The sequence below is a fragment of the Comamonas sp. C11 genome (genome assembly GCF_024496285.1).
GTDB lineage: Bacteria > Pseudomonadota > Gammaproteobacteria > Burkholderiales > Burkholderiaceae_C > Comamonas > Comamonas testosteroni_F.
In genome coordinates, this window is sequence record NZ_CP101743.1 from 3,948,140 (window position 1) to 4,005,258 (window position 57,119).

Genomic DNA, 57,119 nt, shown 5'->3' on the forward strand with positions numbered 1-57,119 from the left:
TTCAAAGGATTCAGAACTCAAATACCTGTCCCGTAGGGTAAGAGCCGCGCCGGACTAGCCGGCGGGCGTTGACGCAAGAAAGCTTAGGCAGCAGCGGCGTCGTTGTCAGCCGGAGTAGCGGCCGAGAAGTTCACGGCACGACCGGGAACGATGGTGGAGATGGCGTGCTTGTATACCATCTGGGTCACAGTGTTGCGCAGAAGCACCACATATTGGTCGAACGACTCGATTTGGCCCTGCAGCTTGATGCCGTTGACCAGATAGATGGAGACCGGCACATGTTCACGACGCAGTGCGTTCAGGAACGGATCTTGGAGGAGTTGACCTTTATTGCTCACGATATTCTCCGTGTTCGAAGAGTGTTGTTGTAAACCGACACATTACCACAGGGCCCGGGAAAAACAGCGAAAAGGGTTTTCCCGCAGGCACCAGCAGACAGCTATTAATCCTTGTCGGCGTAAGGATTATGGGAGGTTTTCAAGTCGATACGCAACGGGGTGCCGACAAGATTGAACTCCTTGCGGAAACGACCTTCCAGAAAGCGCTTGTACGCATCGGTGACCAGTTCCAGCGAGTTGCCATGGATCACGATGATGGGCGGGTTCATGCCTCCCTGGTGGGCATAGCGCATCTTGGGACGATAGGCTCCCACCTTCTTGGGCGTCTGGAACTGGATCGACTCCATCAGAATGCGGGTCAGCACAGGAGTAGGCATCTTGCAGGTGGCTGCACGATGGGCCTGGATGATGGATTTCCACAGCGGCTCGAGACCCTGGCGCTTTTGCGCCGAGATGAAGTGCAGCGGCGCAAACTTCAGGAAGGACAGGCGCGTCTCGATGGAGCGCTCCAGCATCTGACGCTGGTAGTCATCCACGGCATCCCATTTGTTGATGCCCAGCACGACCGAGCGGCCGCTTTCCAGGATATAGCCCGCAATATGGGCGTCCTGGTCGGTCACGCCTTGCGTGGCATCGATCAGCAGCAGCACGACGTTGGCACCTTCGATGGCCTGCAGCGTCTTGACCACCGAGAATTTCTCGATGGCTTCAAATACCTTGCCCTTGCGGCGCAGACCGGCTGTATCGATCAGCTCGAACTTCTGGCCATTGCGCTCGAAAGGCACGGTGATCGCATCGCGCGTGGTGCCGGGCATGTCAAAAGCCACCAGGCGCTCTTCACCCAGCCAGGTATTGATCAGCGTGGACTTGCCGGCGTTGGGACGACCTGCCACTGCCAGACGCACGGGCTTCTGGTCTTCCTCGCCAAAGACCTCTTCTTCAGGCTCGGGCAGATTCAGCAGACCCAGAGCCGCATCCACCAGGCTGCGCACACCCTGACCATGGGCTGCGGACACAGGCATGACCTCGCCGAGGCCCAGCTCATAGAACTCGGACAGGTGCACGCCGTCCTTCATGCCTTCGGCCTTGTTGGCCACCAGCAACGTGGGCTTGCCCAGGCGGCGCAGGTAGTTGCCGATTTCGTGATCCTGACCGGACAGACCGGCGCGCGCATCCAGCACGAAGATCACGACATCGGCTTCCGCCACGGCTTGCTGCGTCTGCTTGGCCATCTCCTTGAAGATGCCGCGCGATGCGTCCGGCTCGAAACCGCCCGTATCGATGACGATGTACTCATGCTTGCCCTGACGGCCCTGGCCGTAATGGCGGTCACGCGTCAGCCCTGCAAAGTCGGCGACGATGGCATCCCTCGACTTGGTGAGTCGATTGAACAGCGTCGACTTGCCCACATTGGGGCGCCCTACCAGGGCAATAACTGGCTTCATTCCAAAAACAACCTATCAATCCGGCTTGAAGCCATACACAGTTCCGCTTCGGCTGACGACCACCAGAGTATTGGCGGCAACAACCGGGGAAGTGGCAACTCCTGCCTTGTCAGTTTCCAAACGGGCCAGTGCAGAGCCGTCCTCACGCGAGAGCATATGCACTGTCCCCAAATCATCGGCCAGCACCACGGAGCGGCCCAGCACCAGAGGCGCCGCCAGCTTGCGGTACTGCAGCTTGTCGATGGACCACAGACGCTGACCGTCTGCGCGATTCCATGCCTGTACCGTGCCATTGCTTTCGGCACCGAACACAGCCTGCTCGTCACCGGCCACGCCGTCGCTGCCCTTGGAGGTCTGCGTCCAGCGCACATTGGCCGCGCTCACGTCCACGCACCCCACCGAGGCCTGGAAGGCGCGTGCGCAGACGCTGCTGCCCACACGGCTGACGGGTCCGACCAGATCCACCAGTCGCTCCACATCGTTGGTGCCGCGCGGTGCGGCCAGAGGCGCCATCCAGCGCACCGAGCCATTGTCGGGATCGACACCGGCCAGACGTCCGGACACGCCTACAACCAGATTATTACCAACGGCCTGCAAAACGCCTGGCTGTCGCAAAATAAGCGGCTCATTGCTGGGGCCTTCAACCGACCACAGCTCGCGACCCGTGTTGGCATCGAAGGCTGCCAGAGAACGGTCAGCCGCCATCACGAACACGCGCCCGCCTGCCACCAGGGGCGGCGTATAGACTGCTGCAGTCAGATTGTTCTTCCACAGCTGCTTGCCTTCGGCAAACACCATGAGCTGGTTGCTGCGTGTAACCACCGCTGTGCGCTGTCCGTCGCTGCCCACGCCGGTGGTCAGCGGCTCGCCCGCACTGAACTTGCCCAGCTGGCTGCCGGTATTGCCATCAAGCGTCGTGACGCTGCCATCCTTGGTGACCACGGTGACAGTATTGCCCTGCACCAGAGCAGGCATGGCCAGAGGCACTTCGCTGCCGAGCTTGGCAGACCAAGCCTGATGCACCGCAATCTTGCCGGGATTGGGCCCCAGGTCCAGAGGCTTGGGCTTGTCCTTGCTGCCGAACATGGAGCAGGCAGCCAGCGACGCGGCCACAGCAGTCAGCACCAGCACACGGGCTGCGGATTGCGCTGCAGGGGCAGCGGACTTCACTTGATGGGCAAAAGTCTTCAAGATTATTTCTCCGACGGCGTTGTCTTGACCAGGGTCGCGGCTTCAGGAGCCACGCCCAGCGCATTCAGCTTGAATTCCACCAGATGGCGGTAGTCCAGATCCTTGTCCAGTGCCTTGTAGGCAGCCTGGTACTGGGCAACCGCCTCAGCCTGCTTGCCCTGCGCGACATACAGATCGCCACGGCGATCAGCCTTCAGACCGGCATAGGACTCGGGCATGGCCGCCTCAAGCACCTTCAGGCCTTCGTCATAGCTTTTTTGCTGCTCCAGCACGGAAGACAGACGAATGCGAGCGAGGGCCTTGAAGCTTTCGTCGCCCTTGTCTGCCACCCAGCTCAGCTGAGCCTTGGCGTCATCGAGCTTGCCGGCATCCACCGAAGCCTTGGCCACCAGCAACGCCGTCTGGGCAGCCTGCGCTGTACCCGAGTACTTGTCCTTGAGTTCGCTGAGAGCCAGATCGGCACGAGCTGCATCCTTGGCCGTGAGTGCCTGGTCCACCGCGAACTCCAGCGCCGAAGCCTGGGTCGCCTGACGCTTTTGCCAGTATTGCCAGCCATTCCAGCCGGCCAATCCGAGAAAGACCACGACCAGCACGCTGGTGATCAGAGTTCCCCAGGAATTCCAGAAATGCTTGAGCTGCTCAATTTGCTCTTGTTCTTCAAGATCGAGATGATTTGCCATGGCTACTTAGATTGTGTGGAACGCTGGTCGGAAAACGAGGAGCGGAAAATCAAACCGCCGATTTTAGGCTGCCGGCCCACAGGGCCACGTCCGCCAGAGCTTGCTGCACCTGCTGGCCTTCGCCGTCGCGCAGCGACTTCACGGTGACCTTGCCCTGGGCCAGCTCGTCAGCGCCGAAGATCAGGGCATAGCGTGCACCCGAGCCATCGGCCTTCTTGAACTGGGACTTCATCGAGCCCATGCCCTCGGCCGAGCCGCCGGCCGCTGCATGCATCTGAACCGCCACACCGGCTGCACGCAGCTGCTGCACGGTCTTGAAGACCTGAGGCAGCGCCGAGGCGTCTGGAATGATGGCGTAGACATCGGCTGCGGGCAGGGGAATCTCTGCCCCCACCTCCTTGAGCACTTCGAGCACGCGCTCGACACCCATGCCCCAGCCCACGGCCGGAGCGGGCTTGCCGCCGATTTCCTCGATCAGATAGTCGTAACGACCACCGCCGCAGATGGTGCCTTGCGAGCCCAGCTTGTCGGTAATGAACTCGAACACCGTGAGGTTGTAGTAGTCCATGCCGCGCACCAGACGCGGGTTCAGGCTCCATGCCACATCGTTGGCATCCAGGATGTCCTGCACAGCCTTCAGATGCGCCCTGGATGCGTCACCCAGGTAGTCCATCAGCTTGGGAGCTGCGTTGACCATATCCTGCATGGCCGGATTCTTGGTATCCAGCACTCGCAGCGGGTTGCTGTACATGCGGCGCTTGGCTTCCTCGTCCATCACATCGGTATGCTGCTCGAAGTAGGCAACCAGGGCTGCGCGATGGGCTTTGCGCTCCTCGGGCTGTCCCAGGCTGTTGAGCTCCAGGCGCACACCGTCGATGCCCAGTTCCTTCCACAGCTGCACAGCCAGCAAAATCACCTCGGCATCCAGCTCTGGACCGGCAAAGCCCATGGCCTCCACACCAACCTGATGAAACTGGCGATAGCGGCCGCGCTGGGGACGTTCGTGGCGGAACATCTGGCCGATGTAGAACAGACGCTTGCCGCCTTCGTAGAGGAGATTGTTTTCCACGACCGAGCGCACGACGCCGGCCGTACCTTCGGGGCGCAGGGTCAGGTGCTCGCCGTTGAGCTTGTCCTCAAAGGAGTACATCTCCTTCTCGACGATATCGGTCACCTCGCCCAGGCCGCGCACGAACAGGGCCGTGGGCTCGACGATGGGGGTGCGGATATTGCGATAGGCAAAGCGCCCCATCAGATCGCGCACCTTGGCTTCAAACCATTCCCAACGCGCCGAGTCGGGAGGAAGGATGTCGTTCATGCCTTTGACGGCAGTCAGTTTTTCGTTCTTGGCCACGTGAAATCTCACACTTGGGTCACTAGCAAAACGAGAGCACATTGCGCCTGGCAACTATGCCTTCTAGCTAGAAACCTAATTCAAATCCATACAGATAGTGCGCAAGCAGCTATCAATTCCAAAGTCTTGGCTCGCTGGCATTGTGCCAGCAAGCGCAATCACCACCCGCATGCCGGGCCGCTGCAAGCGCTCGATTCGCTCAGGCCTTCTGGCCGTAGCGGCGCTGCACATATTCCAGCACCAGGGTCTGGAACTCCTCGGCGATATGTTCGCCGCGCAGCGTCAAGGCTTTCTCGCCATCGATGAACACCGGTGCCGCAGGCGCCTCGCCATTGCCGGGCAGGCTGATGCCGATGTCGGCATGCTTGCTCTCGCCGGGGCCGTTGACGATGCAACCCATCACCGCCACCTTCATGGCTTCCACGCCAGGGAACTGGGTGCGCCAGAGCGGCATTTCACCGCGCAGAAAATCGTCGATCCTCTTGGCCAGTTCCTGGAAGGTGGTGCTGGTGGTGCGGCCGCAGCCCGGGCAGGCGGTGACGCTGGGCACGAACACGCGCAGCCCCAGGGCCTGCAGGATTTCGGAAGCCACCACGACCTCCTGCGTGCGCGCTTCACCGGGCTGGGGCGTGAGCGAGACGCGAATCGTGTCGCCAATGCCCTCTTGCAGCAGCACCGACAGCGCAGCGGTGGATGCCACCGTGCCCTTGGTGCCCATGCCGGCCTCGGTCAGACCCAGATGCAGCGCATAGTCGCAGCGGCGCGCCAGCTCTCGATAGACCGAGATCAGATCCTGCACGCCGCTGACCTTGCAGGACAGGATGATGTTGTCGGGATTCAGGCCGATATTCCTGGCAAGCTCGGCCGAGCTGATGGCCGAGGTGATCAGTGCCTCGTACATGACCTGGCGCGTTTCCCAGGGCTGGGCACGCTTGCTGTTCTGGTCCATCAGCTCGGCCATGATTTCCTGGTCGAGCGAGCCCCAGTTCACGCCGATGCGCACGGCCTTGTCGTACTTGGCGGCGATCTCGATCATCTGACCGAACTGCTTGTCCTTCTTGTCGCCCTTGCCCACATTGCCAGGGTTGATGCGGTACTTGGACAGCGCCTGGGCGCAGTCGGGATAGTCGGTCAGCAGACGGTGGCCGTTGTAGTGGAAGTCGCCCACCAGCGGAACATACTCGCCCATGCGGTCGAGCTGCTCGCGGATATAGGGCACGGCTGCCGCCGCCTCGGGCGTGTTCACCGTGATGCGAACCATCTCCGAGCCGGCCTGGGCCAGCTGGCGCACCTGGATGGCGGTCTCCACCGCATCCACGGTATCGGTATTGGTCATGGACTGCACGCGCACGGGCGCATCGCCCCCGACGGTGACCACGTTGTTGCGCCACGCCACACGGGCCTGGCGCGATTTGCGCGGCAGCGGGCTGGCGATGGCTATCGCCTGGCTGAGCTGCTGCGAGCTTTGAGAATCTTGCACTCTTGTTTACCTCGAACGGTTACTTCACCTCGAAGCGAGCCACATTGTCGCGTGTGCTCGAGATATCGAAGGGTTCGCCACGTACCGTCACCTGCGTGCCCTTGGCATTGCCCACAATCACCGACAGGGGCAACTGACCTTCGGCAGTCGCAGATTCATCCTTGGACAGGGTCTTTTCCAGCACCACCTTGCCAGCACCATCCCTGACCTTGACCCAGGACTGGCCAGTATTCACCTTCAGCACCAGCAGGCCGGCAGCGCCGGTCGCGGGCGTGGCTGCCTCGGCGACCGGGGCTGCGGTTTGGGCCGCTGCCACAGGTGCGGAAACGCTTGCTGCAGCGCCATCGCCAGGCATGCCGGCAGCACCAGCAACCGGTACAGACTCTGTCACCGTCGCCGCAGGTGTGGCAGAACTGCCCTGTGCACCGCCCTCGGCGGGGGCAAGCGGTTCTGCAGCCGGAGCGCTCGCCGCAGCCGTCTGGCCAGACTGGGCCTGAGCCGGCGCTGGCGCGCCTGCCCCATCGGCGCCGTCCACCATCTGATGGAATGGCACAAAGTACACGGCAGCGGCAGCTGCCAGCAGAATCAGCACGCCTGCCGCGATCTTGCGAGAGCTGCTATTGCCGGAGTCCAGCGGCGTACCCGTGACCTTGAAGCTGCTGCGCACCTTGACGGTCTCGTTGATGCCAGGACCCGCATTGGCAAGGCTTTTGATCTCGCTGCGTGGCAGCTTGGCCAGCACCGATTCGGCATCGATATGCAAGGTCCGGCACATCCCCATGGCCAGAGCACGCATGAACACATGATCGGGAAAGGCCGCATAGTCATCGGCCTCCAGCGCTTCCAGCTTGTGCTGCGGCACCTTCAATGTCGCAGCCATCACGGGCAACTGCATCCGGGCTGCTTCCCGTGCCTGACGCAACAAGACTCCGGCCGTGGCCTGACCCTGAGTTGGCACCTGCTCTTCGCTTTGCATAGTTTCCTCTTCCACCGCAGCCTCATTCATTGAAAGCTCCACGTTCATAGGCCAGCCACTGACGCGATTGAGGAAAACGCTCGTGCAACTGATCGGCCTGTTGACGCACTCCAATGTCGTCGTGCAATGCCCTGTCTATTTTGATCCCCAGCCAGAGGCTTTCCGCACTGGCCTGATTGCTATTGTTATTCAAGCGCCGGATGTAGAACTGCGCCTTCTTCAGATCACCTTTGAGCCAAAGCACATTTGCCAGGTTGTAGCCTGCGGCGGGGTTGCCCACATCCATCTCATAGGCACGAAACATGTTCTGGTAGGCCTGCTCCAACTGTCCTGCCTGCTGGTAGCACATGCCCTTGGCCAGCAGGGTCCTGGGCTGTTCACGGTAGCCCGGAGCCTGCAGGGCTCTATCAAACCACTGCTGGGCTGGGTCGAAATGCTTTTGCTGGCATTGCATCCAGCCGTAGTTGTGAATCTGGTTGCCGTCGCGCGGATTGAGATCCACGGCCTTGCGCATGGCGATCTCCGCCTGCGTCCAGTCCTGGTTCTGCATGAGGATCAGGCCCAGCAGGCCGTATGCATCGGCGTAATCGGGCTTGGCAGCCAAGGCCTGCCCCACCTCATCCATGGCCACATCCAGGCGCCCGGCCTGAAAGTAATTGGCAGCCAGCTCCAGGCGAATCTGGGCACGGCGACTGGCATCGGCGACCTGGGCACCGCCCGTGCCGACCACGGAAGCCTGGGGGACGGACGTAGAGGACGTGGTGGTGGTCGTTGTCGAAGTACAACCCACAAGTGCCGCGACCGCAACCGGTACCCCCCACCGGGCCAACAAGCCCCAATGTCGCCAAACCGGTCGCTGTACCACTGCCCTCATTGATTGTCCTTTATTCAAAACTCCGTCAAGACACCTGCTTGAGCGGGATGGTGCGCTGCCTGGCCATACGCTCGGCAGCGCGAGTCCTGTCCTTCACATCGCCCGCGAGCTGACCACAGGCCGCATCGATATCGTCACCCCGGGTCTTGCGCACCGTGGTCACGATGCCGGCATTGCTCAGCAACGTAGCGAACTCGGTCACGCGGGCCGAAGGCGAGCGCAACAGACCCGAAGCGGGGAAGGGATTGAACGGGATCAGATTGAACTTGCACCAGCTCTTGCCATCGCCGCGCGCGCGCACCAACTCTATCAGCTGGCGCGCATGCTCAGGCTGATCGTTAACGCCGTCGAGCATGCAATATTCAAAGGTGATGAAGTCACGTGGCGCGAACTCCAGATAGCGCTCGCAGGCGTCCAGCAGTTCGGCAATCGGGTACTTCTTGTTCAGCGGCACCAGGTTGTCACGCAGCGGATCATTGGGCGCGTGCAGCGACACCGCAAGTGCCACGGCACAGTCCTGCGACAGACGATCCATCATGGGCACCACGCCCGAGGTGGACACCGTCACGCGGCGGCGCGACAGGCCATAGCCATGATCATCCAGCATCACGCGCAGGGCAGGCACCAGCGCACTGTAGTTCTGCAGCGGCTCACCCATGCCCATCATCACCACGTTGGAGATGATGCGATCTTCGGTACCGAAGCGCTTGCGCAGCGAATGCTCTGCATACCAGAGCTGGGCAAGGATTTCGCCGGTATTGAGGTTGCGGCTGAAGCCCTGATGCCCGGTCGAGCAAAAGCGGCAGCCCACGGCGCAACCTGCCTGGGACGAGACACACAGCGTGCCACGGTCGTCCTCAGGAATGAAAACGGATTCAACGGCATTGCCGTCACCCACATCGAACAGCCACTTCACGGTGCCATCGGCAGAGACATGCTCGGTCACCACGGGCAAAGCGGTAATGTGGGCCCGGCTTTTGAGCTTTTCGCGCAAAGACTTGGCCAGATCGGTCATCTGGTCGAAATCGGATGCGCCACGCTGGTGAATCCAGCGGAACAGCTGCGTCGCACGGAAACGCTTCTCCCCGAGCTGCTCGCAATAAGCGGTCAGTCCTTCGAGGTCAAAATCAAGCAAATTAGTAGTCATATCGGCATGTGGCGAGGCGTCTTGCGAACGGTGTTTGCCACGCCGTGGCCAGCATCTTCAAGTGCTGACACCCGCTTTGCACGAATGCAAAGCGCTGGCGTCAGCGAGAGCATGCTGTAAAGCTAGCGTGGGATTAACGCGAGTACACGTTCATGCCGGGGAAGAAGAAGGCAACTTCCACAGCAGCAGTTTCAGCAGCGTCGGAGCCGTGCACGGCGTTGGCGTCGATGCTGTCGGCGAAGTCGGCGCGGATGGTGCCCTTCTCGGCCTTCTTGGGGTCGGTGGCGCCCATCAGTTCACGGTTCTTCAGGATGGCGTTCTCGCCTTCCAGAGCCTGGATCATCACGGGGCCGGAGACCATGAAGTCCACCAGATCCTTGAAGAAAGGACGGGCAGCGTGCACAGCGTAGAACTGCTCGGCTTCGCCGCGCGACAGGTGCACCAGCTTGGCAGCCACGATCTTCAGGCCAGCAGCTTCGAAGCGGGCGTAGATTTGGCCGATCACGTTCTTGGCAACTGCGTCGGGCTTGATGATGGAGAGGGTACGTTCGATAGCCATGATGATTATTTCCTAATCAGGGTTACTATGGGTTTTTGCCGAAAAAGCAAAACAGTTGATTTTAGCGGTGCCACCATAGACCTTGAAGTCCGGGCAGCACTCAAATCCTTACGGATACCTTTTTAGCGGCCGCCGCGGCGACCGCCGCCACCGCCACCACCAGGGCGACGCTTGGCGTTCTGGCGGGCACGCGACAGGCTGTCGCTGCCGATATAGCCCACCGAGGTGCGCATGGGGTCGGGCTGACCGCCCCCCTGCGAGCGACCCGAGCCACCGGAGCGGCCGCCGGACTTGTTGCGCGGGTTGTCGCCCAGCATGCCGCTGGGTGCCGGACGATTGCCGTCCCACTCGCCACGGCGCTGGCCGCCGCCTTCACGGCGCCCCTGAGGTGCTCGATCGGCATTCATGCCGTTGCCGCGACCGCCGCTGCGGTTGTTGCGGCCGCCACGGTTGTTGGCGCCACGGGCACCGCCGCTGTTGCGCTCGACGGGAGCGCGCTCCTTGACGCCGGCTGCCGACATCAGCGCCTGGATATCGGCCTGATCAAGTTCCACCCAGGCGCCGCGCTTGAGACCGCGCGGCAGCATCATGGCGCCGTAGCGAATGCGGATCAGACGGCTGACGGCATGGCCCACAGCCTCGAACATGCGACGCACTTCGCGGTTGCGGCCTTCGGAGATGGTCACGCGGTACCAGCAGTTGGCACCTTCGCCACCGCCATCTTCCACGGCACCGAAGCTGGCTTCACCGTCTTCGAGCTGCACGCCGTCCAGCAGACGCTGCTTCTCTTCCTTGCTCAGCGCGCCCAGCACGCGGGCCGCGTATTCACGCTCCAGGCCGAAGCGGGGGTGCATCAGCGAGTTCGCCAGCTCGCCCGAGCTGGTGAACAGCAGCAGACCTTCGGTATTCAGGTCCAGGCGCCCCACCGACTGCCACTTGCCATGCTGCAGCTTGGGCAGCTTGCGGAACACCGTGGGACGGTTCTGAGGATCGTCATGCGTCACCACTTCGCCCACGGGCTTGTGATAGGCAATCACGCGTGCGGGCGGCGGGTCGATACGGAAGCGGATGGGCTGGCCGTTGACCTTGACGATATCGCCGAACTGAATGCGCTGGCCGACGTGGGCAGGCTCGTTGTTGACCGAGATGCGCCCTTCCAGGATCAGTTGCTCCATCTCCAGGCGCGAACCCATGCCGGCCTGGGCCAGCACCTTGTGCAGCTTCGGAGAGTCTACCTGGGGCGCAAGCACGCGCTTGGCGGGCATGGCGCTGCCGTTCTCTTCCTCATCGTCGAAGTCGCCCGAGATCACATCGGCAAAGTCGATGTTCTGGCTCTTGCGTCCCCTGGGCCCATGAGGAGCGGCAACGCTCTCAACAGCCACTTCGGCAACGACGATATCCGCTGCTGCGTCCTGGTTCTGGCCCTGGTCCTGGTCCTGGGACTGCACCTCCTGCTCAGCCGCGGGCTGAACAGACTCTTCGACGGCCACGGCTTCTTCGGCACGCGGCTTGGTCACACGCTTGCGCGCTGGCTTGGCCTCGGCAGCAGCGTCCTTTTTGACGCCGGCACGCTTGCGCGGTGCTGCTGGCTTCTTGGCCTCGTCGGCATCCTTGGCGCCATCGGCCTTGGCTGCGCGGGGCTTGCGAGTCTTCTTGACCGGCTCGGCTTCGGGCGAAGCGGCTGCGGACTCGGGCATCGGGTTCGATGTCTCGTTGTTCATTCCAGTTTTCCTTCGGGGATGACGCCATCGTCACCCTCCACAATTCCTTGTTCTGCTGACCCGACGGCATCGTCGGCCCGCGCTTTCGTCTTTGTGTCCTCGGCCTCGTCGTCGTCGCTGCCATAGTCATCCTCGAGAAACGCCTTCAGGCCCACCCACTCGGTACGTCCGGCTTTCTTGGCCGCCGGTTTGGGCTCCGGCTCTGCCGCCTTGGCTGTCCTGACGGGCCTGACCGCCTTGGGCTTGCTCACGGACGGCAGCTCCTCTGTCGGCCCTGGCTCCGCATCCGGCAACTCAACCGCTATCTCTTCAGTAGCAGCTTGCGCAATATCAATCGGCGTTTGGTCCGGATATGACTTCAACTCTGGCGCATCCGCCTCGGGCTGAATCTCCGACACAAGCCCTGCAGGCGCTTGCACCACTGGGTCGACATCGGTGTCCGGCAGCTCCTGCGCCCCCTCTTCCTCACCCGAGGCACGCAGGATCTCACTCTCCGCCGCATCGGACTCTGTCACGACATCCACCGACTCTGCGGCCTCCACGCCTTCCTGGCGCTGGGCCTCCTCGACACCGGCCTCCGGCACGGAGGCTGGTTCGCCCTCCTCCCCATCCAGCGCCTTGAACAGACTTTGCTGGGCCTGTGTTTCCTCCAGCATGGGCAGCTGATCCAGCGACTGCAGACCCAGATCATCGAGAAACTGGCGCGTGGTGGCAAACAGCGCAGGCCGCCCCACGGTTTCACGGTGGCCGATGACCTCGATCCAGCCCCGGTCTTCCAGCTGCTTGATGATCAGGCTGTTCACGGTCACGCCGCGGATGTCCTCTATATCACCCCGCGTGACCGGCTGACGGTAGGCAATGATGGCCAGCGTCTCCAGCGTCGCCCGCGTGTACTTGGGCGGCTTCTCGGGGTGAAGCTTGTCCAGGTAGACGCGCATCTCGGGCCGGCTCTGAAAACGCCAGCCAGAAGCCACCTGCACCAGTTCCACGCCCTTGAGGGCCCAGTCCTTTTGCAGGTCCAGCAGCAAATCCTTAACCGTGTCCGAGCCCAGCACATCATCAAAAAGTGAGCGCAATTCCCGCAGCGTTACAGGCTGCGGGGCACAAATCAATGCTGTTTCAAGAACCCGCTTGGCATCTACCGTATTCATGGGCGCAGCGTTTCGGGAGCGGCTGTCGCACCGACTGCGGTGGGACGCCTGATTCTAAGAAGAGAGGGAAGCGCCCCAAAGATGCCATGCGAGTGATGGTCAGAGGCTTTCCGGCAGATTGTAACGCAGACCCCATAAATCCAGTGCACCAGCCATGTCTTGCGGCAGCGGCGCATAGTGGACCAGCGGCTTTTTCGTCACCGGGTGCTCGAAGGCCAGTCTGAAGGCATGCAGTGCCTGGCGCTCCAGCCCACCCTCGGGCTGACCGCCATACAGCGTGTCGGCTATCAGCGGATGGCCGAGCGAAGCCATGTGCACCCGGATCTGGTGCGTGCGACCGGTGTGCAGCGTGCAGCGCACCAGGCTGTGAGCTGCATCGCCATCGAGCAGATCGAAATCGGTGCGCGCCTGCTTGCCGGGGTGCAGATTCAGATCCACCACCGCCATGCGCAGGCGGTTGCGTGGATCGCGGCCGATCGGCGCATCGACTTCGCGGCGCTTGCGGCTGCCCCATTGCTTGTGGGCAAGCGCCAGATACTGACGGCTCACATCGCGCGCGGCAATCATCTTGATGAGCGCATCCATGGTGCTGCGATTGCGCGCCACCACCATCAAACCGCTGGTGTCCTTGTCCAGACGGTGAACAATGCCGGCGCGCGGCACCTGACGCGCTTTTTCGTCACGCGCCAGCAGACCATTGAGCAATGTGCCCGTCCAGTTGCCGGGCGCCGGATGCACCACCAGACCCGCAGGCTTGTTGATGACCAGCAGATCATCGTCCTCATAGACCACCTGCAGATCCATGGCCTCGGGCTGGAAGGCCATGCTCTGCTGGGTGGGACGCATTTCCACGCGCAGGCGGTCGCCCACGGCCACCTTGACCGAGGGCTTGAGCAGAACCTTGCCATTGAGCGTGACCGCGCCGTCGGCCAGCAACTGCTGCAGATAGCTGCGCGAGAACTCGGACACCCCCAGCGCCAGCACCTTGTCCACACGCTGACCGTGATGCTCGGTGCCGACCGAGAGTTCACGGTTCTCGACCTCGGCCGAGGCAATGGCGTCTTCGGCTGCTTCGTCCCAGCTCTGCTCTGCCGCGTCAGAAGGCACAAGCCCCTGCTGGGCAGGGGCTTGTGCGGCTTGCTTGCGTTGCGTGGCCATGCTCAGCGCGAAGGCAGATAGCGCGAAGGATCGACAGGCTTGCCCTGGCGACGCACCTCGAAGTGCAGCTTGACGCGATCGGCATCGGTGCTGCCCATCTCGGCAATCTTCTGCCCCTTTTTGACGGCCTGATCTTCCTTGACCAGCAGAGACTGGTTGTGGGCGTAGGCCGTCAGATAGGTGTTGTTGTGCTTGAGGATGATCAGGTTGCCATAGCCACGCAGGCCGGCACCGGCATACACCACACGGCCGTCGGCCGCAGCCACCACGGGATCACCGGCCTTGCCGCTGATGTCGTAGCCCTTGTTGCGCTGCTCGTCGAAGCCGGCAATCAGCGAGCCGCTGGCAGGCCAGATGAAGTTCACATCATCGGCTCCCTTGGCAACAGGCGCAGGGCTTGTTGCTGGCGTGGATGGCACTGGCGTTGCGGTTGCAGCCGGGGGAGTCACGGGGGTAGTCGTCGTTGCAGTGCTGCCACCGCCCACGACCACGGGCGCGACACCGCGACCCGAGCCGGACGATGCGACAGGCGCCTCGCGTCCGGGCGGCACCACACGCACCACCTGACCGACTTCAATCACATTGGGATTGTCCAGATTGCTCCAGCGAGCAATGTCCTTCCAGCTCTGGCCGTGCTCCAGACCAATCCTGATCAGAGTGTCGCCAGGCTTGATGGTGTAGTAACCCGGCTTGCCGGCATTTTCAGCGCCGGGCAGCGACTTGACGTCTACAGTTGAAGACGAGGAGGCCGACTGTCCGCGATCCTCCACAGGAGCCCTGTTTGCCTGGGCAGCACAACCGGCCAGGATGACACCTGCCAGCACGGCCGTTCCCCATGCACCAAGACTTCGCGATACCAACATAAGCTATTCCCTTCTAGGCGATCCCCGATTTTAGAGGGACAAAGTTGACTGCTTCCAAAACTGTCTGCGTAAAACCGTGTGAACTCTTGTCAATCACCAGCAGTGCCTGCTTACCCGCACCAACCACGACCGGAGCCACCAGACGCCCGCCCACCGCCAGTTGGTCGCACCACTCCTGCGGCACCACATCACCGCCGGCAGCGGAGATGATGCCCGCATAGGGCGCGCCACTGGCAAAGCCCACCATGCCGTCACCGAGAATCAGATGCACATTGGACAGGCGCATGGGACGCAGATGGCCGCGTGCTTTCTCATGCAGGCCGCGCAGCCGCTCTATCGAATAAACCTCTTTGGTGAGCATGGACAGCACGGCGGCCTGATAGCCGCAGCCCGTACCGATCTCCAGCACTCGTCCTTGCCCGTTGCGGGCTGCATCCGAGTCGAGCAGCAGCTCGATCATGCGGGCCACGATGCTGGGCTTGGAGATGGTCTGACCCAGGCCGATAGGCAGACTGGTGTCTTCATAGGCCTGATTGACCAGAGCACTGTCGACAAAGCGGTGACGCTCCACCGTGGCCATGGCCTGCAGCACGGCCGGGTTGCTGACGCCCGCCGCACCGATGCGCTGTGCCATGCGGGAGCGCACCGTGGATGAGTCCAGCCCCACCCCCACAGGCGAAGCAGCCACACGCAGCGGATTGATGGGCTTGGGAGTAACGGGCGGCCGCGCCGCGCTGGTGCCCATCTGCACGGAACGTGCAATCCAGCCCGGAACCTGAGGCGGACGACGCTCGCTCACGATGCGGCCGCCGATGTGGTGGATGGACCGGCCAGCTTGCTGGCCGTCTGCGCCCAATAGCCGAGGTTTTCATGGTCGGTCAGATCGACCTTGAGCGGCGTCATGGAGACATGGCCATGGGCGGTGGCATGGAAGTCCGTGCCTTCGGAGTCGTCCTTTGCTGCGCCGGCGCTGCCGATCCAGTACATGGTCTCGCCACGTGGACTTTGCTGCTGAATGGCCTGCTCGGCCGCATGACGTCGCCCCAGGCGACACAACTTGACGCTTTTGAGTGCATGCAGCGGCATATTGGGAATATTCACGTTCAACAACCAGGGAGCAGTACCGATCAACTGCTGGGCCAGCATCTCCTGAACCATCTGACGGGCCGTGGCAGCTGCCGCCTCCAGTTCGGCCCAGCCCTTGTCCACCTGGGAGAAGGCAATCGACGGAATGCCGAACAGATAGCCTTCCATGGCCGCCCCCACGGTGCCCGAGTAAATCGTGTCGTCGCCCATATTGGCGCCGTTGTTGATGCCCGAGACCACCAGATCGGGCCGGTAGCCCAGCAGGCCGGTCAGCGCGATATGCACGCAGTCTGCAGGCGTGCCGTTCACGTAGCGAAAGCCGTTATAGGCCTGGTGCACATACAGCGGCGCGTTCAGCGTCAACGCATTGGACTTGGCGCTGTTGTTGTGCTCGGGCGCCACCACTTCGACGTCTGCCACGGTGCGCAGCGCATCGTGCAAAGCCACGATGCCTGGGGCCTGAAAGCCGTCGTCATTGCAAATAAGAATCTTCATGGATGAGGCGGATTGTAGGCGGCTCCAAGGTCACGACAGAGACACGCGGCATTCGCACCACACTTCTATCATCTGCGAGCCGATTCCCCCCAATCTCACCTCAAGAAGATCAGGAGACAAGATATGCACGCATGGCTTTGCACCACACCCACCGGCGTCGAGACCCTGCAATGGACCGAGCAGCCCACACCGCAGCCCGGCCCCGGCCAGGTGCTGCTGGAAGTCAAGGCTGCCAGCCTGAACTTTCCCGATCTGCTGATCGTGCAGAACAAATACCAGATCAAGCCGGCCCTGCCCTTTGTGCCGGGCTCGGAATACGCCGGCGTAGTGCAGGCCGTGGGCGAAGGCGTCAAACATCTCAAGGTAGGCCAGCATGTGGCCTGTCTTTCGGGCACGGGCGGGTTCGCCACACATACGCTGGCACCCGCCGCCATGTGCATGCCGCTTCCGGCCGACTTCCCCTTTGTCGATGCCGCAGCCTTCATCATGACCTATGCCACCTCCCACCATGCGCTGATCGACCGCGGTCAGCTCAAGGCCGGCGAGACCGTACTCGTACTGGGCGCCGCGGGTGGCGTTGGCACGGCAGCCATACAGATTGCCAAGGCAGCTGGCGCACGGGTGATTGCAGCGGCCTCCACCGACGAGAAATGTGCGCTGTGCAAGGCTCAAGGTGCAGACGTCACCATCAACTACAGCCAGGGCGATCTGCGGGAAGCCATCAAGGCCGCGACCGACGGCAAGGGCCCCGACGTGATATACGATCCCGTGGGCGGCGAGTTCGCCGAGCCCGCCTTCCGCTCCATTGCCTGGCGCGGCCGCTATCTGATCATCGGATTTGCCTCCGGCCCCATCCCCTCTCTGCCGCTGAACCTGCCGCTGCTCAAGGGCGCTTCCCTGGTCGGCGTGTTCTGGGGCGACTTCGCCAAGCGCGAGCCTCAGAACAATGCAGCCATGATGCAGGAGCTGTCGCAATGGTGGGCCCAGGGCAGGATCAAGCCCGTGATCGACCGCACCATGCCCATGAGCGAGCTGTTCGCCGCCTACGAGCGCATGGGCTCGCGCCAGGTACAGGGCAAGCTGGTGCTGGTCAACGCGTAAAGCTGCGGTAAACCGCGGCGATGTCTGCGGGGTCGGGGATACTTCCAGCCACTGGCTACAAGAACCCGACACCACAGCATCGCCATGTTTTATCCTCTTCACACGCAGGCGCCGGATCGCCGGCGCTTTCTGATTGCCTCCAGCCTTGCCACGGCCGTGGGTGCCCTGCCAGCCTGGGCCCGTGCCACGGAATCGCTGGCCCACAACCCGTTCACTCTGGGAGTGGCCAGCGGCGACCCGGAGCCCGACAACATCCTGATCTGGACGCGGCTGACAGCACCTCTGTCCTATCTGGGTACAGCGGCCGCGCCAGACCTGGCAGCACAGACCGTCCACTGGGAAGTGGCGCACGATGCCCAGTTCCGCCAGGCCGTGGCCCATGGGCAGGCCCAGGCGAGGGCCGAATGGGGCCACGCCGTCCATGTGCAGGTCAACGGCCTGAGCCCTGACCGCTGGTATTTCTACCGCTTCCGCTGTGGCAACGCCTTCAGCGCCACCGCACGCTGCCGCACCGCCCCGGCAGCCGGAGCCGATGTGCGCAAGCTGCGCCTGGCCGTGGCCTCCTGCCAGCGCTGGGAACACGGCTTCTACAGCGCCTGGGCCGATGCCGCGCAGGCCTCGCCCGATCTGGTGCTGTTTCTCGGCGACTACATCTATGAATATGCGCAACCGGCCAAGCCCGATGGACTGGCTCGTCCGCAGCCGCTGCGTACCGCCCAGACCTTGCAGGACTACCGCGACCGCTATGCATTGCACAAGAGCGATCCCCATCTGCAGGCCGCCCATGCCGTGTGCAACTGGTCCGTCATCTGGGATGATCACGAGGTTGAAAACGACTATGTAGCCCAGTACGGACGCGGGGACAGCGCTCACTTTCTGGCCAGGCGCATGGCGGCCTGGCAGGCTTTCTACGAAAACATGCCGCTGCGTGACAGCGCATTGCAGCGCAACTTTCAAGGCCTGGCGCTGTACCGCAGTCTGCAGTGGGGCAAGCTGGCCAGGCTGCATCTGCTGGACGGCCGCCAGTACCGCGATCTGCAGGCCTGCCGCCCCGAGGGCAAGGCCAGCACCGGCACCGTGGACCCGGCCGAATGCCCTGCCCTGCAAGATCCGGCACGCAGCTTCCTGGGCTGGGATCAGGAGCGCTGGCTGGCCCGGCAGTTGCAGGACGATGCTCGCCAGAGGGCCGAGGCCACCCGCTGGAGCACCGTGGTGCAGACCACCTTGTTCTCGGCCCGCAAGCATCCCAATGGCCGGCAGTCGACCGACAGCTGGGACGGCTACCCTCAGGCTCGCCAGCGCCTGGTGCGCCAGATTGCCGAGAGCCAGCCACGCAACAGCGTGCTGCTCGGCGGAGACATTCACCAGAACTATGTCTGCTCCATTGCAGCCCGGGCCGATCAGGCCCCGGACAAGGCCAACCCGGTGATTGCCAGCGAATTCTGCGGCACCTCCATCAGCTCGCACAGCGGCACGACACAGGCCAGGGTCGATGCCATCGTGGCCCACAATCCACAGGTGGTTTTCGCGCGCTGTGAGGAGCGCGGCTACAGCCTCGTGGAGATCACGCCACAGTCCATGAGCACCGAGCTGCGCGCCGTGAGCAACCCGCTCCAGGCCGACAGCAGTCTCTATACGCTGGCACGCTTTGTGGTGGAAGATCGCCGCCCCGGCCCTGTGAAGATCGCCTGATGCGCTGCGGCATACTCGGGTCATGCAAAACACACAGGCCTCGAGACCCGAAATTCCCCTGTGGCGCGGTACGGCGACAACCCTGCTGATTGCGGGATTGCTCGCAGGCTGCGGCCTGCCGCCCATGCCGGATCGCACTGCCACACGGGCGCTGAGTGCCGAGCAGGCCCTGCAAACCCGGCTCGGCCAGGCTCTGGAGCCGCTGCTGCAGGCACATCCTGGGCAGAGCGGTATCCATATGCTGGCCGATGCCCATGACGCCTATGTTGCCCGCGCCCTGCTGGCCCGAGCCGCGCAGCGCACCCTCGATGTGCAGTACTACATCTGGCGCAACGACACCACAGGCCATTTGCTGCTCGATGAGCTGCTGCTCGCGGCAGACCGCGGCGTGCGCGTACGCCTGCTGCTGGACGATGGCGGCACCGGCGGCATGGACGCCATGCTGGCAGCCCTGGACCAGCATCCGCAGATCGAGGTGAGGCTGTTCAACCCCTTTGCCCTGCGCACGCCCAAGGCGATCGGCTATGTGACGGACTTCGCGCGCACTCAGCGGCGCATGCACAACAAGAGCTACACGGCCGACTCCGCCGCCACCATCGTGGGCGGGCGCAATATCGGTGACGAGTACTTTGCCGCCTCCGACGGCGTGCTGTTCGCCGACCTCGATGTGGTGGCCACTGGCTCGGTGGTGGGCGAGGTGGCAGCGGAATTCGACCGTTACTGGAACAGCCCCTCGGCCTACCCGGTAGTCAGCCTGCTGCCCGCCATGCCACAGCAGGCCGTGGACAAGGTCTACGCAAGCCTGCACGCCGATGTAAACCGCCCCGAATCCCAGGCCTATGTGCAGGCCGTGGGCCGCAGCCGCTTCAGCACCGATTTGCTGGAAGGCCGACTGCCGCTGCAATGGGCCGAGACCACCCTGGTCAGCGACGACCCGGCCAAGGTCCTGCGCAAAGCCGCGCCCGAAGACTTGCTGCTGTCCCAGCTCCAGCCGGTGATTGGCCAGCCGCAGCAGTTGCTGGAAGTGGTGTCACCCTATTTCGTGCCCACCCAGGCCGGAGTCGACGCCTTTGCCCACCTGCGCCAGCAAGGTGTGCGAGTGCGCATTCTGACCAACAGCCTGGAGGCAACCGATGTGGCCGTGGTGCACGCGGGCTACGAGAAATACCGCAAGCCGCTGCTGAAGATGGGCGTGGAACTCCACGAAATGCGCCGCCAGATCGATCTGCGCAATCAGCTCGCAGCCGACGAGCCGGACAAGCCCCGAAAGAGCAAGCCTGCCGAAAAGACCCCAAAGCGCGAAGCCCCGTCACCTGCAGCGCTGAGTGGCAGCTCCGCCACCACGGGCAGCTCGGGCGCCAGCCTGCATGCCAAGACCTTCGCGGTCGACGGCAAGCAGCTCTTTGTCGGCTCCTTCAACTTCGATCCGCGCTCGGCCGTGCTCAACACCGAAATGGGCGTGGTCATCAAAGATCCGGCCTTGAGCCAGCAGGTCAGCACCAGCCTGGATCAGCATCTGCCGTATATGGCCTACAAGGTGCAACTGGACCCGCAGGGCAGACTGAGCTGGACGGGCCAGAATCCGCAGCCGCCCCACGAAGCCCAGACCTTCAGTGCCGACCCCGGCACCAGCTGGTGGCAGCGTTTCATGGTGCGGGTGCTGAGCTGGCTGCCCATCGAAGGGCTTTTGTAGCTCAGTCCAGACGGATGGAGGGCCGCAGCCGCGCGTTCATCAGGTCGATCAGCCACAGCAGGCCACCGCGCCAGAAGCCGTAAAGCCGCGCTTGGTGCGAGCGGTACAGCATGATGTGGCTGAGCATGGCCATGCGGCCACGGATCACGCCGCCGTTGAACAGACCGAACTTTCCCAGCGAGCCATAGGCGTCGTAATGCGCGAGGGACACCAGGGCACCAAAGTCGCGATAGGCAAAGCCTACGGGCTTGGCCCCAGGACGCTCCAGCACATGGGGCAGGGTCTCGATCAGATAGCGGGCCTGCTGGTGGGCCACCTGGGCCGTAGGAGGCAAGGCCTCCTGCTTGCCCGGCAAGGTATAGCTGGCGCAGTCGCCCAGGGCATAGATATCAGGGTCACTGGTCTGCATCTCGTCATTGACCAGCAACTGATTGCTGCGCGTGGTCTGCAAACCCAGCTGCATCAGGAATTCCGGGGCCTTGACCCCGGCAGCCCAGACACGCAGGCTGGCGGGAATCAGCTCGCCATTGGCCAGCTCGAAACCCTGCTCGGTCGCACGGCTGACGCGGCCGCCAACGATCACGGAAACGCCCAGGGCCTGCAGCCGCACGCGCGTGGCCTCGGAGATTTCTTCGGGAAAGCTGGGCAGCAGGCGCGAGCCTGCCTCGATCAGCACGATGCGGAACTTTGCCGCCTCGCCCAATGCGCCGTAGGCCGTGGCACTCTCTGCAAGCTGAACCAGCTCTGCGGCCAGTTCAACCCCTGTGGCACCGCCGCCCACGATGGCGACCTGCAACTGCTCGCCACTGGTCATGCAGCGCACCATGCGCAAACGAATTTCCTGGTTGAAGGCATCGGCCTTGCGGCGCGAATCGATCATGAAGCAATGTTCATGAACGCCGGGCGTGCCGAAGTCGTTGGCACCGCTGCCCACCGCAATCACCAGCTTGTCATAGGCAAGACGCCGCCCCGCAACGAGCTCGCGACCATCGGGGGCATAGATGGGGGCCAGCAGAATCTCACGTGCCTCACGGTCCAGACCGCACATCTCGCCGGGCTGGTAGGCAAAGTCGGCATCGGTGGCCTGGGCAAGATAAGTGGTCTGCTGTTGGGCCAGATCGCGGGTGCCGGCGGCAATCGTGTGCAGCATGGGCTTCCAGACATGGGCGGAGTCGCTGTCCACCAGCGTCACCGTGTCAATGCTCTCGCTCTTGAGCTTGCCCAGGGCTGTGGCCACCTCCAGCCCCGCCACGCCTCCGCCCACGACCACGATGCGGGACCCTTGCCCATCGTGTGGAGGCCGAGGCTTTCGAGCTTGCGGCTCCTGGGATTCGGTGACGAGCTGCTCGCCCTGCCCTGCTTGACTGACTGCGTTTTCCATGAACGACCCTGACTCCTCGTCTGTTGTGACCGGACGCCAGAACATCCCAAGATGTCTGGCACGCATTGATTGTTCTTCAATTTTTATAGCATGAAACTCAATATGGACAAGGCAAATACTGATGATATATATCTTTTATAAGACTTGAACGGCACGAATACCAGGCTTGTCTCGAAAGCTTTCAATTTTCTGAATGCCCCTGGCTGCAATCAATGCCAATCAAGCGCAGAGCGCTATCAACTTCTTGGGCACCATGTCGCACGACAAGGCCTTAAAACCCGGTTCGACGAACAGCGCTTGTCAAACAGTTGCAAAACCGCTGCTTCAACCATGCAATTTGCGTTTGTCAATATACGAAACGTATACAACCTTTATGATGCTGGGCCATGGGAATCGTCAAAATTTCAGACCAGTTGCACGACCAGATTCGTGTCTCCAGCGCGGCCCTCGGCCGCTCCATCAATGCCCAGGCCGAGCACTGGCTGCGGGTAGGCCAGCTGGCCGAGCATCACCCCCAGCTCAACTACGAAGGCATCTGCGCCCTGCTGCTGCAGCAAGCCGAGCGTGAGCTGCAGCTAGTCAGCGCGCATGAAGCCGAAGCCGCCGTGCGCCGCCCCCGTCCGGTGCGCCTTGTGGGAGGCATGCAATGAAGCGCGGCAAGCAGAAAGTCGTGCCCATTCATGACGCCACCGACATCTACCTCTCGCGCAAGGCCGGCGGCCTGGCCGCCAAGGTGCTAGCCATGCTCACGCCCCATGTGCAGCCCGGCGTCAGCACCGAGGAGCTGGACAAGATCTGTCACGACTACATCGTCAACGAGCTGAAATGCACGCCCACCAATGTGGGCTACTACGGCTTCCCCAAGACCGTATGCACCTCCGTCAACCATGTGGTCTGCCACGGCATCCCCGATGCCAAGCAGGTCCTCAAGGACGGAGACATCGTCAATGTCGACGTCGCAGTGACCACGCCCGAAGGCTGGATCGGCGACACCAGCCGCATGTATTACGTGGGCCAGCCCAGCAATCTGGCCAGGCGCCTGGTCAACACCACCTATGAGGCCCTGGTGGCCGGCATCCGCGCCGTCAAGCCCGGGGCCACACTGGGCGATGTAGGCCATGCCATCCAGACCGTGGCCCAGCGTGAGCGCTTTTCCATAGTGCGCGAGTACTGCGGTCACGGTATCGGCAAGGTCTATCACGACGAGCCCCAGGTGCTGCACTACGGCACGCCCGGCCAGGGACTGCTGCTGCAGCCCGGCATGATCTTCACCATCGAGCCCATGCTCAACGCAGGCAAGGCCGCCACCCGCGAACTGGCGGACGGCTGGACCGTGATCACCAACGACAAGTCACTCTCCGCCCAGTGGGAGCATATGGTGCTGGTGACGGAAACCGGGTTCGAGGTGCTGACACCCTGGCCTGAGGGTACAGGCGACTACCCCGCCATCTGACCAGGCGCGGCAAACCACGCATATTGCCCTCGGCAATGTGCGCACAGCCGCTGGATTTTGGCAATAACGGCCAGAAGCGGTCCGGGGTCTTGGAACCAACCTGGAAACAGCCCGGCCCCGGCCGCACTACAGTGCCCGGCATGACAAATTACCTGTATCTGGGCCTGGCCATCATCTGCGAGGTGATTGCCACCTCCTTCCTCGCCAGGTCGGAAGGCTTCTCCAAGCTCGGCCCTACCGCAGTTTCCCTGGTGGGCTATGCAATTTCTTTCTATCTGCTGTCGCTGACGCTGCGCACCGTTCCCACGGGCGTGGCCTATGCGATCTGGTCCGGCGTGGGCATCGTGCTGGTCTCGGCCGTCGCCTATTTCTGGCAAGGCCAGAAGCTTGATGCACCCGCTCTGGCCGGCATGGCCATGATTGTCGGCGGCGTGCTGGTGATCAATCTGTTTTCAAAGACCGCCGGTCACTGATCGCCCTCGACCCCGAAGTCATCCGCTGACTGCGTCAGATCCTGCAGCCACTGCATGCTGGCACGCAGTTCCTCGGGCCGGATCTCATGGGCGCCCGGATACTCTTGATAGCTCAGCTGCAGGGGCAAAGAAGCCAGGCGGTCACGCACGGCATGGGCGCTGGTCAGCGGAATCACATTGTCATAAGTACCGTGGCTGACCCAGGCCGACTTGCCCTCGAATGCGGCAGCGGGCGCATGCAGCGACGCGATCTCGGGCAATAGGCGGCTGTGCCAGACCAGTGCGGCACGCAAGGTCTGGGGCTGCGTCAGCAACTGGCTCAGACTCATGATTCCGCCCTGGCTGAAGCCACCCAGCACCACCCGCTCGGGCGGGATGTCCAGCTGCTGCGCGGCCTGCTCCACCGTCTGCTGCAGCAAGATGCGCGCCTGCTGCTCCTGCGGCACATTGATATGGCGCGTGCCATCGGCATCCACGGTGAACTGAAACCAGGCATAGGCGCCCATGCCCATGGCAAAGGGCGCGCGCAGACTGAGCACATGGAACTGCGGCGGCACATAGGGCACCAGGCCAAACAGGTCCTGTTCATTGCTGCCCACGCCATGCATGAGCACCAGCAGCCAGGCAGGCTGACCGGCGGCAAGCTGCGCGGGCCGCTCCAGATAAGTCAAAGGCAATGTGCTCATGAACAACTCCCGAAGGCAGCACGGAATTCTATGGGTAAACAGGCTGTAGCGCCTTTGCATTCTGCGACTGCAGCTATCAAAAACAATATAGCGCAGACCCGCAGCCGGCTAACCGATCCACACCAGGCCCGACGGGGTACGCACATGCCTTTTGATACAACTGACTGAGCCGAGCGTGGCTTTGCCGCTACAGAAGCTCAGTCATGCACCCGGCCGCGCAAGGCCTTGATGCCGGAGCGCAGGCTTTTGCCCTGCAGGCGTCTTTGCTGCGAGCCCCAGGTCGGCTTGGTGGGTTTGCGCGTGCGCGGCGGCCTGGCCACCGAGGCCACCAGCGCATTGAGGCGCTGCAACCCATCCCACAGGTTGTGCTCCTGAGTGCGGTATTTTTGCGCCTTGATGACCACCACTCCATCGGTGGTGATACGCGAATCACCCAAAGCCAGCAGGCGCTGCTGCACATCGGCAGGCAGACGCGAGGCTCGGATGTCAAAGCGCAGATGCACGGCGCTGGCCACCTTGTTCACATTCTGGCCACCAGGGCCTTGCGAGCGCACGGCGCTCCATTGCACATCGGCTTCGCTCAGCTCGAAGGTGGCAGCATTGCTCATGACAGAGCCTCCTGCAGCGCGGCGCAGAAGGCGGTCGGGTCCTCGTGCGGGGCCCAATGGCCCACGCCTCGCATCACCTGCCAGTCCAGCGCCCCCCCGCACTGACGCTGCATCAACAGTCGCAGCTCTGCAAGACACCCCGCATACAGAGGGTCATGCTCACCATAGATCGCCGCCACCGGCACCTTGACGCGGGTCAGGGCTCGGGCCAGCACATCGGTGCGCGACAGCCGCCTGCGCGGCAGCCGGTCACGAGCCACATTGAGTGCATGCAGCGCCAGCGTCTCTTCGTCGATCAGAGCCGCATCATGCAGCATCAGGGCCGCAATATTGTGGCGATGGGCCTGCATCTGTGCCTCCAGCCCCGGCAGGTGGCGCCAGCCCAGCAGGCGCACGGTCCGTCCTTCGGTCATTCCCATGCCAGGAGCACCGACCACCACCAGCTTGCGGACCAGCTCCGGATGCTCGGCGGCCAGCAGACCGGCGGTCATGCCACCAAAGGAAAAACCGACCAGATCGCAGACCGGGCCCGTACCGACATTGCCCAGCAGCTGCTGTATGCCATAGGCCAGAGGCTCCAGCATGGTGTCCACATCCATGCCGCCGGGCACGCCATCGGATTCGCCAAAACCCGGCAGATCGGCCAGCCACAGGCTATAGCCCGCCTGGGTCAGCGGCTCAATTACGCGCAACCAATGCGTCCAGCTGCCGCTGCCGCCATGCAGCAGCACCAGCGGCAAGCCGCGCTGCGCCACTCCCGCCGGGGGCTGCCAGCCATGCCAGATCATCGCGCCACTGTCGGCGGCTTCGCCAAGCCTAGTCTGCATGCGCTGCGCCGTGGCCTGCAGCCGGGCAATCGCTGCCGGCACGTCGACGCCCAGCTCCCGCGAGGCCTGCTGCAGGGAACAGGCTGCTTCAAGCGCCGATGTCACCACTGCGCCACCGCATCGATGGCCAGGCCGTAGCCGGCCACGCCAAAGCCGCACATCACGGCGCGCGCCGTGGCCGACAGATAGGAATGGTGGCGAAAGCTCTCGCGCGCATGGACATTGCTGATGTGCAGCTCTACCAGCGGCACGGCCGTGCCCTTGACGGCATCGAGAATTGCCACACTGGTATGGGTATAGGCTGCGGCATTCATGATCAGGGCCTGCAACTCCCCCTTGGCGTGCAGACGGCCTGCCTCGTGAATCCATTCCACCAGCTCGCCCTCATGGTTGCTCTGGCGGAACTCCAGCTTCAGGCCATGGCGCACGCAAGCCTCCTCGCAGAGCTTCTGGACATCGGCCAGCGTGGCCGAGCCGTAGATGGCGGGTTCGCGCATGCCCAGCAGATTGAGATTCGGGCCATTGAGGACATAGACGGTTTTCACGGAAGCACTCTCCTGATTTTTTGAGGACTGCCCCGGATTATGCGAGCGCGGCACCCGGCCTGCAGGCATAAAAAACGGCTGCCTGAGCAGCCGTCTGTGGTGCAGAGTCTTTCAGGGCTCTGCCATCGATGCCATCAACGATAGTGATGATGGTGATGACCACGCCAGCGCGGGCCGCCACCGTAGTAGACCGGGCCGGGCACGACCATCACGGGTGCGGGACGATACACGGGAGGCGGCGGCGCATAGTAGACCGGTGCCGGAGGCGCATAGTAGACGGGGCGCGGCGGCATATAGACCGGGGCTGGCGCGATATAGGGTGTGGCGTAAACGGGAGCGCCGACGCCCACGGCCACGCCGGGCACGCCGATGCCGACCGACAGGCTGACGCCGCCATGCGCCTGTGCACCTGCGGCAGCCATCAGGCCAGCAATAGCGATAGAGCCAGCAGCAAGCAGCTTGGCCATGCGGGGGGAAGTTGTTCTGGACATCACAATCTCTCCTCTGTTTATGAGTCACCGGGGGCAAGCTTGCAAATCTGTGCAGCGCCTTCGGCCCTTGGGGATATAACGTTTCAGAGTCCCGTCAGGATGGCATGGTTCCTCAAAAACATTGTGTCCAAATGCACACGAGGCAAAGCTGCAGTGTCCGCAGATCGGCATGAGGTCATGGCAGCCGGCCTAAAATGGTGCAATGAGCTCTGCTGACGCCTCCAAATCCAACAACTCCGCCCCCGAAGCGGTCAAGCCCACCAACTTCCTGCGCCAGATTATCGAATCGGATCTGGACAAGGGCACTTATGCCACCCGTCACTGGGGCGGCGCGCCCGGCGATGCCCAGCATCACCAGAGCGGCCAGGTCGACGAAGCCAAGATCCGCACCCGCTTTCCGCCAGAGCCCAACGGCTATCTGCACGTGGGTCATGCCAAGTCCATCTGCCTGAACTTCGGTCTGGCACGTGACTTCGGTGGCGTCTGCCATCTGCGCTTCGACGACACCAATCCGGAAAAGGAAGATCAGGAATATGTGGACGGCATCATCGATGCCGTGCGCTGGCTGGGCTTTGACTGGAAGGATGCCGACGGGCACGAGAACCTCTATTTCGCCAGCAACTACTTCGACTTCATGTACCGCTGTGCGGTCTACCTGATCGAGCAAGGTCTGGCCTATGTGGACGAGCAGTCGGCCGACGAGATGAAGGCCAACCGCGGCGATTTCACCCGTCCCGGCGTGAACAGCCCCTTCCGTGACCGCTCCGTGGCCGAAAACCTGCAGCGCTTTGCCGACATGAAGGATGGCAAGCTCGCCGATGGCGCCGCCGTGCTGCGTGCCAAGATCGACATGGCCGCGCCCAATATCAATCTGCGCGACCCGGCCATCTATCGCGTGCGCCATGCCGAGCACCACAACACCGGCAATCAGTGGTGCATCTACCCGATGTATACCTTTGCGCACCCCATCGAGGATGCCTACGAGCACATCACCCATTCCATCTGCACGCTGGAGTTCGAGGATCAGCGCCCCTTCTATGACTGGCTGCTGAACCACCTGCGCGAAGGCGGTCTGATTGACGCCCCCCAGCCCCGCCAGTACGAGTTCTCGCGCCTGAACCTCACCTATGTGATCACCAGCAAGCGCAAGCTCAAGCATCTGGTGGACAACCAGTTCGTCACGGGCTGGGACGACCCGCGCATGCCCACCGTGGTCGGCCTGCGCCGACGCGGCTACACGCCTGCGTCCATCCGCAATTTCTGCGAACGCATCGGCGTGACCAAGGACTACGCCTGGATCGACTACGGCACGCTGGACGGCTGCCTGCGTGAAGACCTGGAAAACAAGGCCCACCGCGCCATGGTCGTTCTGGACCCTGTCAAGCTCGAACTCAGCAACTGGGCCGAGGTATTTGGCAGTGCCGAACATCTGGAGGACTGCCACCTGCCCGCCCTGCCCCACGCGGCAGAAGGTGAAACCGTGCCGGAGCGCCGTTTCACCCTTGGCCGCGAAGTGTGGATCGAGCGCGAAGACTTTGCCGAAGTGCCGCCCAAGGGCTACAAGCGCCTCTTCCCCGGCAACAAGGTCCGTCTCAAGGGCGGCTATGTGATCGAATGCACGGGCGCCGAAAAGGATGCCGATGGCAATGTGACCAAGGTGCTGGCCACCGTGGTGCCCGACACCAAGAGCGGCACGCCGGGTGCCGACAGCGTCAAGGTCAAGGCCGCCATCACCTGGGTGGGCGTGGCCGACGGCCTGCAGGCCGAAGTGCGCATGTACGACCGTCTGTTCACCGATCCGCAACCCGATGCCGGCGGCAAGGATTTCCTGAGCCTGCTGAACCCCGACAGCCTGCAGGTGGTCACCGCTTATGTGGAGCCTTCACTCAAGGCGGCCCAGGCTGACGACAAATTCCAGTTCGAGCGTTTTGGCTATTTCGTGGCCGACCGCAAGGATCACCGGAGCGACAAGCCCGTGTTCAACAAGATCACCGGACTCAAGGACAGCTGGGGCAAGTAAACGTTCCACCCAGTCTCAGCAAGGCTGCCAGGATTCACTGGCAGCCTTTTTTATTGGGCAAACCATCTCGGCATTTATCAGGATAAACAGCGAACCAGGTCTTCCAATCAGAAAAAGAAACAAGCCCCACGGATTGGTTGTTACATATTGAAATAATACTAGCGGTATTAGTTTTCAATACCCGAAAATCATTTTCATAAAATGTTCTGAAATCCAGAGCATTTCATTATTTTCTTTCTAGAATCCTGCTCACCACAACATTACCAATCCGCAATTCATTCGCGGATTTTTTATTATCATCAAAGGTCAAGAATGAACAGGAAAGCAGGAGCAGGGATTGCAGCGGCCGTCGCAGTGATCGTGGCAGGAACACTGGGCACCAGCTACTACATGGGCGGCAAGCTTCAGCAGAGCTTTACCGAAGGCCTGGACAAGTGGAGCGAACATGGCGTGAAGATTCAGGTCACCAGCTATGACCGTGGTGCTTTTTCTTCCACCGCCAAAACGGTATGGACCCTGGACAGCGGCGACGAGCCCGTACAGTTCACGGCCGAGCACAAGATCAGCCATGGTCCGCTGCCCCTGGGCCATGCCGCCGAGATTCACACCAGCTTCAATCTGCCCGAGGACGCGGACCCGGCGCTGAAAGCTGCGCTCAATGGCCGCTCGCCACTGGAAGTCGACACCAAGGTCGGCTGGGGCCGCAGCAGTTCCAACGTCATGACATCGCCGGCCGTGAGCAGCAAGATCAAGGACAGCGAAATGAACTGGGGCGGCATGAAGATCGTCTGGGACATGCCCGCCGACATGAAGGCAGCCAAAGGCTCGGGCAACTTTGCCGGCCTGCAGTTCAAGGACGAGGAAGGCAGCGTGACACTGGACAAGGCCGATATGCGCTTCGACATGAAGCAGCCTGCGGGCCAGCAGTTCTGGACCGGCCCGTTTGCCATGACGATTGCCAAGATTGCCGCCACCAAGCAGGAAGAGGAAGGCAAGAGCTCTGCCAGCCACTTCGAAGGCATCACCATGGATTCGGACACCATCCTCAAGGGCGAGATCGTGGAAATGACGCTCAAGACCGGCATCAAGACCGCCAAGCTCGAAGACAAACAGGCTGACGATCTGGTGCTGGACATGGCGTTCAACAATGTCGATGCCAACTGGATCAACCAGGTCGTGGAAATGAGCAAACGCAAGAACCCGCTGCTAGCTGCTGCTGGCGAAGCCGGGGACGGTGAAGACAGTGACGAGCAGCAAAACGGCGATCTGCGCGAGAAAATGCTCAAGTCGCTGACACAGGCGCTGGCACGCCAGCCCGTGATCGAACTCAAACGCCTGTCCATGCGCACCCCCGACGGCGTGAGCGAGTTTGCGGCAGCCATTCAATATCTGGGTGATGGCGAGAAGATGGGCACTCTGCTGCAGGACCTGAAGGTCAGCCTCAAGGCCGATATGCCCAAGCCCTTCATGGAAAACATGATGCTCTCACGCAGGCGTTCCAGCCTGCTGGCCGTGTTTGAAGGCGAGAGCGAGTACAAGCCCGAAGATATCGAGGAAACCGCCAAAGCCCAGACTCAGGCCAGCCTGGACATGCTCAAGGAGCAAGGCATCTTCGAAGACAAGGACGGCAAGATGCGCACCGAGATCGTCTATGCCAAGGGTGAATTCCAGGTCAACGGCAAGCCGCTGGATGCCATGGGTACGAGCACACTCATGGGCACCATGACCGAATGATGTGACCGGCGTGTTGCTTCGCGGATAGCTCCAAGGCCTGCCTCGCGCAGGCCTTTTTCATGGGAAGAAATCGCCCCGAGCGTGGAGATACGGGCGAGCAAGCGCCCTCTGAATGCTTTGCCCAGAGCTTTTGGCATTTTCAGCCCTCAAGCCTTACCCATACTGCGAAAGAAGCTATCAAAATTTATATTCTCTCGTGGAGCATGGCCTGCAGCCACACGCTTTATTTGCTTACAACACTCTGTCAACAACGGCTCAACACTGGCGTTAAAACAGCATCCGCCAAAGCACCGTGATTTGCACGGCACGGCGCAAGGAGCGTCAGATGTCGCATTCCCCCCCGACCCGGCCTGAGCAGCCAGAACCGCAGGCAAACACGGCCGCCCGCCACTGGCATCCGGGCATGATCGCCCTGGCCGCCGCCATGGCGCTGAGCGCGTGCAACGACAAGGATTCGCCGATCAAGGCAAACAGTGCGCAGCCAGCCTCGGCACCTGCCGCCACGCCCGATGCCGCCCAGCCTCAGCCCGCAGCCTATGTGCCACCCGATGCAGACGCGCTCTACCGGATGGTGGCGCCGATTGCGCTGTACCCGGACAAGCTGGTGGCCCAGATCCTGGCCGGAGCCACCTATCCAGACCAGATCAGCGCCGCCGAAACCTGGCTGGGGCAAAACCCCGGACTGCAGAAGACGGCGCTGAGCCATGCCGTCAACGCCCAGAACTGGGACCCTTCCGTCAAATCATTGACCCAGTTTCCCAACGTGCTGGAACAGCTGGCCTCCAACCTGCCCTGGACCACGGCGCTGGGCAAAGCCTATTACAACGATGCTTCGGATGTGATGAACGCCATACAGGTCATGCGCAGCCGGGCCTACAAGGCCGGCACGCTCAAGACCTCCAGCCAGCTCAAGGTCAGCCTGGCGCCCACGCCCGCCGCCGTTGCCTATACGCCTGGAGCCGTGGTCACACCGTTGCCCGACCCGGTCATAGAGCCACCGGAGCAGTTCATTGAAATCGCCCCCTCCCAGGTAGACACTGTCTACGTTCCCCAGTACGACCCCGGTGCAGTCTACGGTCAGCCTCTGCCCGTATATGGCGGCTACCGCTATGTGGAAGTTCCGCCTCCGGCTCCCGTAGTTGGAGTGCCTGTGATGGCCGGTCTTCTCGGCTTTGGTGCCGGCATAGTGCTGGCCGAGTCCATGGACAGGCATCCGTCCTGGGGCTGGAATGCCTGGAATATGCACTGGGGCGATCCCGAAAAGCCCTGGCGCCACGGCGAGCGTCCCCCGCCCCCACAGGCCCGTCCGGCCGTGGTCTACAACAACACCACCTATATATCGCAGTCGCGAACCGTGGTGCAGAACATCCATCGCACGGACAACACCTACATCAACAACATCCATGAAAATGCCGCAGGTGAGCACCGCAGGCCGGTCGGGCAGCCACAGGCTGCAGGCGTCCTTGCTGGTCCGGGCGCGATGCCCGCGAGCGCAGCAGCGAGCGCAGCAGCCGGAGCTGCTGCCATGGCAGCCGGTGGCCATGGCCTGAACCTGGGCCAGCCGGCGCAGGGCCCCCTGGCGACACAGCCACAGGGCAGATCGGGCTTTGCCCAGGGACCCAGCCAGGCTCCAGGCGGGCCACGCGCATCCAGTGGCAATGCCTCGCAAGACCCGCATGATCGCCATCCACAGCAGGCACCGCAGGCACCGCAGATGCAGGCTGCCATGACGGAGAAGGCCTTGCAGCAACGCACACAGGAGCAAGCCCAGCGCCAGCAACAAATGCAACAGCAACAGGCTCGTGAACGACAGCAGCATCAGCAGCACGCCCAGGAGCAAGCTCAGCGCCAGCAACAAATGCAGCAGCAGGCCCGTGAACAACAGCAGCGCCAGCAGCAGGCCCAGATGCAGCAGATGCAGCAGATGCAACAGCAGCACGCCCAGGAGCAAGCTCAGCGCCAGCAACAAATGCAGCAGCAGGCCCGTGAACAACAGCAGCGCCAGCAGCAGGCCCAGATGCAGCAACAGCGGGCGCAGGAACAGGCACAACGCCAGCAACAGGCTCAGCAGCACCAGGCCGAACAGCAGGCTCGCATGCAAGCGGCGCACGCCGAAGGCCGCTCGCGCGGGGATCACGAGCACCGCTGAAACGCCATTCACTTTCGTACCATGCCGCCTGCTATGCAGGCGGCTTGTCAGCGTGCAGCCTGCATGGCAGGTATAAACAAGCTCATAAAAGCTCATTCGTTTTTGCACCACTCATTGCAGCAGCCTTCATGTACAACCCCAGCCATTTCAAGATCGATGATCTTGCCCCTCTGCATGACTTGATTCAGGCCCATCCTCTGGGCTGCCTGGTCACCCAGTCCGACGTGGGGCTGGACGCCAATCACCTGCCTTTCGAGCTATTGCAGGACGAGGACGGCGTCTTGCGCCTGATAGCCCACGTGGCGCGTGCCAACCCTGTGTGGCAGCAGGTCCGGGACGACAGCTCCGTGCTGGTGATCTTCCGTGCCGAGCAGGCCTATATCTCCCCCAGCTGGTATCCCAGCAAGCACGAGAACCATGAGCAGGTCCCGACATGGAACTACCGTGTGGTCCATGCGCACGGCCGCATCCGTGTGCGCGATGATGAAAAGTTCGTGCGCGGCGTGGTGAGTCGGCTCACCCGCCGCCATGAGGCTCGAAACAATGCCGAGGCCCCGTGGAAAATGAGCGACGCTCCGCCCGACTATCTGCAGCGCATGCTCGGCGCCATCGTGGGCCTGGAGATTACCGTCGACCACCTGGAAGCCAAGTTCAAGCTGAGCCAGAACAAGCTGCAGCGCGACCGGCTCGGTGCAGTGCAGGCCCTGGAGCAGCTTGGGCAGCTGGATCTGGCCCGGAACATGCGCCTGCCCTGATCGCTGCTGCCGACCTGCAAGGCATAGGCATACGTAAAGCTCTCATGCCTGTATCACCTTTAGCTCCGCTATCGATAGCAATACAGCACAATGCCTGCAAAACCCGATAAGCACCATGCCAACCGAAAATCTTTCCAGCCCTTCCCTCCCGCCCGAACGCCGCCGCCTGCTGCAATGGATGGCGCAATCGGCGCTGTTTGCCGCCGCACCCGCCTGGGCTGCACGCAGCGCTACCTCGGACAGCGCGCTCTGGCCGCAGGACAGCAGGGTTCCCGGCGGCGTCGCACGTCTGTCGCTGGGGCCGGCTTCTGCACGCCCCCTGGCCACGGCCGCAGAGGCCGAGGTTCTGGTGGTGGGCGACATGATCGAGTGGACCGCGCTCGTGGGCATACCGCTTGCAACCACACCGGGTGAACAAAGCATTGGCGTGAAGACCGACGGCCGCTTGCGCACCATGAGCTATACGGTACGCGACAAACAGTATGTTGAGCAGCGTCTCACGGTCTCGCCCAAGACGGTGGACCTGTCTGCCGAAGACAATGCCCGCTACGAACGCGAGGCCGCCCACCTGAAGACCGTGATGGCCACCTTCACCGAGCCGCCGCCTTCCGGCAGCCTGCATATGCGCGTGCCGGTGCCGGGTCGCCGCTCCAGCAGCTTCGGCCTGCGCCGCGTCTTCAACGGCCAGTCGCGCAATCCGCACAGCGGCATGGACATTGCCGCTCCCACCGGAACGCCGGTGCGTGCACCGCTTCCCGGCAAGGTGATTGATGTGGGCGACTATTTCTTCAATGGCGGCACGGTCTGGCTGGACCATGGCGGCGGCCTGCTCACCATGTACTGCCACCTGAGCCAGGTTGACTGCAAGCCGGGCGACCAGTTGCAGACGGGCGATGCCTTTTGCAAGGTCGGAGCCACAGGCCGAGTGACCGGCCCCCACCTGCACTGGAGCGTGATGCTGAACCGAGCCATGGTGGACCCGGCGCTGTTCATCTGAACGGATCTCGAAGACGAAAAAAGCGGCTCCACGAGCCGCTTTTTAGTTCCTGCTACCAGATCAGAATCACAAGCGCCCACCTACCAAGCGCTACAAACTGGTTTGCTCAAAAGCTATGGAGCATCCTGATCCTGCTTCAGATAGTTTTCCACCAACTCAAAGAAACTGTCGTAGAAGCTGCGTTTGGAAATGGTCTCGCTGCCTACCTTGACCAGCGAATCGTTGCTGGAAGAAAACGGCAGAGACAGCGAACCCAGAGCGCTCACGCCCACGCTGGCCGAGGTTGCGCTCTTCTTGAGCGAATAGCGATCCTGCAGCGCCGTCGCAAAGCCCAGGCTGACCAAGCCGTCGCTGGTCTGCGGCACGCAGACCACGCGGAAATTGATTTCCAGATTGGTCTCCGTATTGGGCTGGAAGTTCTTGCGTCCTTCGATCAGCTCCTGCGTCCTGGCCGTGGCGATATAGCCCTGACTCAACAAGGCGCGGCGCGCAGCCTCGCAGGTCTGTGCCGGTGTCGCCTCAAAGCCGCGGGAGAACGTGGAACTGGAGTCGAAAGTCTCCTGTACCGGCATATGCTGAGGTGCAGTTGCCGAGCAGGCCCCCAGCAAACCTGCCAATATGCCCACAGAACCCAGCCGCCCCCAATTCAGCCCAAACAAAGCAACACCACCTAAGCGCACAAAAACTCCTTGATGCCTGGGCCATAGTTTCTTCATAGCCCGAACCTTTGAAGCGTAGCAGCTTGGCAAAGACTAATTTGACGAAGCGCTGTCTAGTCGTACGGATTTTTTCGATCTTTACAGGGGCTTCACGCCCGAAAGGCATATCTGATTTCTACGCCCGTCAGCGTGCAGCATTTGTTGACACTCTGAGGCTGTCGAAGCGCAAAACAACAGCAACGTTGGGTTAAGGTCAGATAAAACCCGCAGGGAACTGATAAGGTCAGCGAGACTCTATTTCTGCTGACACGGTTTGCCGTATTCCTCTATTCCACCTTAAGGAAACCCTATGAAATTTCGCTGGACCTGGTGCCTTCCCCTTGTTGCTTCCATGACGCTTGCCGCCTGCGGTACGACAAGCGGCGGCGGTGCAAGCAAGCCCGGCCCTACAGGCCCCGCAGGCGATGCCGCGTCGCTGACCGCCTATCACTGGAAATTGCAGGAGGCCTTCACGCCAGCCGGCAACGAGGACCAGAGCTGGTTTCTGAGTTCCAGCCAGGCCCCTATCGAACTGGACTTCGTGGACCAGCGCGTCGTCGTCAAGAATCTGTGCAACGTCATCTCGTCGGCTTACACCGTTGAAGGCCAGCGCATCAATCTGCAGCGCGGCATGAGCACCCTGCGTGCCTGCAATGACAACCAGCTGATGATGCTGGAGCAGAAGGTAGCGCGTATTCTGCCTACGGCCAAGCAGTGGAATGTGCAGCTCGGCGGCTCCACCACCGAACAGCCTCGCCTGACGCTGCAGTTCATTGATGGCACGCGCTGGCAGCTCAACGGCAAGCCCACGGCCCAGACCCAATACGGCAGCGCGCCCGAACGTATATTTCTCGAGGTCGGTCCCGAACGCAAGGCCTGTAGTGCTGGTGCAGGCCGCCATCAGTGTCTGCAGGTGCGCGAGATCCGCTACGGCGACAATGGCGTCAAGACCTATACCGGCCAGTGGGAGAACTTCTACAGCGAGATTGAAGGCTACAAGCACGAAGTCGGTGTGAGCAATGTGCTTCGCATCAACCGCTTCAAGCGCCAGAATGTACCCGCCGATGCTTCAAGCTATGTCTATGTACTGGACATGGTGGTGTCCTCGGCCATCGCTGACAAGCGCAAGTAAGCGAGCGCTCAGGCATTGAAAAGCCGGCCCAGGTGCCGGCTTTTTCTATTTTCATGCGTACATTCAATGCCGATGTTTCACGCACCATGCTCCATCAATCGGATTCGTTGCCAGAGGATGATTTTCTTTTGGCAATAACCACTTAGGGAATGTTTTGTGAACGCAGCAGTTCGGAAAACAGGATTGCAGGTTATGCCCAGCGTCTGTGGAGCCGCCTGTGGACAAGCCTCGGGAAAACAGGGCCAGGCCGCACAGGCATTGACTTCTGGCCCTGCGATCAAAAAATACGCAGGGATGGTTGAGCCAGCGATGTTTCACGGAGAAAAAAGCCGACACCTTTCGGATGTCGGCAAGAGAGGAAAGTCACTGACCTCACACACACAAATCATTGAGTTGGCTCTTACCCCCGCTCCATGCCCTGGACAAGAGCCGACAGATTCAACGCAGACGGAAGCGGCCTTCCACAAACATGGAGGAACGATGGCCGCTTTCACACTGGTTGTCAGCGTAGGACCAGAAAGCCTGAACCGTGCCCTTGGCCGAGTCTATGACCTGGCTGACCGTGAAGCCGGTTTTCTCGATCCAGTTCAAGAAATGCAGGTGGTCGCTGAGTTGCAGATAGCTGAGGTTCTCGCAGCCCTCGGAAATATGCCCTTGCGAGTCCACCACGCGCCAACGCATCTGACCGCTGGTGGTGTAGCGGACTTGGGCCTGGCTGTCCGGGAATTCAATGACTGCTTCGCGGCCCAGAAGAGTTCCTGCGTATTGCATCGAAAGCATGGACATGATGTGACTCCTTGAGAGAAAGATTTGCTATTCATAACGCAAAACCATTTGTGTGAAGCTATGATGAATCGCAGCCGTTTCTTTGCGTGTGGGAAAGTGACTCATGCCTTCGTCGGTAAACATTTTTTGACAAACAAGGCTTCTCTCCTGCATGGCGTGAAGGTCAATCCGCAGCCTGCTTGCCGGATATGAACCGCAACAGAAGTGAATGCCCAGAACGGGCACAGGCACTGCAGAAAACAGGGCGATCGCGCATACTCGGCCCTCTGACATTTCAGGTCGCCAAGGCAGGAAGTCGGCCCAGGCCAACTCCCGCCTCCCCAAGCCGCACTCACTGATCTCATCTTGTCCACCCCCGTCACCTCTACAGCGCCTCAGGCCTCCACCACCCCGCCATTGCGCGATCCCGCTTTTGTCAATTTCGTGCTGGCACGCATGCTTGCCATGTTTGCCCAGCAGATGCAGGCCGTGGTGGTGGCCTGGCAGGTGTATGACATCACGCGCGAGCCGCTGTCTCTGGCCTATGTGGGGCTGGCGCAGTTCCTGCCCATGGCTGGTCTGCTGATTCCCGCTGGCGATCTCAGCGACCGCATGAGCCGCAAGCGCCTGCTCGGTATCAGCTGGCTGGTGGCCGCAGTCTGCTCAGGCCTGCTCTGGCTGCTGGCCGAGAGCGGCACGCACAATGTGCACTGGATTTATGCAGTGCTGGTGCTGTTTGGCTGCAGTCGCGCCTTCAGCGGTCCGGCGCTGCAAAGCCTGTTGCCGCAGATCGTAGCGCGCGAGCAACTGGCCCAGGCCCTGGCCACCAACAGCATGCTGATGCGTATCTCGGCGATTGCCGCTCCCGTGCTGGGTGGCCTGCTGTATGCGCTCGGCGGCGGCGTGCTGACCTATGCGGTCTGCGGCGTCGCTCTGCTTCTGGGCGCAGGCCTGCTGAGCCAAGTTCCAGTGCACTTTGCCAGCCCCAGGATCGTCACTGACGTGCAAACCACCATGTGGCAACGCTTTGCCGAAGGCCTGCATTTCATGCGCACCCGCCCCATCATCCTTGGCACCATTTCGCTCGATCTGTTTGCTGTGCTGCTGGGCGGCGTTGTGGCCCTGCTGCCCGTCTATGCGCACGAGGTGCTTCAGGTAGGCCCGCAAGGCCTGGGCCTGCTGCGCTCCTCCATGGCTGCGGGAGAGGTCTGCATGGGCCTGTGGCTGGCATCACGCCCCATCAACCGCCGCGTGGGCAAGGTGATGTTTGCCGCCGTAGCAGTGTTCGGACTGGCCAATCTGGTGTTTGCGCTCTCGCACTGGTTTGTGCTGTCCATGCTGGCTCTGGCCGTGGCCGGCGCAGCCGATATGGTCAGCGTCTACATTCGCGGCGCATTGGTGCAGTTTTCCACGCCCGACCATATGCGCGGCCGCGTGAATGCGGTGAACATGCTGTTCATCGGCTCGTCCAACGAGCTCGGCGAGTTCCGCGCAGGCAGCAGCGCCTCCTGGTTCGGCGCAGTTCCCGCAGCCATTCTGGGCAGTCTGTGCACGCTGGGCGTGGTGGGCGGCTGGATGACGCTGTTCAAACCACTGCGCGACGTGGACAGGCTCGAAGATGCGGCACGCGTGAGCGGCCTCGAGCCCTCGCAACCACTTGCAAATCAATAGCCGCCGACAATCGGGCAATTGGCGCTGCAGCCCGTTTCGGCACCAAAAAAGCCTCGCAGACCCTGCGAGGCTTTTTGCTGATGGCGACTGATTTACAGCAGCTCTGCACGCAGTTGTTCAGCGCTCTTGGGCGAGAGCAGTCCAGGGGCCACGTCAAACACGGTCTTGCAGCCATGCTGGCCGGCCTGGGCCAGGCGATGCACGGCGCGGGCATAGGCCACAAGCACGCTGGAAGTGAACTCGGGGTTGCTGTCCAGTTGCAGGCGGTATTCGATGACCTGCTTGCTCTCGGCACTGGTATTGCCGCTGCGGATCACAAAGCCACCATGGGGCATGGAAGAGTGATCGCGGGCCAGCTCTTGGGCACTGATGAAGTGGACCGTGGTGTCGTACTGGTCGAAGTAGTGAGGCATTTCCACAATGGTCTTGCGCACGACTTCGGCGTCGGCGCCATCCTTGAGCACCACATGGCATTCACGCTGGTGCTTCTCGCGGGTGGACAGCTCGGGACGCACGCCGGAGCGCACCTTGTTGACGGCCTCTTCCACGGGGATGGTGTACTGCACGCCGCCGGCCACGCCTTCCACGCGGCGGATAGCGTCGGAATGGCCCTGGCTCAGGCCCTTGCCCCAGAAGGTGTAGGTAGCACCGTCAGGCAGCAGGGCTTCACCCAGCACGCGGTTGATGGAGAACATGCCGGGGTCCCAGCCGGCCGAGATCAGGGCCGTGCACTGCCCTCCCTGAGCTGCCTTGTCCACATTGGCAAAGTGTTCGGGGATGCGGGCATGGGTGTCAAAGCTGTCGACCAGATTGAAATGGGCCGCCAGTTCGGGCGCCTGCCTGGGCAAATCGTCCTTGGAGCCGCCGCAGAGAATCAGCACATCGACCTGACCTTTGTGCGACAGCAAAACATCCATGGAATGCACAGGCGTACCTGCATTCAGGGGCTGGAGCTGGGAAGGGTCGCGACGGGTGTAAATCCCCTTGAGCTGCATATCGGGGTTCTTGGCGACAGCAGCTTCCACGCCGCGGCCCAGATTGCCGTAACCGACGATAGCAACGCGGATAGGGGATGGGGTCAATGCCATGACGAGCTATTCCTTCAAACAAAACAAAACTTCAATTATTGCCCTGTGATGCACCAACTTGGGGCTGAAACTGCAGCAATCTCAGTCCGATGTGTGTGAACGCCCACGCCATGAATGCCGCAAGCCGTCGCCGATCAGCAGGCCCACGGCGGCAAAGATCAGCGCATAGCTCAGTTGCTGCTGCGGCTCCATGCTCTCGCCCAGCAGCCAGGCCACCACGACCAGCAGGACCGGCTCCACATAGGACAGCAGACCGAACAGGCCCAGCGGCAGCCAGCGACTGGCAATCATGTACAGTGCCAGCGCCACGGCGCTGACGATACCCAGCAAGGGCAGCAGGCCCCATAGCGTCGGATGACCCGCCACCAGCGGCCAACTGTCGGGCGTGCGCAGCGTGAAGGCAATGGCCACCGGAACCAGCAGCGCCATGTCTATCCAGTGACCGGCCAGGGTATCGGTCTGCAGCCAGCGGCGCAGTGAGAAATACACCGTGTAGCCCAGAGCCACCACCCAGGTCTCCCAGGACATGCCGCCGGCCTGCCAGAACTCATGTGCCACTCCCGCTGCCGCCAAGAGCGTAGCCAGGCTCTGGCCCAGCGTCAGACGCTCGGCAAACAGCACACGCCCGGCCACGACCATCACCAGCGGCAACAGAAAATAGCCCAGCGACACTGGCAACGCACGCCCGTTCATGGGTGCCCACATGAAAATCCATAGCTGCACGCCCAGCAGCGCCGAGCTCAGCACCAGCAGCATTCCAAACCGGGGCTGGGCCAGAGCTCGCGCCAGCAAGGTACGTACCGCCACCACCTCCTGGAGGACGAACAGCAAAGCCGTGGTAAAGGGCAGCGTCACCAGCACGCGCCAGCCAAAGATCTGCTCGCCATCGAGCGGAGCGAGAAAAGGCGAGAGGTAATACAGCGAGGCGAAAAGCACGGACGCGAGTACCGAAACCACCACGCCCTTGAACATCACAGACACAAAATCAAGCCTCCAAATGGCTGCCAGCATTTTTCCGTCAAGCGCTGGCACCTCAAGAAATTGAGCCGACGTATAGCGGCCCGCACCGATTCTCGGCCACGAAGCAGCCTGTCGGCAGGCAGACCCTGGTCAGCAAAGCTTTGCACTGTGCGCTAGAGTGCGGCTCGCCCTCTTCTGTCTGCCTTCCACATGCCCGATACCGCCCTGCCCGACGGCTCTGCCAAACCGCCTTTGCACATACTCTGGCAGGATGAGCATATGGTCGTGGTCTACAAACCCGCTGGCTGGCTGGTGCATCGCACGGGCCTGGATGCGCACGAGACCCGCTTTGTCATGCAGACGCTGCGCGACCAGTTGGGCCGCCATGTCTGGCCCGTGCACCGGCTGGACAAGGGCACTTGCGGCGTGCTGGTCATGGCGTTGCACAAGGAAGCCGCCCAGGCCCTGGCGGCCCGCTTTGCAGCCCATGAGACCCGCAAGGAATATCGGGCCCTGGTGCGCGGCTGGCTGCCCGAAGCGTTGGAAGTCGATCATCCCCTCAAGCCCGACGATGCTCCCGAGGATGCCCCGGTTCAGGAGGCGCACACGCGCTTGCGCTGTCTGGCACGCCTGTCCTGGCCCGAAAGCTATGACGGCCGACACCCCGAGACCCGCATCAGCCTGGTCGAAGCCCTGCCCACCACGGGCCGCAGACACCAGATCCGCCGCCACCTCAAGCATGTGGCCCACCCCATCATCGGCGACGCCACCCACGGCAAGGGTCCGCTGAACCGCTGGTGGGCCGAGCGCCTGGGTCAGCAACGACTATGGCTGCATGCCAGAGCGCTGGAGATTGCCCACCCCGTGAGCGGACAGCCCATGCGCTTCGAGGCCGACTGGCCCAGCCTGACTCAGCTGCAGGAAGCGCGGGACTGGCAAAAGCTGCTGGCGCTGCCGGGCTGGCAATCCATAGTATAAAAATAGCTGCCAGCGCTTGTGTCTCAAGCGCTGGCAGCTATGATTTTCTGGAATTACGCAGACTTGGGCGTTTCGCGAATCCACTTGCCCTCTTCGTCAAACTGCAGGCTGGGAGCGGCCAGGAAATCGTACTGCGCTTCGGGGTCGGCCTTGAGCTCGCCCTGCAGCAACTCCACCAGGCGCTCATTGCCCATCTTGAAGCCACAGGCCTGGGCGTGACCGCCGCCTCCAAAGCTCTCGGCCAGAGGAATGCAATTGAACTCCGAGCGCGAGCGCAGGCCCACCTTGGTGCCCTTGTGATTGGCATGCCACATGAGGGCAAAGCTACCACTCTGGCGCGCCAGCAAATCACCCACCTGGCTGTGGAACATGCCCGGGCAGTTGACCATCAGGCCCTGCATGCCGTTGAAGATCAGCACCTGGGCGCCGTCGGCAATATCGGCACAAAGCTTCTGGAATTTCTCGTCCATGGCGCCGCCACGGGCCATGTAGACGGTTTCCTGCTCGGGCGTGAATGCCGCAATCTCGGCCCAGCGCTCAAAGCTGCGCACGGGCTCCATATCCAAAGCCGCGAGAAACGCCGCGCTTTCGGGGAATTCCCATTTCCAGATATCGCGGTCCTCGATGTAGCGAATCAGGCCGGGAACGGGCTTGTCGGCCTGGAAAAACTCCCAGGCCAGACGGGCGCCGGACTTGCTCATATCGAAATGCACCACGCCGCATTGGCATTGGTAGCCGCTGAGTTTCTCGGCTGCGCTCTTGTGATGGTCCAGCACCACGAGCTTGGCCACGCGCGACTCGATCTCGGCCATCAGCGTGGGTTCGAAGGCAAAGTCCAGTACATAGACGGCGCGACCGGTCAGATCGCCCAGGTCGTCGGCCGTCTGAATCTCGCCGTGATCCAGACCACGAAACTCGGCCTGACCTTCATAGAACAGCCAGGCCGCCAGCGCCGCGCCGAAGCCGTCGGGGCAGCGACGGCCATGGTAGAGGATGAGAGGGTTGGGATCGTTGCGATCGGGGCGCACCAGCAACTGCTGGAACAGGGAAATTTTGGCGTTCTGTGCGGTCATAACCCGGCATTTTCGCCGGTTGCGCCGGAACGAGGCGACGCACGGGGCATTGCGGTTTCACGGCTGACTGCATCTGCCAGATATTTTGCCCTGCCAGACACGGCCAGCAGAGCTCATCCGGCCGCCCGCAAGAGGTCTCACGCCTGGTAAGTCACCGCTTGCTTTTTTCCCGGTTAGCACAAGCGCTGAAATCCCTGATTTCGGTATCTACCTAAGCCCCCACTCTTCGCATACGCCTATGATGGGGGTCTTGCTATTGAAATGCTGCGGTCACCGGCAGGCCCGCAACGCTTGCCTGCCACGACAGTTACAGCGCTGGGTGCTCCGCGGCCCCTGTATGCGATCTACACCCGATATCACTCCTCACCTCGGTACGCTGCTCAGTTTTCGCCGCGACCTGCACGCCAATCCTGAGCTCAAATACGAAGAGCACCGCACCGGCGACAAGGTCGCCGCATACCTCACAGCCCTGGGCCTGACCGTGCATCGTGGCCTGGGCCAGACTGGCATTGTCGCCAGCATCTACGGCAAGGGCCGCAGCAAGGACAACCCCGGCCGCAGCATCGGCATCCGCGCCGACATGGATGCCCTGCCCGTCACGGAAATCAACACCTTCGGGCACATCAGCCAGAACAAGGGCCGCATGCATGCCTGCGGCCACGACGGCCACACCACCATGCTGCTGGGAGCCGCCACCACCCTGGCTCAGCAGCCCGACTTTGACGGCACGGTACACCTGATCTTCCAGCCAGCCGAAGAAGGAGGCGCTGGCGCCAAGGCCATGATGGACGATGGCCTGTTCGACAAATTCCCCTGCGAAGCCGTGTTTGCGCTGCACAACTGGCCCTCGCTGCCGGCCGGCCAGATGGCCGTTCGCGTTGGCCCCATCATGGCCTCCACCCTGCGCTTTCAGATCAGGGTCCACGGCAAGGGCGGCCATGCGGCCATGCCCCACACCACGCTGGACCCGATTCCCGTGGCCTGTGCCATCGTCAGCCAGTTGCAGACCCTGGTCTCGCGCAGCACCGACCCCCTGGATTCGGCCGTGCTCACCGTGGGCAAGATCACCAGCGGCACCGTGGAAAACATCATTCCCGATGACGCCATCATCGCCGGCACCGTGCGCACCCTGAAGAAGGAAACGCGCGAGATGTTTGTCGAAGGCCTCAAGCGCATCAGCAGCCATGTGGCAGCCGCCCATCTGTGCAAGGCCGAATTCACGCTGCGCCCCGGCGCCTACCCCAACACCACCAACCACGCCCGCGAAGCCAAGTTCATGGCCGCCGTGATGCGTGAAGTGGTCGGTGATGACAACGCCTTTGACGATGTGCTGCCCGCCATGACCTCCGAAGACTTCGGCTTCATGCTGGAGGCCGTCCCCGGCGCCTACGGCTGGATTGGCAATGCCAAGGGCGACCAGCCCGGCGTGAGCCTGCACAATCCGGCCTACGACTTCAACGATGACAACATCGGACGCGGCTCCAGGTTCTGGGATCTGCTGGCACGTCGCTATTTTGAGCAGCCGGCCGCCTGACAACAGCCAAGAACTACGCTATTCATGGCTGATAGCCCTCAACCAGCAATGGTTGTGGGCTTTTTTCATATCTTGGCAGCGGCATCGGGCTCGCCCAGCACCTCGACCAGCCAACGCTGCTGCGGCATGGGCATGCCGAGCAGCATGCCCTGCAGCACGATGTCCGCGTTCCACTGCGTCAGCTGCAGCGCCTGCTCGGACAGTTCCACGCCTTCTGCCACCACGCGCAGTTGCAAGCGGCGCGCCACCAGCAACATGGCCTCCACCAGGGCGGCATCTTTTTCGGAGCGATGGCTGCCGCTGACAAAGCTTCTGTCGATCTTGAGTTCCTGAATCGGCAGGTGCTGCAGGCTGTACATGCTGGAATAGCCGGTCCCGAAGTCATCGAGAGAAATCTCTATGCCCAGGCCGCGCAGTGCCAGCATGCGCCGGCGTGCCTGATCCAGATCTCGCAGCAAGGTGCCTTCGGTGATCTCCAGTGTCAGCTGGCGAGAATTGGCGCCGGTTTCCCTCAAGACCTTGTCCAGCGTGGCCATGAAGTCGTCATGCGCAAATTGCTGAGCGCTGACGTTGACCGACAGACGCAGTCCACGCTCTGCCATGGCCGGCCTGGCCAGCAGCATGCAGGCCTGACGCAGCACCCAATCGCCCAGACGCACGATGAGCTCGGACTCCTCGGCCACCGGAATGAACTCTCCCGGGCTTACCAGCCCCCATTCGGGGTGCTGCCAGCGCACCAGCGCCTCGGCACCCACGCAGTGGCCATGCGCATCGGTCTGGCTCTGCAGATACAGACGCAACTCCCCGTCGGAGATGCCGTGGTACAAATCTCTGGCAATGCGCACGCGCCGATACACATCCTGGGCCATGCGCGGCTCGAACAGCACCACACTGCCCGGACCGCCCAGCTTGGCCTCATGCAAGGCCACACTGGCAAAACGCAGCACGTCATGGCTGTTGCCGCCTTTGATGGCCGGCTCCAGCACCGCACCGCCAATGCAGCAGCTGACAAACTCGGTTTCCACCCAGCTATTGAGAGAAAAGGGCTTTTGCAAGGCCTTCTTCAAGGTCTGCGCATACAGCAGCAGTTGCTCCTCCACGCCCTGGACATGCTTGTGCAGGTTGTCGAAGACAATGGCAAACTCCGCAGCCGCGATACGCGCAATCCAGGCATCGTCGGGCAGCACCTCGACCAGTCTGGCCCCCATGGCCTGCACCAACTCGTCGCTGTGCTGCATGCCATGCACATCGCTGAAGACGGAAAAGCGATCTACGTCCAGCAGCAGCAGGCCATGACTGACATCCTGCCGAACCAGGGCCAGTTCGCGCAGATGCAAGGTCAGCGAATGGCGGTTGGGCAGACCCGTGAGCGGGTCCAGGTAGACCAGGTCGTGGATGCGCCGCTCGGCCAGCACGCGCTCGGAGAGATCGCGCTTGAGCTCCACATAATTGACCACCTCTCCCTGCGGCGTGCGAATCGGCGTCACCTGCACCGATTCGCGCAAGGCCTCGCCCTTGCTGGTGCGATTGGTCATCTCGCCGCGCCACAGCGAGCCCGTGGCCAGCTGCTTGAGCGCGCGCTGGCGGTGACTGCGATCCATGCCCATGGTGGATACCAGTTCGGTAGACTGGCCGAGCACCTGCTCGCGCGTATAGCCCGAGCGTAGCAGAAAGGCCTCGTTGACATAGATGACCTTCAACTGCGGGTCGGTGATGACGATGCTCTCGGGACTCTGTTCGACCGCCCGATAGAACTTGCGCAGCTCGTTCTGGCTGGCCTCCAGCGCCGCCAGCATCTCCTGGCTTTTCTGTACGCGCCGTCCCAGGCTGGCTCTGGCCTGCAGGCAGATGATGAGCACCAGCATCATCATGCCCAGCACATGGATCAGTGCCAGCAGATGCTCGGTGGCAGACAGCGCCGCAGAGGGCATGCCGATCTGCTGAGCCAGCCACCACAGGGCTGCGACGACGAGGGTGGACAGGAGCAGCATCGCCAGGGCGGCACGCGTGCCCTGCACCCAGACCGCAACCACCAGCCAGGCCGGGAAAGCCATCACGGCCGGCCCATAAAGCCCTCCCGTGTGCCAGGCCCAGAGCAGGCTCAGCAGCCAGTTGCCCCAGACAAAACAGTACACGGCCCAGGCCCACTGCCTGGCCTTGGCCAGCCCCATGCACAGCAGCGACAGCAGCATGACGCCTCCGGACAGGGCCAGATCCATGTTGTCCACCGCGGGCGCCAGCAGCCAGACCAGACTCATCAAGACGCCCAGGGCCCACATCCAGAGACAGCCCAGCCACACCATGCGACGCATGGGCAACCGGTATCTGGCCTCGACAAAATGACGCCGCATGCAAGCCCTTCAGCATTCAGACTGGATGACGAATGCTAGGGGCAGTTGCCAATTAGTTCAATTGTCTGGCGAGCCAGGTCTTGAAAACCCAGACACGCGGCCTGCCCGGCTTGAGCGCATGCCAGCCATGGCAGCATCGGGCTTGTCGTCAGCAGCCTAACGCTGCTGCTGCTGCCGCCGCGCGCTCCGGCGCGCTTTGGTCTGGGCGTCCTTCCTGGCCTGGCGCTCCGCATCCTTTTGCTGGCCCTCGGCAAGCCAGGCCTCGAATTCGGCCGGAGTCTCCAGCGTGATGCGGCCTATGCTCACATCACGGAAGTCGGTCAGCACCAGCTCGGCCGCCTTTTGCAGATTCACGCGACCGCCGCTCATCACGGCACCACGCTTTTTGCCGATCAGCGTCAGCAGCTCGTCATCGTGCAGTGCTGCGATCTCCTCGGCCGAGATTCCCAGCTTGTAGCGCGCCTCCAGCATGGGAGCGTAGTGCTTTTGCAGATACAAAAGCAGCTCCAGAGCCACCAGGTCTTCGTCATAGGCATTGCGCCCCACGGCTCCGCTGGCAGCCAGGTTGTAGCCGCTTTTCTCCACGATGATGCGCGGCCACAGCATGCCGGGCGTGTCCCAGAGGTAGAAGTCGTCGGCCAGCACGATGCGCTGCTCCAGCTTGGTCACGCCGGCCTCATTACCGGTCTTGGCCTGGGTCTTGCCACTCATGGAGTTGATCAGCGTGGACTTGCCCACATTGGGTACGCCACATATCAGCACGCGCATGGGCTTGGCCAGACCGCCGCGCGAAGGCGCCAGCAGCTTGCACTGCTCGATCAGGCGCTTGGTGGGAGCGGGTTCCGAGGCATCCAGCGCAATGGCGCGCGTCTCGCTCTGGGCGTTGTACCAGTCCATCCAGGCCTTGGTCTGGACCGGATCGGCCATGTCCTGCTTGTTGAGTATCTTCAGGCGCGGCTTGTGGCCCGTCATCTCCTGCAGCAAGGGGTTGGCGCTGGAGCCGGGCAAGCGTGCATCCAGGACCTCGATGACCACATCGATTTCCTTGACGCGCTCCGTGATGGCCTGACGCGTCAGATGCATGTGACCGGGAAACCATTGGATGGCCATAAGCGGAGATCTTTCTTTTTTGCAGGGTGTGGGCGCGCAATGGGCGCAAACACCCTTTTATGTCAGTGAATTCAGGCGCGCAAGGATAATCTCCCTCTGCTTTTCTGACCTGCCAGCTCGCTTATGCCCCTGCCCTCCGCCCCCCAAAAGTCCAAAGCCCGCAACGAAGTTCTGATCAAGGGCCTGACGATTGCACTGATCGGCATCATCATCTTGCTGGCCCCGGTGTTCAAGCCTGAAAGCGGCATTGCCCAGCTGTTTGCCCAGTCCCATATCGTGGGCTGGTTCGCCCTGGTGCTGGGTCTGGCCTTCATAGCCCAGTTTCTCTGGGTTCGCTTCAAGAAATGAGCGATGCGGCCCTGCTGCAGCCGCTGACCCAGGCTCGCAGCCAGATAGCGCTGTGGCAGCAGCGCGCCGCAGCAGCGGCGGTGACACTGCGTCAGCCGCCTCCCGAGCCCACGAGTTGCTGCGGGCGCGGCTGCAACGGTTGCGTCTGGGAAGGTTACTACGGTGCGCTGACTTTCTGGCTGGAGGATGCGGCCCAAGCCCTGACCGCCGCCTGAAACCCGCTACTCGGGATTTATGCCATTTCGGCTTCCAGCGCAGCCAGGCGAGGCACATGGACTTCTTTTTCCATGACGTCTACCTCGATATCGGCGATCTCGTTATCCAGCGCTTGATAGTCGATACGGAAGCGCCCCGCCCCGGCCTCCAGCCTTTGCGCCTGATGGAATAGCTCGCGCGCTGCCGCGCTGGACTCTGCCACCAGACCGGCGTTCTGGCTGGTCATGTGGTCCAGCGCCTGCACCGCCTCGCTGATCTGTGCGATACCCTGGTTCTGCGCCTGAGCCGCCTCGGTGATCGATGCGATCAGACCGCTGACCGTGCGCACATCGCGCACGATATGCTCCATGCGCTGGCCGGCCTGCAGCGCCAATGTCTGTCCCGACTTCATCTGCTTGGTGGAGTGTTCCATGAGCTGGCGGATCTGCTTGGCCGCTTCGGCACTGCGTTGGGCCAGCTCGCGCACCTCGGCCGCCACCACGGCAAAGCCACGGCCCTGAGTGCCTGCCCGCGCCGCCTCCACGGCGGCATTCAGTGCAAGGATATTGGTCTGGAAGGCAATGCCGTCAATCACCCCCACGATGGCCGCCACCTGCTGGCTGCTTTGCGCCATGTGCTCCATATTGCGAACCACCTCCTGCACCACGCTGCCTCCGCTGGCCGCCGCCTCGGCGGCGCTGCGCGCGCTCTGGTCGGCATGGCGCGCACTGTCGGCCGAATGGGTGACCAGGGTGACCATGTTTTCTATGCTGCTGACCGTGGCCTTGAGTTGCTCTGCAGCATGGGCTGTGCGATCGGAGAGATCGCTGTTGTCCTGTGCCATCTGGCTGGATGCGGCAGCCACTGCCTCCACGCCCCCCTGCACCTCGCCGACCAGGCCACGCAACTGCCGAGTCATCAGCGCCAGCGACTGCATGAGCCGACCCAGCTCGTCGCTACGCCCCGTTGCCGGCGGTGCATAGCTGAGATCGCCCGCAGCAATGGTCTGTGCCAGCTGCACCGCCTCGCTCAAGGGCGTGGTGATGGAGCGAATCGTCGTCAGCGACAGCAATGCCCCCACCAGGCCCATGAACAGGCCCACGCCCACGGCCATGCGCTTGGCGATGGCGGTTTGCTCGCGGCCATGCTGCTCGGCGTCCAGGCGCTGCTGCTGCTGGGCATCGATAAAGGCATCCTGCGCCTGGACATAGCGCCTGGAAGCGGGGATCAGTTGTTCGTCCACCAGCTTCTGCGCCTCCCAGGCCTTGCCCAGATCACGCGCCTGATAGGCCTGCTCGTAGATATCGAGCACTGCCTTGCGTTCCTGCTCCACCCTGGCCAGCCCGCTGCGATCGACGTCGCTCTGAGCCTCAGCCTGCACCTGTTGCTGCAGACCACCGGCATGTTGCATCAGCCCACGCGCTTTCTGCGAGAGCTGAGCAATCAGATGCTCTTCCGAAGAGAGCACGCTGGCCAGCGCCGCCTCCACGCTCTGCAGCGTCAGCGCCTGCCAGCGCAGCGCAAGATTGATGCGCTTGTCCGTGGCCTGAACAGCGGCGCTGACCCGCTGCTCCACATTCTGCAGATAGCTGAACAGGCCGCCTGCCACCAGCACATTGCACAGCAACAGCCCCAGGAACAAGGCCCACATCTTGCGAGCCACCGATAGGTTCTGGAATTTCTTCAACAACATGAGCACACCGCCGATCAAGCGCGGAGCGCAGTGCTCCGCTGATCGTTACGATATGAAACACAGATGACAGTGACGTGACAGCCGCAGCACCGAATGCAATAAAAAAGCGCCTGCAACCCAGAGATTGCAAGCGCCCCCAGCTATCAAATTCCAAGAATTACAGCAGGCTGGCTGGATCCATATAGCGCTGGCGCCACTCTTCGAACGTCATGGTGTCGGCAGCCTCGATGGCTTGCTGCGCGGTCACCGACTCCTGGCTCATCTGCTCGTAGCGTGTCTGCTGCTCGGCCGTCCAGGGCATGGCCAGCAAGGCATCGCGCGCCTTGGCGGACTGCATGGTCATGAAGTCTATGAAACGGTTGTCATAGGCGCCGGTAAGCTCCTGCAGCACATGGGCCGAGGGCGTGGACTGCGCATCCTGCACGCGAGCCAGGGCCTGATCCAGCGCAGCGCTGTAGTCGCTTGTGCCGTGCGCAGCATCCAGCGCCTGGGCATAGGGACGGCATTGCTCGAGCACATCCTGTGCCCAGTCGGTCAGCAGCACCTGCTGGCCGTTGCGCACCAGCTTCAGGCCCGGCTCGCGGCCCTGCTCCGCGGCCAGATGCTGGTTGTGCTTGAGGTCGGCAATTTCCTGGGGCGTGTCGTCGGGGCTGTCGCTGTACAGGCAGTGCAGCAGAAAGACGTCGATCATGCGCATGGTGGCCGGGGCAATGCCCACGGTTTCATAGGGATCGATGTCCATGAGCCGCACTTCCACATATTCCACACCGCGCTCGCGCAGCGCGTGAAGCGGGCGCTCGCCGCTCTTGACAGTACGTTTGGGGCGGATGGTGCCGTAGAACTCGTTCTCGATCTGCAGCAGGCCCGTGCCCAGCTGGTTGTAGTCGCCACCGGGGTTCCTCACGCCCAGTTGCTCGTAGGCCGGGTAAGGACGGGTCAGCGCCTCATGCAGCGAGTCCGCATAGCCGTCGAGTCCGTTGTAGCTGACATTGATGCTGGACTGCGCGTCGCTCTGATAGCCCAGGCGTCCCATGCGCAGCGATGTGGCATAGGGCAGATACAGCGCATGCCTGCCATCGCCCAGCGGTTGCAGGCGATGCTCACGCCCTTCCACAAAGCAGGGACACAGCGCGGGAGAAGCGCCATACAGATACAGCAGCACAAAGGCGTTGCGGCGGAAGTTACGGATCAGCGCAAAGTACTGGTCGCTGCTCACCCCAGGCAGCGACCAGTTGTAATGAATCCCCGAGATGGTCTGCATGCGGCGGCCATAGCGGTGGCCCAGACCCATGCGGTACACACTCTTGGAACGGCCCGAGTGCGAGCTGCCATAGCGGCCCAGCGGAATCGTCTCGTCCGTAGGCAGGCGGCAGGGCATGCTGGAGTTCCACATCAACTCGCCGCTTTCGCTGAGGTTGCGCAGCACGAACTGATGGACTTCGGTCAGCTCGTCCAGACATTCCTCGACACCCAGGCGTGCGCCGGTGATGAGTTCCAGCTGGGACTCGCTGTAATCGGTGGTGATGTGCGGGTGCGTGAGAGCCGAGCCCAGTTCCGCAGGGTGCGGCGTCAGGGCCAGCGAGCCCGTGGCCAGTGCCCGCAGCCCCTCTTTCTCGATGCCGCGACGAATGCCCAGCAGCCTTTCGGCGGTGGGCATATTCACGGCGGCCTGCGATGTCTTCATTGTTCTTACCTTCTTAGTGAAGACGCTGACGACAAACTTCGTCTGCCCAATCGCGCCCAGACGGCGAATGATAGAGAAACAAGACGCAACGCGATGGCGGCTGGCCGCTTAACCACGTTTTTCGGCCTGTTGAGCTGCCAAGAGCCAGGGCCTCTGCCAGAAGTTTGTCAGGTTAACAGCAACCCAAACATGAGCACATGCTCACTCCAAAACAGAAAAAGCCCTCGCGAGAGGGCTTTTTTCAGCTGTGCTAATCGCAACCGCCAGCCGCTCTTGCCGCTCGTACAGGGCCAAAAATGCGGCGACTTTGGCCTTGATCAATGTCCATGCGCTTTCATGGCCTTGCCCACTTCCACCTGTCCCTGGACGGCGCCGCTGGCCGGCACCTGCTGGCCCTCGCTGGCCGTGACTTCGGCCAGGCGCGCGGCCAGCTCCTCGGGGACGGTCTCGCCCATGCCCAGATAGATACCCTCGGTCATGGTGATGTGCGCCGCCTCGAAACCGCCGGCGCCGGCACAGACGATGGTGCGCGTAGGCGCGCTCTCGTGCGCCAGCACCAGCATGGCGGGCACCACGGCCTCCGGCTTCAGGGCCTCCAGCACCGGCTCGGGCAGCAGGCCCGCCGTCATGCGTGTGGCCGCCGTGGGGGCCAGCGCATTGACCCGGATATTGTGCTTGGCCCCTTCGATGGCCAGCGTCTGCATCAGGCCCACCTGGGCCAGCTTGGCCGCGCCATAGTTGGCCTGGCCGAAATTGCCGTAGAGGCCCGTGGACGAAGTCGTCATCACGATGCGGCCATAGTTCTGCTCCTGCATATAGGGCCAGACGGCCTTGCAGCAATTGGCCGCGCCCATCAGGTGCACGTCGACGACCAGGCGGAAGTCCGCCATGTCCATCTTGGCAAAGCTCTTGTCGCGCAGAATGCCGGCGTTGTTGACCAGAATATCCACGCGCCCCCAGGCCGTGATGGCCTGCTTGACCATGGCCTGCACGGCTTCGAAGTCGGTCACGGAGGCCGCGTTGGCAATCGCCTCGCCGCCCGCCGCACGGATTTCATCGACCACCTGCTGCGCCGCCGTGGCCGAGCCGCCCGAGCCGTCCACCGCGCCGCCCAGATCGTTGACCACCACCTTGGCGCCGCGCCTGGCCAGCGCCAGTGCATGCAGACGCCCCAGACCGCCGCCCGCCCCCGTCACGATGGCCACACGACCTTGAAAATCCATTGCCATGATGTCTTGCTCCTTGCTTGTGCATTGATGCGGCCACTTTAAGCGCCCATGCTGCAGCGCAACGTAGCGTTTGCGACTGCCTGCGGGTAAGTCAGGAGAATGCTACCAATATGAAAGCATCCACCGCAAGTTACAAATTGATTTCAATAAGAAAAGCATTCAAATTTCAACATTAACAATCGCTACAAGCTATATCTCTAATAGCAAACATCGGTCATCCACAATCGCTGCTCTGGGTAATTAAAGTCGTAAACACAGGCCGAGCATCCATGCGCCTTCCAGAGCATCACTTGCGCAGCCCTGTCGAACTAAAGTCGTAAACACCCTCCAGAGTCCATAAAAACGGACACCTACAAAAGACCGCATTCGTCAAATTTTTTCAAGTTAACGCCTTCCAGGTGGTTCGCTGTCAAGAATTTGATAGTGCCAATCTCCCGGTTACCTGACCGCTGTGTCAGCCGATTGACTCTCCCTTGGCCAGAGACTGCTGCAAGCGCGATCGGCGTCTCGCAGATGGCCGGTCCACTCAGGACGGAGTGAACGGAGGTGTGCTCAGCCAGGCTGCTTGCCGATCTCGTGCATGCTATCGCCGACTTTCAGCAATACCACATCAGTACTTTCTGAGCTTCAGCGGAGTCCCCCTGTCCTTGCTTCATGTCCCGCCGGAGGCAGTCGTTGCGTTGCATTGATCAGTTGAATCCACGCTCAACACCTTGAGGATGAAAGTGCCTGATTTATTCGGCAAGAACGTGCGCAATCAGCAGGGATCTGACAACCATCTAGAAACCGCTGGTCAGAATCACACCTGATGCTCTAGTGCGCATCCAAACTGATAGCAAACATTGCAGAAGCAATGACCATCATTGCCCTCCTCGTTAAAGCGCGATCTTTTAAGACTTGTCCAACTCACCAATGCATCGCTGAACTTCTTTGCTGCAGGAGACAGTGAATGCGCGGAATGAAGCACCAGCACGACTTCTCGCTCCACTCGAGGTTGGGAAATGGGCTTAAGCACGAGCCCCATCGACTCCGAAAGGCGGCGGGTAGAGCCCGTCAGAACACCTACACCTAGTCCCCCTGCAACCATACCGACAACGGTCAGCGGCAGTGCAACTTCATGCACGTATTTCAGCGACACGCCTTCACTAGCCAGAGAAAACTCCAGCGCCGTTCTTACCGGATTTCCCTTGCGAGACCCTATCAAGGGGTGTTTTTGCAATTCCTTCCAGGTCACGCTTCTTTTTTTCGCCAAAGCATGGTCATGCGGCATCACGGCAAAGAAAGGTTCTGACCACAGTGTTTTCATAGACAGATCTCCATGGTCACCAAATGCCGTACCCACGCCAAAATCCACAGCACCGCCCTTGACCATCTGGATGACATCGTCCTGGGTAACATCGAGCAGCTCAATCTTGATGCCCGGATGCATCTCGCAGAAGAACTTGACCATTCGGGGAAGCACCAGAGCCGCCTGCATGGAAGAAGCCGCAATCGAAACCCGCCCCCTCTCCAGCGTCTTGAGCTGCGCTGAGCCGTCGAGCATGGCCGCCAGATCTGCCAGTGTTTTGCGCGCCAGCGGCAGTATCTGCATGCCGCCCTCGGTCAGGCGCAGCATGCGCGTGTGACGATCAAAGAGCTTGAGGCCAAGCAACCCCTCCAGTTCCTTGAGTTGCGTGCTGATGCTGGACTGCGGCAATCCCAGCGATTCACCGGCTCTGGTGAGACTACCCTCCTCAGAAACCGCGACAAACACTTCCAGCTGACGTAGGGTAATCGACATGTATTTATCGCCAAATCATATGAATCGGCAATGAATATATAAGCCTTCGATAGTTTTACAAAGCTTCACCTTCTGCCAGCATTAACTCATCCCCGTGACGAAAGGGCTTCGTCGGGCCGGTTTTCCTAAGCAGGAGGCCAGGATGCTGTGCTCTACCCTAATATTCTCAAGGGGAGCTTCAGATCTTGCAGCCAGCGGCACTCGCCGCAGCAGATCGAGCCAGGTATTTATCGAGCCACTCACAGAGCATCCCCACTTGCACGCGTTCGGCTTGCAGCTCGGACGCTTGAATCCGGGCTCTGAGCTGCGCAGCATCGCTCACCCGCTCCATCATGGGCTTCAGCGCACGGCGAACCTGACGCAGTGGCTGCACCACCTGCGCACGCCAATCGCGCACGCAATCATCAGCCTCTTGCCTGTCCCGGGCATCGAGCCGGAATCCACGAGCCTGCACGCATTCGCAGAAAAGCTCCAGAACCACATCCACCCCGCGCTCGTCCTGCTGCAGCAGCAGCTCAGCCGCGCGACCGGGAACCGCATAGCGCTCACCGATTTCCTTCCAGGCCTGTTCCGGGGTCATGGCTTTCATATGTCTTGGAGAGTTTCATGAAGATGCAGCAGCTCAACCGTCAGCGTCTGATCGTGGCCATCTCCGGCGCATCCGGATTCATCTATGGCTACAGGCTACTACAGCTTTTGCAGGGTACGGACATTGATGTGCACCTGATCCTGAGCCGCGCCGCACTAATCACCATGGGCGCGGAAACCGATCTCAAGCTGTCTCAGGTCACCGCATTGGCGGCACAGGTTCACAAGAACGAAGACATCGGCGCCTGCGTTGCCAGCGGCTCCTGCAAATCACTGGGCATGGTGATTGCACCTTGCTCGATGAAAACGCTGGCCGAGATTGCCAACGGCATTGGCTCCACGCTGATTTCTCGCGCTGCCGACGTGATGCTCAAGGAGCGCCGCCGCCTGGTGCTGATGGCAAGAGAGACGCCGCTGACACTCACCCACCTCAGAAACATGCTGGCCGTGACGGAAATGGGCGCCATCGTCACCCCGCCGGTGCCCGCCTTCTACACCCGCCCAGCCAATCTCGACGAGATGGTGGACCACTCGCTGGGCCGGGTTCTGGATCTTTTCGACATTGAAGTGAACACCGTTAAGCGCTGGCAAGGGCTTTCGGCCATCCGCCGCAGCGAAGTCTCATGAAACAGGAGTCACAAGCATGAAGTTCTTTGAGTATGCAGAACCCGCCAGCCTGCAGGAGACCGCAGAACTGCTGCAAAGCTGCGCAGGCACTGCCAGCCTGATGGCCGGAGGTACGGATTTGCTGGTGATGATGAAAGAGCATGCGCGAGCACCGTCGCATGTGGTCAACATCAAGAAGATTCCGGGCCTGGATGACTTCAGTTTCACTGCGGAAGGCGGTCTGTGCCTGGGCGCACTGGTGACCACCCGACAGATCGAGACCTCGGACATCACACTCAAGCACTACGCCAGTCTGGCCAAGGCCTGCACAGACTTCGCCTCCATCCAGGTCCGCAACCGCGCCACGCTGGTGGGCAATGTCTGCCGTGCCTCGCCTTCGGCAGACAGCCTGCCGCCACTGATTGCCGACGATGCCGTGCTGCACATCTACGGCACGCAAGGGCGGCGCCAATGCCGGGTAGAAGATTTTCTGCAAGGCAGGGGGCGCACCAC

Annotated in this window: 53 protein-coding genes (1 of these 53 cut by a window edge); 19 read left to right on the forward strand and 34 right to left on the reverse strand. The window is 61.9% G+C overall.

Translation table 11 applies throughout. The features are described 5' to 3' along the window. Positions 1-83 precede the first annotated feature (83 nt). The 16 genes from hfq to surE form a co-directional block, all read right to left on the reverse strand. Positions 84-338 carry an RNA chaperone Hfq gene (gene hfq, locus NOX35_RS18070; RefSeq protein WP_012839170.1) on the reverse strand — a complete coding sequence of 85 codons (255 nt, stop codon included), beginning with the start codon at positions 336-338 and terminating at the stop codon, positions 84-86. 104 nt (positions 339-442) lie between these two features. Next, a complete protein-coding gene (gene der, locus NOX35_RS18075) occupies positions 443-1,783 on the reverse strand; it encodes a ribosome biogenesis GTPase Der (protein WP_182283538.1) in 1,341 nt (446 codons plus the stop codon). A gap of 15 nt (positions 1,784-1,798) precedes the next feature. Then, positions 1,799-2,974, reverse strand: a complete 1,176-nt coding sequence (bamB, locus tag NOX35_RS18080; protein WP_182283539.1) for an outer membrane protein assembly factor BamB — start codon at positions 2,972-2,974, stop codon at positions 1,799-1,801. 2 nt (positions 2,975-2,976) lie between these two features. Further along, positions 2,977-3,654 (reverse strand): tetratricopeptide repeat protein, encoded by a 678-nt coding sequence (locus NOX35_RS18085; protein WP_256494216.1) that lies wholly within the window; start codon positions 3,652-3,654, stop codon positions 2,977-2,979. A gap of 49 nt (positions 3,655-3,703) precedes the next feature. Then, positions 3,704-4,972 carry a histidine--tRNA ligase gene (gene hisS, locus NOX35_RS18090; RefSeq protein WP_256496940.1) on the reverse strand — a complete coding sequence of 423 codons (1,269 nt, stop codon included), beginning with the start codon at positions 4,970-4,972 and terminating at the stop codon, positions 3,704-3,706. 235 nt (positions 4,973-5,207) lie between these two features. Then, positions 5,208-6,488, reverse strand: a complete 1,281-nt coding sequence (gene ispG, locus NOX35_RS18095) for a flavodoxin-dependent (E)-4-hydroxy-3-methylbut-2-enyl-diphosphate synthase (RefSeq protein ID WP_256494217.1) — start codon at positions 6,486-6,488, stop codon at positions 5,208-5,210. A gap of 19 nt (positions 6,489-6,507) precedes the next feature. Next, positions 6,508-7,494, reverse strand: coding sequence for a helix-turn-helix domain-containing protein (locus NOX35_RS18100; RefSeq protein WP_182283543.1), 987 nt, complete (start codon positions 7,492-7,494; stop codon positions 6,508-6,510). Beyond that, complete coding sequence (pilW, locus tag NOX35_RS18105) at positions 7,487-8,338, reverse strand: type IV pilus biogenesis/stability protein PilW (RefSeq protein ID WP_332839860.1); 852 nt, start codon at positions 8,336-8,338, stop codon at positions 7,487-7,489. Before pilW ends, NOX35_RS18100 begins: the two co-directional genes overlap by 8 nt. Positions 8,339-8,363: 25 nt before the next feature. After that, complete coding sequence (gene rlmN, locus NOX35_RS18110) at positions 8,364-9,485, reverse strand: 23S rRNA (adenine(2503)-C(2))-methyltransferase RlmN (protein WP_182283545.1); 1,122 nt, start codon at positions 9,483-9,485, stop codon at positions 8,364-8,366. Positions 9,486-9,618: 133 nt separating this feature from the next. Further along, on the reverse strand, positions 9,619-10,044 hold the full coding sequence (ndk, locus tag NOX35_RS18115) for a nucleoside-diphosphate kinase (RefSeq protein WP_003053316.1): 426 nt from the start codon (positions 10,042-10,044) through the stop codon (positions 9,619-9,621). A gap of 122 nt (positions 10,045-10,166) precedes the next feature. After that, entirely contained in the window at positions 10,167-11,765 is a 1,599-nt protein-coding gene (locus NOX35_RS18120; RefSeq protein WP_256494220.1) for a pseudouridine synthase, read from the reverse strand. Then, positions 11,762-12,916 carry an SMC-Scp complex subunit ScpB gene (gene scpB, locus NOX35_RS18125; protein ID WP_256494222.1) on the reverse strand — a complete coding sequence of 385 codons (1,155 nt, stop codon included), beginning with the start codon at positions 12,914-12,916 and terminating at the stop codon, positions 11,762-11,764. The genes NOX35_RS18120 and scpB overlap by 4 nt, the downstream gene beginning before the upstream one ends. A 99-nt stretch (positions 12,917-13,015) precedes the next feature. Further along, positions 13,016-14,074, reverse strand: coding sequence for an RluA family pseudouridine synthase (locus NOX35_RS18130; protein WP_182283548.1), 1,059 nt, complete (start codon positions 14,072-14,074; stop codon positions 13,016-13,018). A gap of 2 nt (positions 14,075-14,076) precedes the next feature. Beyond that, on the reverse strand, positions 14,077-14,937 hold the full coding sequence (locus tag NOX35_RS18135) for a peptidoglycan DD-metalloendopeptidase family protein (protein ID WP_182283549.1): 861 nt from the start codon (positions 14,935-14,937) through the stop codon (positions 14,077-14,079). A gap of 13 nt (positions 14,938-14,950) precedes the next feature. After that, positions 14,951-15,793 (reverse strand): protein-L-isoaspartate(D-aspartate) O-methyltransferase, encoded by an 843-nt coding sequence (locus NOX35_RS18140; protein ID WP_371878493.1) that lies wholly within the window; start codon positions 15,791-15,793, stop codon positions 14,951-14,953. Further along, a complete protein-coding gene (gene surE / locus NOX35_RS18145; protein ID WP_182283551.1) occupies positions 15,733-16,518 on the reverse strand; it encodes a 5'/3'-nucleotidase SurE in 786 nt (261 codons plus the stop codon). The genes NOX35_RS18140 and surE overlap by 61 nt, the downstream gene beginning before the upstream one ends. Positions 16,519-16,641: 123 nt before the next feature. Between surE and NOX35_RS18150 the strand changes: the two genes are divergently transcribed. From NOX35_RS18150 to NOX35_RS18160, 3 genes are all read left to right on the forward strand, one after another. After that, positions 16,642-17,619, forward strand: a complete 978-nt coding sequence (locus NOX35_RS18150) for an NADPH:quinone oxidoreductase family protein (protein ID WP_256494224.1) — start codon at positions 16,642-16,644, stop codon at positions 17,617-17,619. 84 nt (positions 17,620-17,703) lie between these two features. Further along, positions 17,704-19,311, forward strand: a complete 1,608-nt coding sequence (locus NOX35_RS18155) for an alkaline phosphatase (RefSeq protein ID WP_256494225.1) — start codon at positions 17,704-17,706, stop codon at positions 19,309-19,311. Between the two features lie 22 nt (positions 19,312-19,333). Continuing rightward, on the forward strand, positions 19,334-21,004 hold the full coding sequence (locus NOX35_RS18160) for a phospholipase D family protein (RefSeq protein ID WP_256494226.1): 1,671 nt from the start codon (positions 19,334-19,336) through the stop codon (positions 21,002-21,004). A 1-nt stretch (position 21,005) separates the two neighbouring features. On the opposite strand, the gene NOX35_RS18165 is transcribed toward NOX35_RS18160, so the two are convergent. Then, positions 21,006-22,385, reverse strand: a complete 1,380-nt coding sequence (locus NOX35_RS18165) for an NAD(P)/FAD-dependent oxidoreductase (protein ID WP_182283555.1) — start codon at positions 22,383-22,385, stop codon at positions 21,006-21,008. A gap of 386 nt (positions 22,386-22,771) precedes the next feature. On the opposite strand from NOX35_RS18165, the gene NOX35_RS18170 reads away from it, so the two are divergent. The 3 genes from NOX35_RS18170 to NOX35_RS18180 all read left to right on the forward strand — a co-directional run bounded on the left by NOX35_RS18170 (position 22,772) and on the right by NOX35_RS18180 (position 24,311). Continuing rightward, positions 22,772-23,035 (forward strand): ParD-like family protein, encoded by a 264-nt coding sequence (locus NOX35_RS18170; protein ID WP_003077582.1) that lies wholly within the window; start codon positions 22,772-22,774, stop codon positions 23,033-23,035. After that, a complete protein-coding gene (gene map, locus NOX35_RS18175; protein WP_256494227.1) occupies positions 23,032-23,838 on the forward strand; it encodes a type I methionyl aminopeptidase in 807 nt (268 codons plus the stop codon). The genes NOX35_RS18170 and map overlap by 4 nt, the downstream gene beginning before the upstream one ends. A 140-nt stretch (positions 23,839-23,978) precedes the next feature. Then, the gene (locus NOX35_RS18180) at positions 23,979-24,311 is read left to right on the forward strand and encodes an SMR family transporter (RefSeq protein ID WP_003077588.1); all 333 of its coding nucleotides are present in this window, start codon (positions 23,979-23,981) and stop codon (positions 24,309-24,311) included. Here the strand turns inward: NOX35_RS18180 and NOX35_RS18185 are convergent. The 5 genes from NOX35_RS18185 to NOX35_RS18205 all read right to left on the reverse strand — a co-directional run bounded on the left by NOX35_RS18185 (position 24,305) and on the right by NOX35_RS18205 (position 27,444). Next, the gene (locus tag NOX35_RS18185) at positions 24,305-24,997 is read right to left on the reverse strand and encodes an alpha/beta hydrolase (protein WP_182283557.1); all 693 of its coding nucleotides are present in this window, start codon (positions 24,995-24,997) and stop codon (positions 24,305-24,307) included. The genes NOX35_RS18180 and NOX35_RS18185 overlap by 7 nt on opposite strands. Before the next feature lie 197 nt (positions 24,998-25,194). After that, the gene (gene arfB / locus NOX35_RS18190) at positions 25,195-25,605 is read right to left on the reverse strand and encodes an alternative ribosome rescue aminoacyl-tRNA hydrolase ArfB (RefSeq protein ID WP_182283558.1); all 411 of its coding nucleotides are present in this window, start codon (positions 25,603-25,605) and stop codon (positions 25,195-25,197) included. Then, complete coding sequence (locus NOX35_RS18195; RefSeq protein WP_256494228.1) at positions 25,602-26,540, reverse strand: alpha/beta fold hydrolase; 939 nt, start codon at positions 26,538-26,540, stop codon at positions 25,602-25,604. Before NOX35_RS18195 ends, arfB begins: the two co-directional genes overlap by 4 nt. Then, entirely contained in the window at positions 26,534-26,977 is a 444-nt protein-coding gene (gene aroQ, locus NOX35_RS18200; RefSeq protein WP_256494229.1) for a type II 3-dehydroquinate dehydratase, read from the reverse strand. The genes NOX35_RS18195 and aroQ overlap by 7 nt, the downstream gene beginning before the upstream one ends. A 134-nt stretch (positions 26,978-27,111) precedes the next feature. Continuing rightward, positions 27,112-27,444, reverse strand: a complete 333-nt coding sequence (locus NOX35_RS18205) for a hypothetical protein (protein WP_182287256.1) — start codon at positions 27,442-27,444, stop codon at positions 27,112-27,114. 226 nt (positions 27,445-27,670) lie between these two features. Between NOX35_RS18205 and NOX35_RS18210 the strand changes: the two genes are divergently transcribed. The 5 genes from NOX35_RS18210 to NOX35_RS18230 all read left to right on the forward strand — a co-directional run bounded on the left by NOX35_RS18210 (position 27,671) and on the right by NOX35_RS18230 (position 35,123). Beyond that, positions 27,671-29,488: a glutamine--tRNA ligase/YqeY domain fusion protein gene (locus NOX35_RS18210; protein ID WP_182283561.1), complete on the forward strand. Its 1,818-nt coding sequence runs from the start codon at positions 27,671-27,673 to the stop codon at positions 29,486-29,488. Positions 29,489-29,800: 312 nt separating this feature from the next. After that, complete coding sequence (locus NOX35_RS18215) at positions 29,801-31,222, forward strand: YdgA family protein (protein ID WP_182283562.1); 1,422 nt, start codon at positions 29,801-29,803, stop codon at positions 31,220-31,222. A 325-nt stretch (positions 31,223-31,547) separates the two neighbouring features. Next, on the forward strand, positions 31,548-33,371 hold the full coding sequence (locus NOX35_RS18220; RefSeq protein WP_256494230.1) for a DUF3300 domain-containing protein: 1,824 nt from the start codon (positions 31,548-31,550) through the stop codon (positions 33,369-33,371). Between the two features lie 128 nt (positions 33,372-33,499). Next, complete coding sequence (locus NOX35_RS18225; protein WP_256494232.1) at positions 33,500-34,126, forward strand: FMN-binding negative transcriptional regulator; 627 nt, start codon at positions 33,500-33,502, stop codon at positions 34,124-34,126. Positions 34,127-34,241: 115 nt separating this feature from the next. Continuing rightward, positions 34,242-35,123 carry a M23 family metallopeptidase gene (locus NOX35_RS18230; RefSeq protein ID WP_256494233.1) on the forward strand — a complete coding sequence of 294 codons (882 nt, stop codon included), beginning with the start codon at positions 34,242-34,244 and terminating at the stop codon, positions 35,121-35,123. 113 nt (positions 35,124-35,236) lie between these two features. Here the strand turns inward: NOX35_RS18230 and NOX35_RS18235 are convergent, their stop codons facing one another. Continuing rightward, complete coding sequence (locus NOX35_RS18235; protein WP_256496941.1) at positions 35,237-35,695, reverse strand: DUF2242 domain-containing protein; 459 nt, start codon at positions 35,693-35,695, stop codon at positions 35,237-35,239. A gap of 436 nt (positions 35,696-36,131) precedes the next feature. Between NOX35_RS18235 and NOX35_RS18240 the strand changes: the two genes are divergently transcribed. Continuing rightward, a complete protein-coding gene (locus NOX35_RS18240; protein ID WP_182283567.1) occupies positions 36,132-36,953 on the forward strand; it encodes an META and DUF4377 domain-containing protein in 822 nt (273 codons plus the stop codon). Between the two features lie 438 nt (positions 36,954-37,391). Here the strand turns inward: NOX35_RS18240 and NOX35_RS18245 are convergent, their stop codons facing one another. Beyond that, positions 37,392-37,739 (reverse strand): hypothetical protein, encoded by a 348-nt coding sequence (locus tag NOX35_RS18245; RefSeq protein WP_182283568.1) that lies wholly within the window; start codon positions 37,737-37,739, stop codon positions 37,392-37,394. A 345-nt stretch (positions 37,740-38,084) separates the two neighbouring features. Between NOX35_RS18245 and NOX35_RS18250 the strand changes: the two genes are divergently transcribed. Beyond that, positions 38,085-39,389, forward strand: a complete 1,305-nt coding sequence (locus NOX35_RS18250) for an MFS transporter (protein WP_256494235.1) — start codon at positions 38,085-38,087, stop codon at positions 39,387-39,389. Positions 39,390-39,481: 92 nt separating this feature from the next. Here the strand turns inward: NOX35_RS18250 and NOX35_RS18255 are convergent, their stop codons facing one another. Continuing rightward, the gene (locus NOX35_RS18255) at positions 39,482-40,477 is read right to left on the reverse strand and encodes a diaminopimelate dehydrogenase (RefSeq protein ID WP_182283570.1); all 996 of its coding nucleotides are present in this window, start codon (positions 40,475-40,477) and stop codon (positions 39,482-39,484) included. A gap of 81 nt (positions 40,478-40,558) precedes the next feature. After that, positions 40,559-41,449: an EamA family transporter RarD gene (gene rarD / locus NOX35_RS18260; RefSeq protein WP_256496942.1), complete on the reverse strand. Its 891-nt coding sequence runs from the start codon at positions 41,447-41,449 to the stop codon at positions 40,559-40,561. A 198-nt stretch (positions 41,450-41,647) separates the two neighbouring features. On the opposite strand from rarD, the gene NOX35_RS18265 reads away from it, so the two are divergent. Beyond that, positions 41,648-42,415, forward strand: coding sequence for a pseudouridine synthase (locus NOX35_RS18265; protein ID WP_182283571.1), 768 nt, complete (start codon positions 41,648-41,650; stop codon positions 42,413-42,415). A gap of 53 nt (positions 42,416-42,468) precedes the next feature. Here NOX35_RS18265 and NOX35_RS18270 read toward each other — a convergent pair whose 3' ends face one another. Beyond that, complete coding sequence (locus NOX35_RS18270) at positions 42,469-43,488, reverse strand: DHH family phosphoesterase (protein WP_182283572.1); 1,020 nt, start codon at positions 43,486-43,488, stop codon at positions 42,469-42,471. Between the two features lie 337 nt (positions 43,489-43,825). On the opposite strand from NOX35_RS18270, the gene NOX35_RS18275 reads away from it, so the two are divergent. Further along, positions 43,826-45,022 (forward strand): M20 aminoacylase family protein, encoded by a 1,197-nt coding sequence (locus NOX35_RS18275; protein WP_182283573.1) that lies wholly within the window; start codon positions 43,826-43,828, stop codon positions 45,020-45,022. 65 nt (positions 45,023-45,087) lie between these two features. Here the strand turns inward: NOX35_RS18275 and NOX35_RS18280 are convergent, their stop codons facing one another. Together NOX35_RS18280 and ylqF are read right to left on the reverse strand one after the other, a co-directional pair. Further along, entirely contained in the window at positions 45,088-47,373 is a 2,286-nt protein-coding gene (locus NOX35_RS18280) for a bifunctional diguanylate cyclase/phosphodiesterase (protein WP_182283574.1), read from the reverse strand. 156 nt (positions 47,374-47,529) lie between these two features. Further along, positions 47,530-48,483, reverse strand: a complete 954-nt coding sequence (gene ylqF / locus NOX35_RS18285) for a ribosome biogenesis GTPase YlqF (protein WP_256494237.1) — start codon at positions 48,481-48,483, stop codon at positions 47,530-47,532. Between the two features lie 123 nt (positions 48,484-48,606). On the opposite strand from ylqF, the gene NOX35_RS18290 reads away from it, so the two are divergent. Then, entirely contained in the window at positions 48,607-48,831 is a 225-nt protein-coding gene (locus tag NOX35_RS18290) for a hypothetical protein (RefSeq protein WP_182283576.1), read from the forward strand. After that, positions 48,828-49,046, forward strand: coding sequence for an oxidoreductase-like domain-containing protein (locus NOX35_RS18295; protein WP_182283577.1), 219 nt, complete (start codon positions 48,828-48,830; stop codon positions 49,044-49,046). The genes NOX35_RS18290 and NOX35_RS18295 overlap by 4 nt, the downstream gene beginning before the upstream one ends. A 17-nt stretch (positions 49,047-49,063) precedes the next feature. On the opposite strand, the gene NOX35_RS18300 is transcribed toward NOX35_RS18295, so the two are convergent. From NOX35_RS18300 to NOX35_RS18320, 5 genes are all read right to left on the reverse strand, one after another. Beyond that, positions 49,064-50,719 (reverse strand): methyl-accepting chemotaxis protein, encoded by a 1,656-nt coding sequence (locus NOX35_RS18300; RefSeq protein WP_256494238.1) that lies wholly within the window; start codon positions 50,717-50,719, stop codon positions 49,064-49,066. 157 nt (positions 50,720-50,876) lie between these two features. After that, a complete protein-coding gene (gene gshA, locus NOX35_RS18305; RefSeq protein ID WP_182283579.1) occupies positions 50,877-52,403 on the reverse strand; it encodes a glutamate--cysteine ligase in 1,527 nt (508 codons plus the stop codon). A 317-nt stretch (positions 52,404-52,720) separates the two neighbouring features. Beyond that, complete coding sequence (locus tag NOX35_RS18310; RefSeq protein ID WP_034376464.1) at positions 52,721-53,632, reverse strand: SDR family NAD(P)-dependent oxidoreductase; 912 nt, start codon at positions 53,630-53,632, stop codon at positions 52,721-52,723. A 799-nt stretch (positions 53,633-54,431) separates the two neighbouring features. Further along, positions 54,432-55,412 (reverse strand): LysR family transcriptional regulator, encoded by a 981-nt coding sequence (locus NOX35_RS18315; protein ID WP_182283580.1) that lies wholly within the window; start codon positions 55,410-55,412, stop codon positions 54,432-54,434. Between the two features lie 178 nt (positions 55,413-55,590). Further along, on the reverse strand, positions 55,591-55,992 hold the full coding sequence (locus NOX35_RS18320) for a TIGR02444 family protein (RefSeq protein ID WP_256494243.1): 402 nt from the start codon (positions 55,990-55,992) through the stop codon (positions 55,591-55,593). Between the two features lie 26 nt (positions 55,993-56,018). Between NOX35_RS18320 and NOX35_RS18325 the strand changes: the two genes are divergently transcribed. Both NOX35_RS18325 and NOX35_RS18330 read left to right on the forward strand, forming a co-directional pair. Continuing rightward, positions 56,019-56,627: a UbiX family flavin prenyltransferase gene (locus NOX35_RS18325; RefSeq protein ID WP_256494245.1), complete on the forward strand. Its 609-nt coding sequence runs from the start codon at positions 56,019-56,021 to the stop codon at positions 56,625-56,627. Positions 56,628-56,643: 16 nt separating this feature from the next. Continuing rightward, positions 56,644-57,119, forward strand: the 5' portion of a protein-coding gene (locus NOX35_RS18330; protein WP_256494248.1) for a xanthine dehydrogenase family protein subunit M. Its footprint extends 394 nt past the window's final position; 476 of the gene's 870 nt are visible here — the first part of the coding sequence; the start codon lies at positions 56,644-56,646; the stop codon falls past the right edge of the window.

Bases quoted from the DNA above. Each gene is read 5' to 3' on its own strand.
- NOX35_RS18150 (WP_256494224.1), top strand. From the start codon at position 16,642: ATGCACGCATGGCTTTGCACCACACCCACCGGCGTCGAGACCCTGCAA.
- surE (WP_182283551.1), bottom strand. From the start codon at position 16,518: ATGAAGATTCTTATTTGCAATGACGACGGCTTTCAGGCCCCAGGCATC.
- NOX35_RS18230 (WP_256494233.1), top strand. From the start codon at position 34,242: ATGCCAACCGAAAATCTTTCCAGCCCTTCCCTCCCGCCCGAACGCCGC.
- NOX35_RS18160 (WP_256494226.1), top strand. From the start codon at position 19,334: ATGCAAAACACACAGGCCTCGAGACCCGAAATTCCCCTGTGGCGCGGT.
- NOX35_RS18210 (WP_182283561.1), top strand. From the start codon at position 27,671: ATGAGCTCTGCTGACGCCTCCAAATCCAACAACTCCGCCCCCGAAGCG.
- scpB (WP_256494222.1), bottom strand. From the start codon at position 12,916: ATGAATACGGTAGATGCCAAGCGGGTTCTTGAAACAGCATTGATTTGT.
- NOX35_RS18240 (WP_182283567.1), top strand. From the start codon at position 36,132: ATGAAATTTCGCTGGACCTGGTGCCTTCCCCTTGTTGCTTCCATGACG.
- NOX35_RS18235 (WP_256496941.1), bottom strand. From the start codon at position 35,695: ATGCCGGTACAGGAGACTTTCGACTCCAGTTCCACGTTCTCCCGCGGC.
- NOX35_RS18295 (WP_182283577.1), top strand. From the start codon at position 48,828: ATGAGCGATGCGGCCCTGCTGCAGCCGCTGACCCAGGCTCGCAGCCAG.
- NOX35_RS18220 (WP_256494230.1), top strand. From the start codon at position 31,548: ATGTCGCATTCCCCCCCGACCCGGCCTGAGCAGCCAGAACCGCAGGCA.
- NOX35_RS18100 (WP_182283543.1), bottom strand. From the start codon at position 7,494: ATGAATGAGGCTGCGGTGGAAGAGGAAACTATGCAAAGCGAAGAGCAG.
- NOX35_RS18130 (WP_182283548.1), bottom strand. From the start codon at position 14,074: ATGGCCACGCAACGCAAGCAAGCCGCACAAGCCCCTGCCCAGCAGGGG.
- NOX35_RS18205 (WP_182287256.1), bottom strand. From the start codon at position 27,444: ATGGCCAAGCTGCTTGCTGCTGGCTCTATCGCTATTGCTGGCCTGATG.
- NOX35_RS18300 (WP_256494238.1), bottom strand. From the start codon at position 50,719: ATGTTGTTGAAGAAATTCCAGAACCTATCGGTGGCTCGCAAGATGTGG.
- NOX35_RS18290 (WP_182283576.1), top strand. From the start codon at position 48,607: ATGCCCCTGCCCTCCGCCCCCCAAAAGTCCAAAGCCCGCAACGAAGTT.
- NOX35_RS18280 (WP_182283574.1), bottom strand. From the start codon at position 47,373: ATGCGGCGTCATTTTGTCGAGGCCAGATACCGGTTGCCCATGCGTCGC.
- NOX35_RS18275 (WP_182283573.1), top strand. From the start codon at position 43,826: ATGCGATCTACACCCGATATCACTCCTCACCTCGGTACGCTGCTCAGT.
- NOX35_RS18185 (WP_182283557.1), bottom strand. From the start codon at position 24,997: ATGAGCACATTGCCTTTGACTTATCTGGAGCGGCCCGCGCAGCTTGCC.
- der (WP_182283538.1), bottom strand. From the start codon at position 1,783: ATGAAGCCAGTTATTGCCCTGGTAGGGCGCCCCAATGTGGGCAAGTCG.
- NOX35_RS18270 (WP_182283572.1), bottom strand. From the start codon at position 43,488: ATGACCGCACAGAACGCCAAAATTTCCCTGTTCCAGCAGTTGCTGGTG.
- arfB (WP_182283558.1), bottom strand. From the start codon at position 25,605: ATGAGCAATGCTGCCACCTTCGAGCTGAGCGAAGCCGATGTGCAATGG.
- pilW (WP_332839860.1), bottom strand. From the start codon at position 8,338: ATGAGGGCAGTGGTACAGCGACCGGTTTGGCGACATTGGGGCTTGTTG.
- NOX35_RS18225 (WP_256494232.1), top strand. From the start codon at position 33,500: ATGTACAACCCCAGCCATTTCAAGATCGATGATCTTGCCCCTCTGCAT.
- NOX35_RS18170 (WP_003077582.1), top strand. From the start codon at position 22,772: ATGGGAATCGTCAAAATTTCAGACCAGTTGCACGACCAGATTCGTGTC.
- NOX35_RS18310 (WP_034376464.1), bottom strand. From the start codon at position 53,632: ATGGCAATGGATTTTCAAGGTCGTGTGGCCATCGTGACGGGGGCGGGC.
- NOX35_RS18165 (WP_182283555.1), bottom strand. From the start codon at position 22,385: ATGGAAAACGCAGTCAGTCAAGCAGGGCAGGGCGAGCAGCTCGTCACC.
- map (WP_256494227.1), top strand. From the start codon at position 23,032: ATGAAGCGCGGCAAGCAGAAAGTCGTGCCCATTCATGACGCCACCGAC.
- hisS (WP_256496940.1), bottom strand. From the start codon at position 4,972: ATGAACGACATCCTTCCTCCCGACTCGGCGCGTTGGGAATGGTTTGAA.
- NOX35_RS18265 (WP_182283571.1), top strand. From the start codon at position 41,648: ATGCCCGATACCGCCCTGCCCGACGGCTCTGCCAAACCGCCTTTGCAC.
- NOX35_RS18315 (WP_182283580.1), bottom strand. From the start codon at position 55,412: ATGTCGATTACCCTACGTCAGCTGGAAGTGTTTGTCGCGGTTTCTGAG.
- NOX35_RS18320 (WP_256494243.1), bottom strand. From the start codon at position 55,992: ATGACCCCGGAACAGGCCTGGAAGGAAATCGGTGAGCGCTATGCGGTT.
- NOX35_RS18120 (WP_256494220.1), bottom strand. From the start codon at position 11,765: ATGAACAACGAGACATCGAACCCGATGCCCGAGTCCGCAGCCGCTTCG.
- NOX35_RS18245 (WP_182283568.1), bottom strand. From the start codon at position 37,739: ATGTCCATGCTTTCGATGCAATACGCAGGAACTCTTCTGGGCCGCGAA.
- rarD (WP_256496942.1), bottom strand. From the start codon at position 41,449: ATGTTCAAGGGCGTGGTGGTTTCGGTACTCGCGTCCGTGCTTTTCGCC.
- ylqF (WP_256494237.1), bottom strand. From the start codon at position 48,483: ATGGCCATCCAATGGTTTCCCGGTCACATGCATCTGACGCGTCAGGCC.
- NOX35_RS18135 (WP_182283549.1), bottom strand. From the start codon at position 14,937: ATGTTGGTATCGCGAAGTCTTGGTGCATGGGGAACGGCCGTGCTGGCA.
- NOX35_RS18180 (WP_003077588.1), top strand. From the start codon at position 23,979: ATGACAAATTACCTGTATCTGGGCCTGGCCATCATCTGCGAGGTGATT.
- NOX35_RS18325 (WP_256494245.1), top strand. From the start codon at position 56,019: ATGAAGATGCAGCAGCTCAACCGTCAGCGTCTGATCGTGGCCATCTCC.
- gshA (WP_182283579.1), bottom strand. From the start codon at position 52,403: ATGAAGACATCGCAGGCCGCCGTGAATATGCCCACCGCCGAAAGGCTG.
- NOX35_RS18255 (WP_182283570.1), bottom strand. From the start codon at position 40,477: ATGGCATTGACCCCATCCCCTATCCGCGTTGCTATCGTCGGTTACGGC.
- NOX35_RS18215 (WP_182283562.1), top strand. From the start codon at position 29,801: ATGAACAGGAAAGCAGGAGCAGGGATTGCAGCGGCCGTCGCAGTGATC.
- NOX35_RS18155 (WP_256494225.1), top strand. From the start codon at position 17,704: ATGTTTTATCCTCTTCACACGCAGGCGCCGGATCGCCGGCGCTTTCTG.
- ndk (WP_003053316.1), bottom strand. From the start codon at position 10,044: ATGGCTATCGAACGTACCCTCTCCATCATCAAGCCCGACGCAGTTGCC.
- NOX35_RS18085 (WP_256494216.1), bottom strand. From the start codon at position 3,654: ATGGCAAATCATCTCGATCTTGAAGAACAAGAGCAAATTGAGCAGCTC.
- rlmN (WP_182283545.1), bottom strand. From the start codon at position 9,485: ATGACTACTAATTTGCTTGATTTTGACCTCGAAGGACTGACCGCTTAT.